The organism is Nitrospiria bacterium (assembly GCA_035517655.1).
Taxonomy (GTDB): Bacteria; Nitrospirota; Nitrospiria; order JACQBZ01; family JACQBZ01; genus JACQBZ01.
The window spans coordinates 1-57,671 of sequence record DATIYJ010000041.1; the positions used below are offsets into that span (position 1 = coordinate 1).

The window sequence follows — 57,671 nt, forward strand, 5'->3', positions numbered from 1 at the left end:
CGGTTGTAATAAATCTGGCCGATGTTGAAATGCCCGATGGCCAGATCCGGTTTGATGCTCACCGCTTTTTCGAAGGCCTCGAGAGAAAGGTCGTCCCGGCCTTCGTGCGCGTAGGCGACGCCGAGATTGAAATGGGCCATCGCAAACCGGGGCCGGAGGGCGATCGCCTTTTGGTATTCGCGAACGGCCTCCTCAAACCGGTTTTCCTGATCGAGAATGACGCCGATGGCGTCGTGGGCCTCGGGCAGACGGGGGTCGAGGTCGACGGCGCGCAACAGATCGTTGCCGCCCTCCTGAACAAGCCCCTGACCGGACAGTAGAATCCCGCGCGCGCAAAACGCCTCGGCGAACGACGGTTTGAGTTTGAGGGCGGCCGTGTATTCCTCGACGGCGACCTTCGGGTCGTTGCGGCTTTCGGCAAGCCACCCCTTGGCGAAGCGGCCGTACGCCGATTGCGGCTCCCGGGCGAGGATTTTTTGGAAGAGGTCCGTTTTCTCCGTCGGATTCTCCGAGGCGAAGGCCTGACGGAACCAGCCTCCGACCGGGTCGGCGGCGGCCGACGTCGGGATCGAGTGGATCGAGAGAAACAGAGTGAAGGCCGTTAGCGCGCGGTTGCAACGCATGGAGCTACACTACCAGAGGGGTCGGGGCATGTCAATTCAGGATTGAAGGCGTAGCCGGCTATCGAACCTTGGCTTCGAGGTCGGCCGCGATCTCCTTGGCCCGCTGATACCGTTGGTCGGCGTCCTTCGACAGGCATTTGAGGATGATCTGGTTCAAGGCCTCGGGGATCTTCGGGTTTAACGCGCGCGGAGGCGTCGGAGGCGTATGCAGGTGATGGTAGTAGACGTCGCCCTCGATGAAGGGGGGGCGGCCGGTGGCCATGCGGTAGAGGGTGCAGCCGAGGGAGTAAATGTCCGTCCGGTGGTCCACCCGTTTCCCCTGAATTTGTTCCGGAGACATGTACAGCGGCGTGCCCTTCACGCTGGTCCCCTCCATTTCCGACTCGGAAAGGATCTTGGCCAGGCCGAAGTCCATGATCTTCACCGTGTGTTCTTTGTTGATCATGACGTTGGCCGGTTTGATGTCCCGGTGGATCACGTTCTTGTTGTGCGCGTATTCCAATCCCTGGCAGATCTGTTTCGCGATGGCGACGAGGTCCTTGGTCGGAATCGAAGGGCTTTTTTCAAGCAATTCCTTGAGCGTGATCCCGTCCACGAACTCCATCACGATGTACGGCTCGACCCCTTCGGAGCCGGTGTCGTAAATGGTCACGATGTTCGGGTGGTTGATGGCGGCCGCCACGCGGGCTTCCTGGAGAAAGTTTTCGAGGACCTTCGGGTTGTCCCTCACGCTGGGGGGCAGCACTTTGTAGGCGACGATGCGGTTTAAGACCGTGTCTTCGGCCAGGTAGACGACGCCCATGCCGCCCTGTCCGAGTTTCTTGGACAGTTTGTACCTCCCCTTGGGTCCGCTGGCATCGGCGGCCTTCCGGCTCTCGGCGGCGGATTGCTCCCGCCGGAGCGCCTCCCTCGCCAGATCAACATGGTTCCGGACGTCCTTGTAGTTGTAATTCTCGGCCATCACTTTTTCAAACAGGAGCAGCGCGTTTTGGTATTCGCGGTTTTTTTCGTAGACCAGGGCGAGGTTGTAATAGGGATCTAGGTTGTCCGGCCCGATCTCCTTTTTGTTGATCAACTTTTTATACCGTTCGCGGGCCGCGTCCAGCATCCCGCGGTCCATGAAGATCTGGCCCAGAGCCAGCGACGCGGCGTAGTAGTGCTCCGACTGGGTGTCCACCTTTTGCAGGAAGGCGACGGTGTTTTCCATCCGTCCCAGCTTATGAAAGATCATTCCGGCTTCGTAATAGTCGCCGCTCTCATCCAAAAGGCGCGCGGCCACTTCATACGCGCCGGATTGAAGGTACAAGCGGGCCGCCTCTTTGTACCGTTTGGCTTTTTCGAGGGCCTGGGCGGCCAGAAGGGTGTCCCCGCTGGATTGAAAAATTTCATTGGCGCGGCCGAAATCGCCCCCCTTGATCAACATCTCGCCCGCCTTCTTCATCTCGCCGGCCTTTTCGTACAGGTCTCCGGCCTGAAGGAAGTCTTCGGCCTTTTCAAACATGCGCGCCGCCTCCAGGTAATTCCGTTCATCAAGATACATCTCGGCGCTGATGAGATGGGCTTTTTTCGCGTTTCCCATCTGTTTGTACAATTCGGCCGCCTTCAGATAATTCTTCCCTTGGTAGTAGAGGTCGGCCGCCTTCTGATAATCCTTGACCGAGAGATAGGCCTCGGCCGCGTCGGCCGAATAGCCCCCCAGGGAAAGAATTTGGGCCGCCTTGACCGGATCGCCGGCCTTGACGAACAAGCGTCCGCTGTGTTGGGCATAGGAATTGACGATCTGTCTTTGATCGGCGGTGGGCATGGTGGTCTTCATTCGGATATTCTCCTGAAGATAGAGCTTCTCGAGGAGGTCGGCGGCCTTGCCGTAGGCTTGGCTGCGTTCATAACAACTGGCCGCTTTCTGGAAATATCCGGTTTTTTCGTACAGGCGGGCCGCTTCTCCGAAGTTTCGGGCCTTTTCAAAAATCTCGGCCGCCATGAACTCTTTATTTCCGGCGAGCAGAACTTCGGCGGCCTTGTTGTAATTTCCGGCCCGTTGGTACATCGTTCCGGCCCGCTCGTAGTCGCGCGACATTTCATAGGCTCCCCCCGCGAGGGCCCAGTTTTTCTGTCGTTCGTACAGGCGGGCCAGCGGTCCGAAGGACTGTCCTTCCCGGTACATCTGGATCGCCTCGTCCACCTCGCCGGCCAATTCGTAAAGCTCGCCGGCCCGGACGGGGTTGTTTTCCCGCCTGGCGCGTTTGGCGTCCTTTAAGATCGCCCCGGTTTCGGATGAGCCGGAGTCGCCCGCCCTGGACGTCCCGCTGAAGAGCCTCTGCAGCATTCGGGCGACGACGATCATGACCACCAGCGCGGCGATCAGACCGAGGATGGTGGCGGTGTCGAAGTTGTGGATCGTTTCCTCGGCGACGGCGAGCATGTCTTTCAGACGGTCGAGATAAGGCTTGATCTGGTCCTGATCGATCGCCTGGAGAAGGGGTTGCGTCACGAGTCGACCTCGATGACTTTGAAGGCCGAATCGCCGATCCGGATGAGGTCCCCCGCGGCCAGGCGTTGGGTGCGGACCTCCCGGTCGTTGATGAGGCTGCCGTTGGTGCTTTTCAGGTCGATGAAATAGTACCCGTCCTCCCGCCGCTCGATCGCGGCGTGGTGGCGGGAGGTCTTGGGATCGTTGGTGTTGATATCGGCCTTGGTCCGGCCGATGACGGTTTTATCCTTGAGGGAATATCGGGTGCCGCTTGCTTTGCCTTCGCACATTTCCAGGCCCAGGACGGTCGGTTTTTCTTTCTTTTCGACCGGCGGAGAAAGCACCTCGGCGGCCTGTTGAAGCAGCGCCTCGTCCAGTTTCAGGGCGGTCGTATCCAGGCGGGCCAGCCGGGCCAGGTCCCCCTTCGGCGGCTCCTGCGATTTTTCGACGAACATGATCCGGCAATCGCCGATCCGGATCTCATCGCCGTCCGAGAGCGCGACGGCGGAGATTCGTTTTCCGTTGACGAGCGTTCCGTTCCGGCTCTTGAGGTCCTCCAGAAAGAATTTCCCCTGGCCTTCGCGGATGGTCGCGTGTTCCCGGGAGGCGACCGTGTCGTTGACCACCAGGTCGCAGTCCTGATTGCGGCCGAGGGTGAACCGGCTCTTGCCGATCGCTTTTTTTTCGACCGACTCTCCGCCGGCCAGAAATACCAGTTCCGGCCGTGGCCTCAGGAAGTATTCGACGATCCCGCCGGGCCATTCCGGCCATGGCAGTTCGGCGTCCTCGGCGGCCGTCACCCGGACGTCGTAGTAGGCCTGGATCGTCACGGGCTCGGGGGATTTACCGGCGTAGGCGTATTCCAGGAATTGATCTTCGTTGGAGCCGTCATCGGAAACCGAATCGGGGTCGGCGAAAAACGCCTCCTGAAGTTTTCCCTTTAAAAAATAGAAAAGGTTCAGGTCCTCCTTCCGCATCTGGCTGACGACGACTTCCCGGCCGGAGGACTTGATCTGGTGCAGCAAGGATTCCAGGTTGACGAGATCGGTCGTGCCGGAAGTCGTGGGGAGCTTCTGGGTCAGCGCCAGGAGACATTTGAAGAGCACCGGATTGGCGATTTGCAGCGTAAGGCCGGGCCGTTCCATCGAGGCCAGGCTGTGAAAATAATCCCGGAGCGTCAGGGACCGGAACCGGTCTCCTTCGAGTCGCGCGGCCGCGTAGGGACTGTTTTGCAGTATGAAAAGGAGCAGAAAGGTTGTCGCATCCTCGGCCAAGAGGATCCAGCCGGAAGGGCCGGTCTGTCCCTTGACCAATTCAAACAACGAATCAATAACGCCGGGGGAATAGGGACGACGGGTAAAAACCGTTTTCGTTTGTGGCAGCCGTGCTCGGGACATTTTCAGACAAACCACCGCATTATTTCTTCATTGTAATAAATGACCGAAAGATTGTCAACGGTCTGATTTTCCGTGATTTTTAGCGATGTCTTCGTTTTCAGGGATTTTCGTCAGGAAGGATCGGCGACGTCGTCGTTGAAGGGGCGGCCTGGAAGGTGAATATCCGCTCCCGATGCAATGTGTACATTCGGGTGCTTCCCCAAAAAGGCTGTCCGTAACGGATATCGAGCGTGAGATGGCGGACCTCCGTCTTGAACCCCTTGCTTTCCAAAAGTCGGGAGGTGGTCGGATCACGATCGGAAGCCTCGACCCGGAGCCGGATGTCTTCCGGGCGGAGTTCCAATCCGAACCGGTGCGCTTTATTCAAAAGCAAGGGCGTCAGGCCGGACTCGGTCAGGTCGCGCGCCGATTCCATGTAGGAATCAACCTCCCGGGCGAATTGCCCCCGGCTCCAGGCGGCCGTTGCGTAGGAGAAACCGAGCCCGCCCGCCGCGAGAAGCAGTCCGATCAGAACGATCTTTTTCATTTAAACCGGTCTTCCTCTTTCTCGATCTTCTCGAGCGTCTCCTGTTTTTGCTGGCATTCGACGCAGAAAGAGGTGAACGGCATGACCATCAACCTTTTTTCCAAAATTTCGCTGCCGCATCCTTCGCAGATTCCGTACGTCCCTTCCTTGAGGCGGAGCAGCGCCTCGTTGATCGCCCTCAGCGTCTTGTTCCGCATCTCGAGAAGGGACAGGTCCAGCTCCTCGGCCATGTCCAGCATGGCCTGGTCCCCGGTGTCCAGGACATGATCGATCCGCTTCTGGAGGTCGTCGCTGAACTGGTGGCCCATCTGCTCTTCCAGATTGCGGGTGACCTCTTCTTTTTTTTGCAACAGGATTTTCCGAAGGGCTTCCTGACGGTTGCCCGACGGTTTCGCGGCCTTTACCTTTTGGCGTTTGTTCGGCATGGCTTCCTCATGGGGAACGCGATGGTGGTTTGGGTCCTTCGGCCGGCCGGGCCGTCTCAGGCGGCGGCAGGACGATTTCGATTCGGCGGTTCTGGGCGCGGCCCTCCTTCGTCTCGTTGGGGGCGACGGGACGGTTGTCCGCGAAAGCGGCGGCCGACAATCGCCCGGACGGAACCCCGCCCGGTCCGGACAGATACCGGACGACGCTGACGGCCCGCGCGGCGGACAGCTCCCAGTTGGTCGGGAATTTGTTCGCGCGGCGGGATCCGATCGGGGTGTTATCGGTGTATCCCTCGATCCGGACCGGCTGGTCCGCGACCGATTTCAGAATCTCGCCCGCGCGGTCCAACAGCGCGCGACCGGCGGGCTTGATATCGGCGCTTCCGGAATTGAACAGGGCCTTTTCGGCGATCCGGATCGAAAGCCCGGCCTTCTCCTGGTCGACGCTCAGATCGCCCTTTTGGATTTCATCCCGGAAGGCATCGACCCATTTGTCGCGGATCGGTTTCAGGATCTCGGTATTCTCTTCGCCGGCCTTTTGCGCCGCCGCGAGGCGGGTCCGAACGTCGTCCAGTTCCTGCCCGCGGGCGTCGAGGGTTTGCGACAGATCCCGGACCTGACTGGACAGATTCGCGACCTCTGCGACCAGTTCCAGGTTGCGTTTGACGAGTCGGTCCGCGTCCTGGGATTCGAGCTGCCCCTTGTTCTCGCTCTCCTTGATCTGCTGGCGCAGGTCTTGGATGACGCCCTGCCGGGCGGCCACGTCCGATTTCAGGGCCGCGTTCTCGCCCTTGAGCCGGTCCAGATCGCTTCGCGCGGCCGCAAGATCCTTCAAGGCGGCCTGATGAACCGAGGACGAGACGCCGCAGCCCGATGCGAGGAGCATCGCGAGGCCCATTCCGATTTCGAACCAGGGTCGCCGCATCGGGATCCTAAAGGGTTCTGAGAAGGTCGCGGGCTTTTTGCACGATTTCTTTTTCGGTCGGGTAGACCGTCGCCGCCTCGGCCGCGTCCAGCGGAAACCAGGCGGCGTCCTCAACCTCCTGGTCGTGATCGGTCGTATCCCCCCCGCGGTAATTCATCAGGTAGAAATGAACCGTCTTGTCGATCTTGGCGCGGTCTTCCTTCGAATAAAATTGATATTCGGTTTCACCGATCTTCCGGAGAATTTCGCCCTCCAGGCCGGTTTCCTCGCGAACCTCCCGGACGGCCGCGCCTTCCAGGCTCTCGTCCGGCTCAACCCATCCCTTCGGGAGACACCAGACCTGTTTCCCGTTTTTCAGCGTTTTCCGGATCAGGGCGATCTCGATACCGGCGGCCGCCCGGCGGAAGATCACGCCGCCGGATGAAATTTGATGTATGGCGCCTCGGGGTTTCATCAGCCTTGGATTTAGGTAGGACACTATAGCATGAGACACGACGTTTGACAAGGCGCGGCGTCCGGTTTGGGGTCCCGCCCCGGGAATCGCAAAAATAATCCTTGACGGGAAACGGACGGATGCCTTATGGATATAGGTTAGGTCGGCATGGTTTCGATACAGGTTTTGGAGCGGTGGGACATGGAACGCCCCTGGGTGTTTTTGAAGATCGCGGTCATTTCCGTGATGGTCGGCGCGGCCTTGACCGGGTGCGCGGTCGGCCCGAATTTCCGACGGCCCGAGGCTCCGGGCGTCAACGGCTACACGGCCGCGGCGCTGCCGGAGGAAACGTCCGCCGCGCCCGGGAACGGCGGCGAGGCGCAGCGCTTTGTCTTAGGGCGGGATATCCCGGACCAGTGGTGGACCGTGTTCCATTCCAAGGCGCTCGACGAATTGATCCGGCGGGCGCTCGCGGACAGCCCGACGCTGGCCGCCGCGCAGGCCACGTTGCGCGAGGCGCAGGAGAACGTTCGCGCCGATATCGGCGGGGCCCTTTTTCCGACCGTGGACGGCAGCGCCTCGGCCGGACGCCAGAAGATCTCGGGGGCCGCGTTCGGCCAGCCCGATCTTCCGGGCAACCTCTTCAATCTCTACAACGCCTCGGTGAACGTCTCCTACTCGCTCGATTTCTTCGGCGGCGCGCGGCGCGAGCTGGAGGCCCTGGAATCCCAGGTCGACTACCGGCGCTTTCAACTGGAGGGGGCGTACCTCGCGCTGACGTCGAACCTCATCACCACCGCGGTGCAGGAGGCGTCGCTGCGCGGGCAGATCCGCGCGACGCAGGCGATCCTGACGGTCCAGGAAAAGCAGCTGGACGTGGTCGAGCGCCAGTTCCAGCTGGGCGGGGTGTCGCGCTCCGACGTTCTCGCCCAGCGGACGCAAATCGCTCAGACGCGGGCCGCGCTGCCGCCGCTGGAATCGGATCTTTCGCAGACCCGCCACCGGCTGGCGGTGCTGGCCGGCCGACTGCCCGTCGAAGCGGATCTGCCCGAGTTCGATCTCGACGCGTTGCAGATTCCGCAGGAGCTTCCGGTCAGCCTGCCGTCGTCGATGGTCCGGCAGCGGCCCGATGTGCTCGCGTCGGAGGCCCTGCTGCACCAGGCCAGCGCAAAGATCGGCGTGGCGACCGCGGCCCTGTTCCCGCAGATCACGCTGAGCGGCAGTTACGGGTCGGAAACCAGCCGGGTTCACGATCTCCTGAGCGGCGGCACGACCGTCTGGAGTCTGGGAGGCGGGTTGCTGCAGCCGATCTTCCACGGCGGGCAGCTGAGGGCCGAGCGGCGCGCCGCCGTCGCCGCGTACGATCAGGCCGCGGCGCAGTACCGCGGGACGGTGTTGCAGGCGTTCCAGAACGTGGCCGACGTCCTTCGCGCGCTGGAGGAGGACGCGAACGCGCTCAAGGCGCAGGCGGACGCCGAAGCGGCCGCGCGCGAGGCGCTGGACCTCGCGCAGAAGCAGTTTGAGCTGGGGGCCGTGAGTTATCTTTCGTTGCTCAACGCCGAACGCCAGCATGAGCAGACGCAGGCGGGTCTGATTCAGGCCCAGGCCGCGCGCTATGCCGATACCGCGGCGCTGTTCCAGGCCCTGGGGGGCGGGTGGTGGAACCGCGCACCGGAAAATTGAAGTAGAGGGTCTCCCCAGCGAGCAAAGCGAGCGAGAGGGGGAGGCTCCGTCTGGCTTTGCCAGCGGAGGGGGCGACGTGAGCCCCCTACAAATCAGAACGGAGATATTTCGATGACCAAGCGTATGGTGATCATGTTGTTGATCGTCGGCCTGTTGTTCGGCGCCATCTTCGGCTTTCAGGCCTTCAAGGCGAAGATGATCAAGCAGTTCATGGCGTCCATGAAAATGCCGCCGGCCACGGTCACGGCGATGAAGGCCGAACTCCGGCCCTGGCAGCCGCAACTGAACGCGGTGGGGAGTCTGCGCGCCGTGCACGGGGTCGACGTCACCAGCGAGATCGGGGGGCTGGTGCGGGAGGTGCGCTTCGCGTCGGGGGACGAGGCGAAGGCCGGCCAGGTGCTGGTGCAGCTCAACGCCGACGCGGACGTCGGGCTGCTGCGGTCCCTCGAGGCGGCGGCCGAACTGGCCCGGACCACCTACGAGCGCGACAAGGCGCAGTTCGCCATCCAGGCGGTCAGCCAGGCGGCGCTCGACGCCGACGCCGCCGATCTCAAAAGCAAGGAGGCCCAGGTGGCGCAGCAGGCGGCGGTGGTCGACAAGAAGACGATCCGGGCCTTGTTCGACGGGCGGCTCGGCATCAACGCCGTCAACCTCGGGCAGTACGTGAACCCGGGCGACAAGATCGTCACGCTCCAGTCGCTGGATCCGATCTACGTCGATTTCTCCCTGCCGCAGCAACAGCTGTCGCGCGTGAAGCTCGGACAGACCGTCACGGCGACCACCGATGCATATCCCGGCCGCGCGTTCGAAGGGAAGATCACGGCCGTCAACCCCAAGGTGGATCCGGACACCCGGAACGTGCAGATCGAGGCGACGGTCGCCAACCCCAAGCACGACCTCCTGCCGGGGATGTACGCGTCGGTGACGGTCGAGTCCGGCGCGGTCCAGTCGTACCTGACCCTGCCGCAGACCGCCGTGACCTTCAACCCCTACGGGGAAAGCGTCTACGTGATCGAGGAGGGCGCAAAAGGCGCGGACGGCAAGCCGGTCCTGACCGCCAAACAGACCTTCGTGACCGTCGGCGAGACCCGCGGCGACCAGGTGGCGATCGTGAAGGGGATCAAACCGGGCGACCTGGTGGCCACGAGCGGCCAGCTCAAGTTGAAAAACGGGAGCGCGGTGGTCGTCAACAACACGGTTCAGCCCAGCAACGACGTCTCGCCCGCGCCGACGGACCAATAACCCGGGAGCTTCCTCATGCGTTTCACGGATCTTTTTATTCAACGGCCGGTGCTGGCCACCGTCATCAGCCTGATGATTTTTGTGTTGGGCATGCGTTCGGTGGGCTTGCTGCCCGTGCGCGAGTTCCCGGAAACCCAGAACGCGGTGGTGACGGTGGCCACGACGTACACGGGGGCCGACCCGGCGCTGGTGGCCGGTTTTATCACCACCCCGCTGGAAAACTCGATCGCGCAGGCGAACGGCATCGACTACCTCACCTCCTCCAGCGCCCAGAGCGTGAGCACGATCCAGGCCAACCTGCGGCTGAACTACGATCCGAACAAGGCGCTGACCGAGATCAACACGCAGGTCAACGCGGTGCTCAACCAGCTGCCGAAGGAAACGCAGCAGCCGGTCCTGACGATCGCCATCGGCGAAACGATCGATTCGATGTACATCGGTTTCTACAGCACCGTGCTGTCGACCAACCAGATCACCGATTATCTCATCCGGGTGGTGCAGCCCAAGCTGCAGACGGTCGACGGCGTGCAGACCGCCGAAATCCTGGGCAAGCACCAGTTCGCGCTGCGCGCGTGGCTCGACCCGGACAAGATGGCGGCCTACCGCCTGACCGCGGCCGACGTGAGCAACGCGCTCGCCGCCAACGATTTCATTTCCGCGGTCGGACGGACCAAGGGGCAGATGGTCACGGTGGACCTGACCGCCGCGACCGGCCTGCACTCGGTCGATGAATTCCGCAACCTCGCGATCAAGGCGCAAAACGGCGCGATCGTGCGCCTGGGCGACGTCGCGAACGTCACGCTCGGGTCGGACGACTACGACACGGCCGTGGGCTTCGACGGCCAGACGGCCGTTTACATCGGCATCAAGGTCGCGCCGAGCGCCAATCTCCTCACGGTCATCGACAACGTCCGCAAGGCCTTCCCGCCGATCCGGGCGCAACTGCCCGAGGGGCTCGGCGGCAAGATCGTGTACGACGCGACGAAATACGTGAACAGCTCGATTCACGAGGTGGTCAGCACGCTGGTCAAATCCCTGCTGATCGTCACGCTGGTCATTTTCCTTTTCCTCGGCTCCCTGCGGTCGGTGGTCATTCCGACGATCGCGATGCCCTTGTCGTTGATCGGCGCGTTCTTCGTCATGCTGGTTCTCGGGTACTCGATCAACCTGCTGACGCTGCTCTCGCTGGTCCTGGCGATCGGCCTGGTCGTGGACGACGCGATCATCGTGGTCGAAAACGTCCACCGGCATATGGAAGGGGGAATGTTGCCCATGCAGGCGGCGCTGGCCGGCGCGTACGAGCTGGCGGGGCCGATCATCGCCATCACCGTGGTCCTGATCGCGGTCTACGTGCCGATCGGGTTCATGGGCGGCCTGACCGGGGCGCTGTTCACCGAGTTCGCCTTCACGCTGGTCGGCGCCGTGACGGTTTCGGCGATCATCGCGCTGACGCTCTCGCCGATGATGTGCTCGCGGTTTCTCAAGCCGCACGGCGGCGGGCAGGGCCGCTTCGTCCGATTCATCGACGGCCAGTTCGAGCGCCTGCGCGCCGGCTACGCGCGCCGGCTGCACGGGGCGCTCGACACCCTCCCGGTCGTCGGGGTGTTCGCGGCGATCATCCTCGGCAGCATTTACTTTCTCTACGCCAACGCCAAGAGCGAGCTGGCCCCGCAGGAGGACATGGGCGTCATCATCTCGCTGGTGACGGCCGCGCCAAACGCCACGCTCGATCAGACGCAGCTCTACACCCGGGAGGTTTACAAGACCTTCGCCGCGTATCCCGAGACCGACCACGTGTTCCAGCTCGACGGCATCAGCGGGGTCAACTCCGGGATCGCGGGGATGGTGATGAAGCCGTGGGACGAGCGGAAGCGCACCACGATGGCGTTGCAGCCGGTCGTCCAGCAGCAGCTCGGGGACATCGCGGGCGTGCGGGCGGTGGCGTTCCAGCGGCCTCCGCTGCCCGGCGGCGGGCGGGGCCTGCCGGTCCAGTTCGTGATCGGGACGACCGATTCGTACGAACGCCTGAACGACGTGTCGGTGGCGATGATGGACAAGGCGCGGGCCAGCGGCATGTTCATGTTCGTCGACAGCGACCTGAAGTTCGACAAGCCTCAGACCACGGTGCAGATCGACCGCGACAAGGCGGCCCAGCTGGGGCTGACGATGCAGACCGTCGGCGACGCGCTCGGGTCGATGCTGGGCGGCGGGTACGTCAACTACTTCAGCCTGGCCGGGCGCTCGTACAAGGTGATCCCCCAGGTGATGCAGCGCGAACGGCTGAACGCCGAGCAGCTCCGGGACTACTACATCACGACCGCGACCGGCGGGTCCGTTCCGGTCTCGACGATCGCGAGCCTCAAGACCGTTGTCGTGCCCGAGACGCTGAATCACTTCCAGCAGCTCAATTCGGCCATGATCTCGGCGGTGCCGTCCATCGGCATCACGCTGGGGCAGGCGCTGGACACGCTGGACGCCGAGGCCAGGGAGGTCCTTCCCCAGGGCTACAGCATCGACTACGGGGGGCCGTCGCGGCAGTACAAGCAGGAGTCGAGCGCGCTGATCGTCACCTTCTTCTTCGCCCTGATCATCATCTTCCTCGCGCTCGCCGCGCTCTTCGAAAGCTTCCGCGATCCCCTGATCGTGCTGGTGAGCGTGCCGATGTCGATCTGCGGGGCGATGATCTTCATCAGCCTCGGCGTCGGCGGCTCGACCCTCAACATCTACACCGAGGTCGGTCTGGTGACGCTGATCGCGCTGATCAGCAAGCACGGGATCCTGATCGTGCAGTTCGCCAACGACCTGCAGCGGGAGGGGCGGAGCAAGCGCGAGGCCGTGGAGACGGCCGCCGGCATCCGGCTGCGGCCGATCCTGATGACGACCGCGGCGATGGTGCTCGGGGTGTTGCCGCTGATCACGGCCTCCGGCGCCGGCGCGGTGGGCCGCTTCAACATGGGCCTCGTGATCGCGGCCGGCATCTCGATCGGCACCCTGTTCACGCTGTTCGTGGTGCCGGCGATGTATATGTTCCTCGCGACGGACCGGACCCGGGCGGGGGCGGCCGTCCCGAAACCGCCGGCCCTGGCCGCCGGAGCTTGACGGGGCGGGCCGGGCCCGCCACATTTTTCTTGACAATGCAGGGCCGGTTGGGTTTTGCTATCCCTTGAGAGATCATCCGGGCGTCCCGTACAAGGCGCTTTTAATAATAATCAAAAGAGGAGGCTTCCCATGCGCGCGTTCGCATATTACGGTTTGGCCGTAATCCTGACGGCGTCATTCATGTTTGTTTCGGTCCAGGGCATAAAGGCCGCCGAAAAGAAAACGGAGCCGGCCTTGGAAGTTCCGGCCGCTTCGGCCGGGGCGGGGCATAATGCGGAAGGCATCAAGCAGTACAACATGGGCATGTGGAAAGAGGCGGAAATGCATTTCGGCGAGGCGGTCAAGGCCGACGACAAATCCGCCGAGGCGCATTACAATCACGCGCTGTCTTTGGATAAATTGGGCAAGCACAAGGAGGCCACGGAAGAGTTCGACCAGGCCCTCAAGCTGGCCCCCGACAACAAAGCCATCGCCGATTCCCCGATCCTGAAGGCCCATCTGCAGAAAATGAAGAAGATGGAGAAGCCGATGGAGCAACCGAAAGAATCCTATTAGGATCGTAATCGTCGACGATTCGAAGGGCCCGGGGGAGATTTCCCGCCGGGCCCTTTTTTCGTTTCGGACCCGGCCGCGGCCTGTTTTCGGAGGCCGTGAACGGCGCGGATGATTGACAGCTTTCGGAGGGACCGTTATCATTAAAGGGAACGCCATCCACCCACAGAGTCTCCGACCATGGATTTTCATCAGGACGTCTTAAAGGAACTCAATAAAAATATCACGCTCTCGGAGAAGCTGGAATCGATCCATAAGGTATTGAAGAACCGCTTTCCCTTCATCGACCGGATCTCCGTGGCCGTCTACGATGCCAAGACGGACCTGTTGAAGACCTTCAGCCACAGCAGCGGCCGGCAGGCTCCGCTGGTCCGTTATGAGGCGAAGATGGGGGAGTCGCGCTCCCTCACGGAGATCCTTGATACCGGCGCGCCGCGCGTGATCAACGACCTGGCCGTGTTCGATCACCCGGAACGGGAGCACACGAAGCGGATCGCGGCGCGGGGCTACGCCTCCAGCTACACGATGCCGATGTACGTCAACGGGGCCTTCTTCGGTTTCGTCTTTTTCAATTCCCGCAGGAAGAACGCCCTCGAGCCCGAAGTGCTCCATTACCTGGACGTGTTCGGCCATCTCGTCTCCCTCACGATCGTCAACGACCTCATGACGATCCGGACGATGCTGGCGACCGTCAAGGCCGCGCGGGACATCAGCGCCCACCGGGACATGGAGACGGGGGCCCACCTCGACCGGATGTCCCATTACGCCCGGCTGATCGCGAGGGAACTGGCCGAAAAATACGGCTTCGACGACGAATTCATCGAGCATATCTTTTTATTCGCGCCGCTTCACGACATCGGCAAGATCGGCGTGCCGGACGCCATTCTCCGGAAGCCGGCCAAGCTGACCGAGGAAGAGTTCGAGCTGATGAAGTCGCACACGCTGAAGGGCCGCCAGATGATCGACGCGATGCTGAAGGACTTCGGGCTCGATTCCTTCCAGCACATCGACGTCATGCGAAACATCGCCGAGTACCACCACGAGATGATCGACGGCATGGGCTACCCCGATGGCATGAAAGGGGACGAGATTCCGATCGAGTCGCGGATCATCGCCGTGGCGGACATCTTCGACGCCCTCACCAGCCGACGGCCCTACAAGACGGCCTGGACGAATGAAGAGGCCTTCGCGATGCTGCGACAGCTTTCGGGGATGCAGCTGGACCCGGACTGCGTCGCGGCGCTCGTCAGGAACGCCGACCGCATCGATGAGATTCAGAAACGCTTCCGCGAAAATCCGTTCGCATGATTGGTAGGGGCTTGCGTCGCCCCCTCCGCCGGCCCAGCCGGACGGAGCCTTCCCCTCTCGCTCGCGTTGCTCGCTGGGTAGACCTCTAATTAGAAGTGACTTTCCTAATGTTACATTCGGCGGGTCCTGTCCTTCGGTTGGATCGCGAGCCGTTTGGGGCCGGACCCTTCGGCTCCGGCGGCTTCCGTTCGATTGGGCCCTGCCGGCGGGTGGCCGCAGGCGGGGCTGCCGAAGGACAGGACCCGTCGAATAGATCTCTTTTACGGTTTCCGGGAAAAGTCGAAGGCGTTCAAGATGTTGTTCGCTTTTGCGTCGCGCGGGCCGAGCGGCTTAAGGTCCCAGCGGGACTCGATGAATTTCAGGATCGACGTGGTGTCGTAGGGGGTGTGGTCGACGAAGCCCCGCTTGGCGTAGGGCGAGACGATGATCGCCGGGACGCGGGTGCCGGGCCCCCAGCGGTCCGCGACGGGCGGCGCGACGTGATCCCAGCGGCCGCCGTTCTCATCGTAGGCGATGACGACGGCGCTTTCCTTCCAGTAGGGGCTTTCCATCACGGAATCCACCAGGTGTTTCACGTAGGCCTGGCCCTTGAGAAGGTCGGCGTAGCCGGGGTGCTCGTTTTCGGAGCCGATCGGCTTGACGAAGGACACCGCGGGCAAGGTCCCGTCCTTGAGCGCGGCGAGGAAGTCCGAGACGTCGCGCAGATGCTCGGCCTTGGCCGGCGTGCCGTCGGCGTACGCGGCGAAATAGTTGAAGGGCTGATGATGATACTGGAATAGTTTATCCGGCTTCCCGGCCATCGCGTCGTTCCAGCCTCCGGAGTACCAGGCCCAGGAGATCCCCTTTTCGCTCAGCCGGTCGCCGATCGTCGGCATCGTCTGGCGCGGCAGCAATTTTTCCGGGTCGGCGAGGCCGGCGGGACGGGGCCGGTTGAGGGGAAAGACGGTGTTGACTGCGTAGCCGTCGGGCGTGACCGCGCCGTCTTTCTCAAGACGGCCGCGGGCGTCCAGTCGAACGACCTCGCCGCGCGGCGGGTGGGGCCACCGTGGCGTGCAGGCGCAGACCAGCCAGATGTGGTTGAGAAAGGATCCGCCGAACGCGGCGTGAAAGAAGCGGTCCGCGAGGGTGAACCGCTGGGCCAGCTGGCCTTCCGGGCCGTCGCTGACGTCGTAGTAGCCCATTGCGAGGCCGGCCGCGTCGCTCCACGCGACGAACTTGTCCATCTTTCCGCCGTCGATCTGGTACTGCTCCTGATAGAAGCGGTGGACCAGGTCGCCGGTTTTCATATTGGGCAAAACGTAGTCGCCCGCGTCGAAGGGCCCGACCGGAAGGTCCTTCGGGAAGCGCGGGTCGGGACCCGGCGGCTTCCGGGTCGTATCGATCGGCTGCGGCAGCGTTCGATACGGCCGTCCGTCCTTCATCACCTGTTTTGCCGCCCTCCCGGCACGGGCAAGGCCGTCCGCGCCGGGGAACTTCCCGTACAGGCCGTCGAAGCTCCAGTTCTCCTGATAGATCACGACGACGTGGTTGATCTTCTTCAGGCCGGAGGCCGTCGCGCCTCCGCCGGGCGCGGCCGCCCGAAGACCGGAAGCGGAGAGGATCGCGGCCGCGATCCCGGCGATGAGGAGAAGGCGCGGTCCGTGCCGCGCTGCGAAGTTCATGGATCCCTCGTCAGCCATTATAATTCGCGACGACGCCGTCATGCGCGTTAAAGGCCTCGAGCCGGCGCTTTGACCATTCGCGCGCCTGCTGTTCCGTCATGATACACATCTCCGGTCGATTTGGCTGTGAGGTTGGGCGACAGAGAATAGTTCTCTGCCCCGTTTTTAGTCAGGGGCGTCGCCGGCCTCCGGGTCCTCCTCGTCCTCCTCCTCGATCTTCGCGTGGACGGGCTTCATTGACGTTGATCGCTCGGCCTTTTAACTCTTTTCCGTTCATGCCCTCGATCGCCGCCTGGGCCTCCGAAGCGGCGGGCATCTCCACAAACCCGAACCCTCGGGACCCTCCCGTGAACTTATCCTTGACCACCTCGGCCGATTCGACTTTTCCAAAGGACTCGAAGGCCTGGCGCAACTCTTCATCCGCGACGTCGCGGGATAAATTGCCCACAAAAATTTTCATCGATTCTCCTCTCCTGTTAAGGTCCGGTTCATGACGCCCAAGCGGAGCGCCGCGCAATGGCTGCATTTGGGGCAGCCGAAAAAGATAAGCATTCGGGCGCTCATTTATTCAACTCGGCCAGGAAAGTCGCCCCGTACCGAGCGAGCTTCTTCGGCCCGACCCCGCTGATCCGAAGCAATTCGTCTTCCGTGGAGGGGCGTTGCGCCGCCATTTCGAGCAGGACCGCATCGCTAAAAACGATGTAGGCCGGGAGGCCCTTCTCATCCGCCAGGCGCTTTCGCAATACCTTCAAGCGGGCGAACAGGGCGCCGGCCGCGTCGGGAATTTCATCCGACGGAACGGCGATACGCTTTTTGCTTCGAGGAAGCGGGCGATGCGCCGCCGCGGATGGAAGCGTCTCCAGCAGGTCCCACTTCCCGCAGACATCGCACGAGGCGCCGCAAGGCGCGAGGGTCTCGCCGAAGTAGGAGACCAGACTTTGATGCCGGCAGGAGTTGCGTTCGGCCCAATGGAACATCTCCCGCGTCTGCGCCTTCACCTTGTTTCGGAGTCGATCATCCGCGAGGTCGTCCAGGAAGCGGTCGTAGCTTAAGACCTCCGACCAGGAGTAAAAGAGGATGCAATCGCTTCCCACCCCGTCCCGGCCGGCGCGACCGATCTCCTGATAGTAGCCCTCGAGGCTCTTCGGCATGTCGCGATGGATCACATAGCGGATGTTCGATTTGTCGATCCCCATGCCGAAGGCCACCGTCGCCACCATCACCTCGGCGTCGTCCCGTTGAAAAGCCTCTTGCGATCGGGACCGAAGGTCGTTCTCCATCCCGGCATGATAGGGCAGGGCGCGAACGCCGCGCGACGATAGAAACGCGGCGGTCTGCTCCACGCTCCTCCGGCTGAGACAATAGATGATCCCCGACTGTCCGGCGCGGGATTGAACCAGCCGCAGTATATCTTCCTTGGTCTCTCTTCCATTTCCCTTCTTGTAAACATGAAGGCGGAGATTCGGACGAAAGAACGATCCGCGGAAGCGGAGCGGCGCGACCATCCCCATCTGCCGGATGATGTCGACCGAGACCTCTTCGGTCGCGGTCGCCGTGAGCGCCAGGACCGGAACATCCCCGAAGCGGGACTTCAGCCCCGAGAGGTTTCGATACGAGGGCCGGAAGTCGTGGCCCCATTGGCTGATGCAATGGGCCTCGTCGACCGCGATGAGACGGATCCGGCAGGTCGACAAAAAATTAAGGAGAGGACCCTCCAGGCCCTCCGGGGCGGCGTAGACCAGATCATACTCCCCCGCCGATAATCGCGCCGTCCGCTCCCGACGCTCCGCGGGGGTCAGGCTTGAATTGATGAAGGTCGCCCGAATTCCGATTTCCGTCAAGCCGTCGACCTGATCCTTCATCAAGGCGATCAACGGTGAAATCACGAGGGTCGTCCCGGAAAGGATCCGGGCCGGGATCTGATAGGTCAGCGACTTGCCCGCCCCGGTCGGCATCACTCCGATACAATCCCGCCCCGAGAGAACCGCCCGGATGATCTCTTCCTGCCCCGGTCGAAACGAGGGATAGCCGAAGGTCGACTTTAAGACTTCCCGAGGCTCGGGCGCGGAGGATCTCGCCGGGGGAGGGGCGGAGGAGGACAGAATCTGCAGGGAGGCGATCAGGGACGGACTGAAGAGCCGCGGTTCCGACCGGAAAAGGTCCCGCAGCCGATCGAGCCGCTCATCGAAGGATCGGCCGATCTTGGGATCGTCGGCCTTCTCCAAGGCGACAAGACGCGCCAAGGCCTCCACCTCCTGCGCCACCTGATCTTGGGACCATGGGTTAGACATCAGCGATGAGCTTAAAGGAGACGCGGAAAAAACTCAAGGGGATAAAATTTTCCGGTCACGGATCGAAAAATATTTCAGTCCGTCCCACATCCCGGCGGCAACGGCCCCACCGGCTCCGGTGCGGGGGAGCAATGTCGTTTTGCAAGACCTGACCCCACGCCTTTCGGGTTATTGGCTTATTTCCTTGCTCCCAACAGATTGAATTGGTCGTTAAAAACAATATTGGCAAGAAACCAATCGGATTTTGGTTTATAAAAATAGAATTCCCAAATCGTTGGTCCCTTCTCCGACTTTAGAACATAAACATAGCGGACGATGGACGTGCCGAATCGTTCTTCATGGATTAACTCACGCCCTAGAACCTTCCCATAAAGTCCCAAGGCCGTCTGGGTTTGCTGCTTCAAAAGCGTGACTGCCTGCGGTTTGTCTGTTGGGATACTCGAACCCACAAAGAGTTGATCATAGGCGCTACCGATATGACCTTGGTGTACCTCATTAAGAAAAGTCTCTACCATGGCCTTTGGCAATCCGTCATCCGCGGCGTAAGCACTGATCGGACAGAAAAGTAAAATTGCGAGAAAAATTCCTTTCTTCATTTCGCCTCCTTTCAGCTTCGTGAAAACCTGAGGCTAAAGCCGATCTGCATCCGCCCCCCTTCCACGGCCTATATATATAATAGATACAGATCGAATATATTGCTCCTTTTAGGTGGGCCCTCGGGTCATTTCCAGGCGAGAATCTTCGGCTCCTTTCGGGAGGTGGGAGGCGTCTCGCCGCTCGGGTGGCCGACGATGATCGGGGCGAAGGCCGTGAAGCCGGCCGGGATCCCTATCTCCGTTTTTATCCCGGGATTGTTCAGGGCCGGAAGCGCCGAGCCGATGACGCAGCTTCCGAGTCCCATCGAGCAGGCGGCGAGCATGAGGTTCTCGGCGGCCAGCCAGCAATCGGCCGCGATGAACGGGCCGGTCGTCACGGCGCCGATGACGATGAGCGTGCCGGCGTTGTAGAAGAGGTTGAAGTCCGGCCGCCCGAAAATCTCAAGCGCGTGGCCGCCCCGGTCGAGATGGGCGCGGTGAACCTCCTCCGCGAAGAGCGGCTTGGCCCGATCCGAGATGCGCTTCAGCGCGCTTGCGTCCTGGAGGATCACAAAGGCCCAGGGCTCCTCATGCACCGCCGTGGGGGCGCGAACCGCGGCGGCGAGCAGCGCGCGGACGGTGTCCCGGTCGAGCTTACGGGGCGAGTAGTCGCGAACGGAGTGCCGGTTGTGGATCGCGTCCATGATGTTCATAACGGAATCGGATAGGGTCATGATGTTCTCCCTTCAACGATAAATCGTTTCAATCTGAGGTTTGTGATGGATCGGGCCGGCGGAGCGGGCCGGTGAATCATGGATAGAATGGAAGGGGAGCGCGCGAGCATAAGGGGAAGCCTCCGGAAGCCGGGTCGAGGGTCGGGGCCTTGTTGTAGACCGCGGCTCAGGCCGGCCTTGAATCATTCCAGAATATACCGGATACGGAAAAAAAGAGCAAGAACGACGGTGAAAAAGACCGAGCCGGTTCAGGGACGATTTTTACCGCAGCCTTGTCCGGGCACCGTGTCGTCGCAAAGGTAGAACCGCTGCAGGTACCGTGTCCAGTCCTCGATCGTGGCGTCGTCCAGACCGGGGGACCGTCGCGCCCGGATCACACGGTGCAGGCCGTACCGGCCTTGAAACACGCGGTAGACGTCGGCTTCTTCCATCGGGACGGCGGGGTTAACGCCGGGGTATCGGTCGCACGCGATGTAAAAGATGACGGAGGGGTAGGGCCCCGCGCGATCCTCATCAAGCTTTCGGAAGGTCAGGGTGTTCGCGCATCGGTTCCGGGCCGAAGCTTTTGTCGCGTCCATCACGGCCGCGGGATCGGGAACGACGGAGAAAGTCTCGCCGCCGTCGTAGGCGTACACCTTCGAGGTTCGCCAGTCCGTCCGCATCGTCAGCAGATCCGTCCAGCTCGTCACGGTTTCCGGGGGCAGCACGTATTCCGCGATGTCCACGTTCAAACGGGAGGTGGCGTGACCCAGGACCCACGGTTCCTTCACCCACCGGTCCATCATCACCGTCTCGGACGGCGGACTCTGGCGCAGCGAGGCGACCTCGTTCGTCAGTTCGACCGGGATGTACTCGACGGGGAATTCGAGCGGAGATTCGACGGCGCGCTCGGCGCAGCCTCCGAGAAGGATGACGATCAAGGGACCCAGGGCCGGCCGAAACGCGGTCTTCCGATTCATGGCTGAAACCGTTTCTAGCGATGACGATCACGGCCCGGGAATTATTTCTTGTGTTCGGGGATATCGTGAGCGCTGCTGTCCTTGCCGGCGATGAGGTCCATTTGATACTTGATGATTTCGGGATAAATGCCCTGCTTGAATTCCGGCAACGCGCCCAGTTCGGTGAATTTCGCCTTGGCCTCGTCAAAACGTCCGAGGCGGCGCGCAAGTTCACCCGCGAGCAACTGGGCGGTTTCCCATGTCCGGTCCCCTTCCTTCTTTCCGGCCGCCAGATACTTTTGGAAATGCTGCAGACTCAAATCGAGATATTGCTTTTCCTTTTCGGGCTGGTTTTCCACTTCCCATGAGGCTTCCAGATAGGTGTTGCTGATGTTCCATTCCGTGTTCCCCATGTATTCGAAGGTCTTTGCAAGCAGGAAGTAGGGCGTGTTGTCCTTCGCCAGATTCTGATAGTCCTGGGAAAGGACGAATTTCTGAAGGCGCTCCTTCTCGTCGGCTGTAAAGTCCTTTTTGTAAACGACAAAATGATTCGTCGGGCATACGGGAATTCGACGCGGGACCTTGAAGAACCCGATCGGTTTCAAGTCGAGCCTCATGCCGAGCCGGGCCCCGGACGGATCGACGGGGGTCTTAAATTTCGTCCCGTCCAGAGGGCAAGTGACTTCCACCTCGGTGTCCTCGGCGGCGGCCAGGCCGCCGATGAAAATCAACAGTACAACAAGCCAAACCCATCTGCGCGGTTTAACCATCGTCATTTCTCCTCTGCATTCGCCCGTCTCCGGGGCGGGTTCGCGATATCCCGCATGATCGGTGAAACGTCAATAAGACATGTCCGATGTCATTCTTATATAATCCGCTTTCAAAAATAAGTCAATATTCGGTGACGAAGCAGCTCTGTATTTCTTCGCCCTGCGCGCCCGCTCAAAATTCCCAGACCAGGATGAGCCCCCGAGGGAGGGGCCAGATGTGGATCGACACCGGAGGAGTCCACTTCTTGTCGGCCACCCAGTAGCCGATGGAGCTGCCGATGCCGGCGCCGAGAATCACATCGGACAGGTAATGCTTGTCGTCGTAGATGCGCGAGAAGCCGGTCCCGGCGGCCATGGCAAAGAGGAAGGGAGTCTGCCAGTAGCCAAGGGTCGAGCGGAAATCCGCGTCCAACACGGACGCCATGGTGAAGGCCTCGGTGGTGTGGTCCGACGGGAAGCTTTCGTGGCCTTTCTTGAAAATGAACGGATGAAAGGCCAGCGCCCGGTCATGGTACAAAGGCAGCGCGCGGCCGCTGACCTTCGTGATGAGGGGCGTGACGAGGCCCGCGGCCAGGAAGCTCGCCTCCATGCCGTCGGCGGCGGCCCTTTTAACGGGTCCGAAATTGGAAACCGTCCCCAGGCTCCAGAGGTAGGCCTCCAAGGGCACCTGATAGTGGTAGTCTCCGAAGGAGGTCGAAAGATTGCTCAAGGAATGGTAAAAATCGGTCCGGTGCCCCTGGACATCCGTTTGAAATTCGCCGTCGTGGGCGAGGGCGAACCAGGTGGCGGCCATCACCCCTCCGGTGAGCATCCATTGTGTGCCGGAGAAGCCGATCGGTTGGGCGGGAAGCTCCCGAAGGTCGATCCAAAGCCGCACGGGGTAATCCACGGAGGGGGCCTGGTTCTCCTCGGCGTAGAGAAGGGAGTCCCGGTATGACACCAGGGCCAGGAAACAGAAAAAAAGTAAGATGTCTCGCGTCATCTTTTGGGGTGATCAAAGGCGACGGCCGTCCCGGCCGGTCCGCACGAATCCATTTCGCAAGCCAACGGCGGGTCAATCAAAATATACCGGAGGCATGAAAAAACGTCAAGACGGGGCCCGGGCCGGCGGTTCGTCATCGGAACGACCGCCGCTTCGCGCGCGCGGTCGGTGTCGCGTTCCACGGATCGTCGGGCCACGGATGCCGGGGGTAGCGGCCTTTCAATTCCTTCTTCACCCCGGCGTAGGTCCGTTCCCAAAACCCCCGCAGATCCTGGGTGACTTGAATGGGCCGGCGGGCGGGCGAGAGGAGATGCAGCGTCACGGGAATTTTCCCGAAGCCCACGCGCGGCGTGTCGGCCGATCCGAACATCTCCTGCAGCTTCACGGCCAGCGCCGGCGGTTCTCCCGGCCGGTATCGAAGCTGCAGCCGCGACCCGGAGGGAACCGTCAGGTGCGTCGGCGCGCCCTCTTCCAGCCGCTGTCGAAGCTTTAAGTCCAAGCGGGCCTTCAGAATCGCGGCAAGGTCCAGCCGGTCGAGATGCTCGCGGCGGACGACCTGCCTGCCGGCAGGCACGGCGCCGCCCAGATAAGGCCCGATCCATTCCTCGATCGTTTCTTGCAGCGCCGCGTCGGAGATATCCGGCCAGCCTTCCTGCGGGAACCATTGCCTAAGCGAGAGGACCCGAGCCTGATAATCGCGCGCCTCGCGAGACCAGGGGAGGGCCGCCACTCCCATGCTTCGGACGCCTTCCAGCGCGGCGGCGCGCAGCTTCTCCGGGTCCGGATCGGGGATCGCGCCGCTTCCGATAAGCAGTTGGCCCAGCCGCTCTTGGCGTTGCGCGATGATTTTTTGCCGCTGCGGATCCCAACGAACGACCTCTTCCGTTATGAACGCGTCGGCCAGCCCCCGCCGCAACGCCTCGATCTCGACGGCGGCGGCCAGATGGATCGTCCCCTCCGTCTCCTGCCTGCCGGCAGGCACGGCGCCCGCGTCGAGACTGGCCGCGACGAGATACGGCGGCCGCATCCGGTGCTCCTCCTTCGGCAGCCGCGCGCCGCGTCCGGAGGCGAGCCGGTAGCGGACGTCGCCGGGGGAGCGTTGCTGCGCGATCCGGTCCGGATAGGCGAAGGCCAGAAGCAAACCGGTTTGATCGAGGTCCCCCGCCGTCCCGGTCGTTTGATTCCGAACCAGACGAAGAAGCTGTCGCGCGGCCTGGTCGACGCGCTGGCAGGCGGCCGGATCGGCCCCGAACGACTTCGCGCCGCCCCGTCCGCGCGCGCGGAAAGCCCTCAGCGCCTCGATGCGAATCAGAAAATCGGCAGAACGCCGGCCGTCGCCCGCGAGCACGTCTCTCTCCGAGAGAAGGGCCGCGACATCGCAAGCCAGCGGAGCCAGCCCCGTCGCGCCGGCCCGCTGGACCATATGGGCGAGACGGGGATGGAGCGGCCACGCGGCCATCGCCCGCCCGGCCGCCGTGATCGCGCCGGCCGGATCGAGCGCGCCGAGCTCGGTCAGAAGACCGCGCGCCCGGGCCAGCGCGCCCGCGGGCGGCGGGTCGAGCCACGACAGGGTCTCGGCGTCGTGCGCGCCCCATTGCGCCAGTTCCAGCGCCAGCGGCGTCAGATCGGCGGCGCGGATTTCCGGGACCGGCCGGTCCGTCAACCCGCGCTGGGTCGCCTCGCTCCAGAGACGGTAGCAGACGCCGGGGCCGAGCCGTCCGGCCCGTCCGGCGCGCTGCTCGGCCGAGGCGCGGGAGACGCGCATGGTCGTAAGCCGCGTCAGCCCGGTCCGCGGATCGAACTCGGGAACCCGGACGAAGCCGGAGTCGATCACGACCCCGATGCCTTCGATGGTCAGGCTGGTCTCGGCGATCGGCGTGGCCAGGACGATTTTGCGCCGGGCGCTTGGGTTCGGTCGGATCGCCCGGACCTGCGCCTCCCAGGGGAGATCGCCGTAGAGCGGGTGGACCCCGACCGGCGCGCCCCCGCCCGCCGGACCGGCAGGGGCCAGCGCCGCCTCCAGCAGTTCCTGCGTTCGACGGATCTCCCGGGCTCCCGGTAAAAAAACCAGCAGGTCGCCGTTGTCCTGTTTCAGCGCGTGCAGCACGGACTGTTTTACGATCTCCGGAATCCGGCCTTCAAGATCGCGGGGATCGTGCGCCGCGTAACGAACCTCGACCGGAAAGCTGCGCCCGCGGCTGCTCAGGACCGGCGCATCTCCGAGGAGCGACGAGACGGCCCGGCCGTCCAGCGTCGCGGACATCACGAGAAGCTTCAGGTCCTCGCGCAGCAGGCGGCGGCTGTCGATGCAGAGCGCCAGCGCCAGGTCGCCGTGCAGATGCCGCTCGTGAAACTCGTCGAAGATCACGAGTCCGACACCCTCCAATCCCGGATCGGACTGGAGCCGGCGCGTGAGGATCCCCTCCGTCAGCACCTCGACGCGCGTTTTCGCCGATACCTTCGAATCAAAGCGGATGCGGTAGCCGACCGTCTCGCCGACGGGTTCGCCCAGAAGCTCGGCCATCCGCGCGGCCGCGGCGCGCGCCGCCAGGCGTCGGGGCTCCAGCATCAGGATCGACCGGTCCGCAAGCCACGGCTCCTCCAGCAAGGATATCGGAACGACCGTCGTCTTTCCGGCGCCGGGCGGCGCCTGCAGGACGGCGGACGGGCGGGCCTTCAGCGTTTCCCGCAGCGAGGGGAGAATCTCATGAATCGGCAACGGAACGGTTGAGCGGCTCATCGTTTTGAATCAGGGAGGATCGACACTCGGACATTGTAGTGGGATTTTTCCGGGAATGCGAATAAAATATTGCGAACCGATCCGCAATTCATTATACTTAAAACCAACGACGGATTCGAGACGGCCGCTTGATCCGGCCTCCCCGCGCTTCCATCGTGTTCATCGCGCCGGTATTCGGCCCGTTTCTCCGAAGATTATCCTTCATCGTGGTCAACCTGAAGCCGAATTTTTAGGAGACACCGAGGTTCCGATGTCGTACGCCGTCCTAGAACGCTTGGCGCTGCCCCTGATCCTCTTCGTCTCGGTCTCGGCCGCCGGCCTGCTGCTGCGCGCGTGGACTCTGCACCTCCTCCAGCGGTGGTCCCGGAAAGTCCAAACTGCGCCGGCCGACATCGTTTTCCACGCCGTCCGGCTTCCTTCCTTTTTGTGGATCATCGCGATCGGACTGTACGTCACCGTCGGGACCTCCGAGCTGCCCAGGGACGACATCGGCTACGCCTTCAAGGTCCTGCACGTGCTGGTGATTGTGTCCGTCACGCTCGCGGTGGCCAATCTCGCCTCGCGCCTGGCGATCTACTCGGTTCGCGGGACCGAAATTTCGATCCAGGCGACCGGGCTCACGCGGGGCCTGGTCAAAGTCGTCGTGATCACGACGGGGATATTGGTTCTTCTGGACACGCTGGGAATCTCGATCACCCCGCTGCTGACCGCGCTGGGCGTCGGCGGTCTGGCCGTCGCGCTCGCCCTTCAGGACACGCTGGGCAACATGTTCGCCGGCGTCCATATCTTGATGGAAAAATCGATCCGCGTCGGCGACTTCATCCGGCTTGAAACCGGCCAGGAAGGCTGCGTGGCCGACATCGGATGGCGGACGACGCGGGTGAGGATGGCCCCGAACAACGTCGTGATCATTCCCAACTCGAAGCTCGCCCAGAGCGTCGTGACGAACTACGATCTGCCCGGCAAACCCATGGCGATCCAGCTTCCGGTCCGCGTGAGCTACGCGTCCGACCCGGACCAAGTCGAGCGGGTGCTGATCGACGAAGCGGCCCGGGCCGCAAAAGAGGTGCGGGGGATGCTGCCCGATCCGGCGCCGGCCGTGCAATTCATCCCGGGCTTCGGGGAGTCTTCCATGGACTTCACGCTGACCTGCCAGGTCGACCAATACGAGTCCCAGGGTCCCGTGCTGCATGAATTGCGGAAACGGATCTTCAAGCGCTTCAAGCGGGAAGGGATCGAAATCCCGTTTCCGATCCGGACCGTCTATATAAAGCGGGACGAACCCGGGGGTGACCCGTGACGAAGCCGGACGATCGGGCCCGGCGGCCGTTTCGATTTTTTGAATGCACCGGCCTGATCCGGCCGACGGGAAAGCACGCGCAGGATCTTTCCGAGCTGCTCTCCCTGATCCGCATTGTGGACCCGGGCGTCATCTATCACCACACGCATCAATATTTTCTCAAGGCGGCCGTCGAGGCGCCCGAATATTATAATGACTTCGCGGTATGGGCCGCCCGGAGCCTGGAGGAGCGGGCTCTCGCGGAAAAACTGGCGAATCTGGACCTGTACGCCTTCTCCGGGATCGAAAAGGTCCGCGCCGCACTGACCGAGATCGTCGTGTCGTACCTGGGGGAGAATCCCGCGCCCCGGCCGGCCCGCCCCGGCGACGCGTTCTACTTCAACGACGCGGTCACGATCGTCGCGGAGAGCGGCTTTGCGGCCGAGAGCCTCCCGGCGTTCCTCGAGGCGCTGGATCGCGTGGGAACCAGCAGCGTCTATTTTCATTTTTTTGAGGCGCGCTTCCGTTTGCGGCGTCCGGCGGACGACTTCTCGATCTGGATCGAAGGCGATCTGGGCCGCCCGGATCTCGCGCGGAAGATCCGCGGGCTGGATCCGTACCAGTACAGCCTTGAGGGACTGCGCGGCCGGATACGATCGCTGCTTCGCCCGGACCCTGCGGGGGGTGTTTGATGAAAGGACTGTCCGACTACAACGGCATCGCCGAACCGGAGGATCTCCGGTTGTTGACCCGGCTGGGGGAACGGCTCCGCGGCCGGTCGTTCCTGCATGTCAATTCCACATCGGTCGGCGGCGGCGTGGCCGAAATCCTCCACCGTTTGATCGCCCTGTTCGTCGATCTGGGCGTCGCGGCCCGATGGGAAGTCATCAAGGGCGATCAATCCTTCTTCGAGGTGACCAAACAGATCCATAACGGGCTTCAGGGCCAGGCCGTCGAAATGAGCCCGCGGATGTGGGAAATCCACCGGGAAGTGAACGAGGCCAACGCCGGACAGATGGATCTGGACGCCGACCTTGTTTTCATCCACGACCCGCAGCCCGCGCACCTGATCGGGCATCGCAGGCGCGGGGTCTGGGTCTGGCGCTGCCATGTGGACGTGTCCCATCCGCATCCGCCCGTGTGGGAGCGGCTGGCGGCCGACGTCGGCCGGCACGCCGCCGCGATTTTCTCGGGGGCCCAGTTCGCCCAGCAACTCGCCGTTCCCCAGTTTGTCGTGCCGCCGTCGATCGATCCGTTGAGCGAGAAAAATCGAGACCTGACCGATCCGGAAGTTCAGGCGGAGCTCGAGGCCCATCAGATCCCCCGGGACAAGCCCATCCTGCTCCAGGTCTCCCGGTTTGATCGTTTCAAAGATCCGGTCGGGGTCGTTCAGGCCTATCGCATGGTGAAGCGGTATTATGACTGCCGGCTGATCCTGGCGGGCGGGACCGCGACGGACGATCCGGAAGGGGAGGGGATTCTGGCCCGCGTGCGCGAAGAGGCTCAGAACGATCCCGACATACGGATTCTGTTGTTGCCTCCCTTCAGCGACCGGCTGATCAACGCGCTGCAGCGGGCCGCCGCGGTCGTGCTGCAAAAATCCACGCGGGAAGGTTTCGGATTGACCGTGGCGGAGGCGCTCTGGAAAGCGAAGCCGGTCGTCGGCGGGGCCGTCGGGGGGATCCCCTCCCAGATCCATCACGGCGTCACGGGTTTTCTGGTCCATTCGGTCGAGGGCGCGGCCTACCGGATCCGCCAGTTGCTGCATAATCCCGCGCTGGGAAAGAAAATGGGGGAGATGGGGCGCGAACATATCCGGCGAAATTTCCTGATCACCCGGCAGGCCAAGGACTACCTGGCCCTCTGGGTGGCCCTGGAGCGCCGGAACGAGCGCGTGATTTCGATATGAACCGCGAAGACGATCCAAACCGTTCACCCACCCGGCGCCTTTCCGAATCGTTCCGCTTGCGCGGCCGGCGCTTCGTAGTGGCGTCCAACCGCGAGCCCTACGTGCAACGCAGGGTGCGGGAGGAGATCCGCTGGGGCCGGCCCGCGGGCGGCGTCACGGCCGCGCTCGATCCGCTGCTCCAATCCATGGACGGAACCTGGGTCGCCTGGGGGAGCGGGGACGCCGACCGGCTCGCGGTGGACCCAAGGGATCGTGTCCGCGTGCCGCCCGACCGGCCGGCCTATACGTTGCGCCGGGTCTGGCTGACGCCCGACGAGGTCGAGCAGTACTACCACGGTTATTCGAACCGTTTTCTCTGGCCGCTTTGTCACGTGACGCTCGACCGCGTCGTCTTCCGCCAGAAATACTGGGAAGGCTACCGGACCGTGAATGAGCGGTTCGCGGAGGCGATCCTTGAAGAACTCGATGATAAGCCCGGGGTGGTTTGGGTCCAGGACTACCAGCTGGCCCTCTGTCCCGCGTTTATAAAAAAGCGGCGTCCGGATCTGACGGTGGCGCTGTTCTGGCACATTCCCTGGCCTGCGCATGACGTGTTCCGGATCTGTCCGCAACGGAAGGAATTGCTGGAAGGCCTGCTGGCCTGCGATCAGATCGGTTTTCATCTCGATCGGTATCGCGTCAATTTTCTGGAGTGCGTCAAACGGGAGGTGGGCGACGCGTCGGAGTCCCGGAAGGAGCGGATCCGCTTCCGCGATCACGAGACGACGCTCTCCGCGATTCCCGTGGGCATCGATTTTGGGTCGTTCGAACAGCGGGCGCGCTCGCCGGAAACGGTGAAGCGGATGACGAATATTAAAAAACGGCTGACGATCGGTTCGGACACGATCGTGGGACTGGGCGTCGACCGGCTAGATTATACCAAGGGGCTTCTCAAGCGCCTCTGGGCCCTTGAGGAGTTTCTCTCCCGTTATCCGGAATACCGCGGCCGGTTCCTGTTCATCCAGATCGCCGCGCCGACCCGGGCCGAGAGCGAGCCCTACCGGGGATACCGGGATATTCTCCGGTCGACGGTCCGCGAAATCAATCGGCGCTTCGCGCGGCCGGGCTGGCGGCCGGTCGAGTACATCGAGGGACAACTGAGCCACGCGTCGGTCGTCGCCTATTACCGCCTGGCCCGTTTCTGCCTCGTCAGCTCCGTTTACGACGGGATGAACCTGGTTTCGAAGGAGTTCGCGGCCTCGAAGGTCGAGGAGCCGGGCGTCCTTTTGCTGAGTGAAATGGCCGGATCCCTGGAGGATCTCGACGGGGCCATGCCGATCAACCCCTATGACCTGGAGGGCACGGCCGAGGCGATCCGGAGCGCGATCGAGATGCCCGTCGAAGAACAACGTATCCGGATCGGCCGAATGCGGGAATTGGTCCGGAAGCACGACGTCTACGAATGGATGGAGAACAACCTGAACGCCATGACGGCGGCCTCCGGGTAGGCGATGGGACTTTCGGTCCGACCGATCGGGATCCCCTCGCGGCGAAGAAAGGCCGGCCGGTTTCCGGCCGTTTTTCTGGATTTTGACGGCACGCTGGCGCCCATCGCCGCCCGGCCGGAGCAGGCTCGGTTGCCGTCCGAAATGCGCCGCCTCCTCACGCGGCTGTCCCGCCGCGCGCCGGTGGTGATCGTGAGCGGACGGTCCCTCCCGGACCTCCGGTCCCGCATCGGTCTGCCGGGCCTCGTGTATGTCGGCAACCACGGGCTGGAGATCGCCGGATGCGGATTGCGGTACCGCATGGAGGACGCGGACGATTGGCGCCGTCGGCTGAAAGCCCTGGGCGACCGGTTGCGGGAGACGATGGGATTCCTTTCCGGTATTTTTATCGAAGACAAAGGCTATACCCTGAGCGTTCATTACCGCCTGGCCGGCGGCGCCGTCCGGCGCCGGGCGGCCCGGCGCTTCGCCGAATGGCTGGGGCCGCTTCGGCGCCGGGGACGGGTCCGGGTCGTCCGGGGAAAGGCGGCCTGGGAAATCCGGCCGCCGGTCGATTGGGACAAGGGTCGCGCCGTCGCCTGGATCCTCGATCAGCCGCGATTCCGGGGGCGATGGCCGTTGTACATCGGCGACGATGAAACGGATCAGGACGCCTTTCGGGCGATCCGAAAGGTCGGCCTCGGCATCGCGGTGGGTCCGCCGGAGAATAAAGGGGCGGCCCGTCACGCCGTCCAGAGTCCGAGGGAAGTCGAGGTGTTTCTCAGACGGCTGCTTTCTTTGTTGTCCACGAACCCGCCGCGATCGGAGGCCGGCCCGGTGTGATCGGGGCCGACAGGCACCCTTTAAACGCTTCGTGATGTCCGCGGGTCTTGACCTGCCGGGCTTTCTCCATGGATAGTCCGGTTCGCTGGGCGATTATCTTCAAGCCCATCCTCCGAAAACTCTCAAGACCGCTCCGGTGTCGCGTTCGACGACCGGTTTTGACTAGCGAAATGAAGAATTTCCTCGGGCATCACCATACAATGCGCCTCGAAAAAGAGGACGAACGATGTCACACCAATGAAAATCTTTCTTGCAATGGCCGTCTCCAAATCTTAGACTTAAGAAGCGAAACCGTATTGAAGGGAAGTTATGAATCTTAGTCCCCTCGCGGGAAAGCCGGCTTTGCCCTCGATGCGGGTCGACGTGCCCAAACTCGTTACCGCCTATTATACCGAGGTGCCTGACCCTTCGGTGCCGGAGCAACGGGTTGCGTTCGGCACTTCGGGGCATCGCGGTTCCGCACTCGAGAAGACGTTCAACGAATGGCATATCCTCGCCATCAGTCGGGCCATTTGCCTGTATCGGGAGCGGCAGAAGATCGACGGCCCGTTGTATCTCGGTATGGACACGCATGCGCTCTCCGTGCCGGCTCTGGCCAGCGCACTTGAAGTGCTGTCGGCCAACGGGGTGGATGTCATGATTGCGGAGAGGGAGGAATATACCCCGACCCCGGCCGTTTCCCACGCGATTCTCGCCCACAACCGCGGGCGCAAGAGAGGGCTCGCGGACGGCATCGTGATCACCCCTTCGCATAATCCGCCCCATGACGGGGGCTTCAAGTACAATCCCCCGAGCGGCGGACCGGCGGAGACCGGTGTCACCGGTTGGATCGAGGCGAAGGCCAACGAGTTGCTTAAGAAGGGCCTCCAAGGCGTAAAGAGAATTTCCTTCGAAAAGGCTCTTCGCGCCCCTACAACGCACCGGCACAACTACCTCGAAGCCTACACGAGCGATCTCGGCCATGTGATCGATATGGACGCCATTCGCCGCGCGGACATTCGTCTGGGGGTCGATCCGCTCGGCGGCGCCGGGGTTCACTATTGGGGACGGATCGCGGAGCGCTACGGGTTGAACCTCACGGTCGTCAATGAGGCCGTCGATCCGACCTTCCTTTTCATGACGGTGGATTGGGACGGCCAGATCCGCACGGACCCCTCCTCGCCCCATGCGATGCAAAGATTGATTGCCCTGAAGGATCGCTTCGAGATCGCCTTTGCCTGCGACGCCGACCATGACCGGCACGGGATTGTCACGCGGAGCGCGGGGTTGCTGCCGCCCAACCACTACCTTGCGGCCGCCGTCTTCTACCTCTTTCAGCACCGGCCGATGTGGCGCAAAGAAGCGGCGGTCGGTAAGACGGTGGTGAGCAGCCGGATGATTGATCGCGTCACCGCGAAGCTGGGTCGGAAGCTTTATGAAGTTCCGGTCGGCTTCAAGTGGTTCGTGGACGGCCTGCTCGACGGCTCGCTCGCCTTCGGCGGTGAAGAGAGCGCGGGTGCCTCTTTCGTCCGTCTGGACGGCCGCGTTTGGACGACGGACAAAGACGGCATCGTCCCGGCCTTGCTCGCGGCGGAGATCGCCGCGCGGGAGGGCCGGGATCCCGGCGAGATCTACCGCGGGCTGACACGCGAGTTCGGCGAGCCCGCGTATGACCGCGTCGAGGCGCGGGCCACTCCGGAGCAGAAGGAGATGCTCGCCAACCTTTCGCCGCAACAGGTCCGGCTCAAAGTCCTCGCGGGAGAGCCGATCCGGACCATCCTCACCCGCGCGCCGGGCAACGGCGCTCCCATCGGCGGACTGAAGGTGATCACCGATAGCGGGTGGTTTGCGGCGCGTCCGTCGGGGACCGAGAATATCTACAAGATTTATGCGGAAAGCTTCCGGGGAGCGGATCATCTGCGCCGCATCCTGGAGGAGGCACAGGCGATCGTCAACGACGTTCTCGGAGCCTCTCCGCCTCAGCCGGGGGTCCGCCCGAGACAAAGTCGAAGGTGAAACGATGAGCAAACAAACGCCGGTCCTCAAGCCGCCCTCCAATTTGGTCCCCGCGGACGTCAAGGGCTTCGATTCCCTGGCCGAGCTGGCGCTGGATTTGCGCTGGTCCTGGAACCATTGCACCGATGAAGTGTGGCGGCGGCTTGATCCCGCTCTGTGGGAGCGAACGCATAACCCTTGGGTCGTGCTGCAGACCGTTTCGCGAGACCGGCTCCAGCGCGTGTTGGCGGATCCCGTCCGCTGCAAAGAAGTTGATGATCTCGTGCAAGCCGAGCGACGCGCGGCGCAAGCCCCCGCATGGTTTCAGGAAAACTATTCGCGCGCTCCCCTGACCTGTGTCGTGTATTTTAGTATGGAGTTCATGTTGAGCGAAGCGCTTCCCATCTATTCGGGCGGGCTTGGCAATGTGGCCGGGGCGAGGCATCTTCTTGATCCCATGGCGCTGACGCTGGGCTTTGCGCGCCGCTTCGCAACCTACAAACGACCGAATCTGTTGCTGCGGGATCCGGAGCGGTTGCTTCGCCTTCTGACGCATCCTCAAGCGCCCGGTGCAACTCATCATGGCTGGCAAGGCCCACCCGGCGGACGAGGCCGGTCAGGTCCTGATCCAGGCATGGACACATTTCATTACGCTGTCCATCCTGGTGTTCAACTTTTACCCGATGACCGCAGTGATGATTGTGCTTCTGGCGTTGCTCAACGACGGGGCGATCCTGTCCATTGCCTATGACAAGGTTCACTATCGGAACAACCCCGAAGCCTGGAACATGCGCACCGTGTTGGGCCTGGCGACCGTGCTGGGGATCGCCGGCGTGATTGCGTCGTTCGGGACGTTCACTTCAAGCGATCTTGGCTGAATTTATCGAGGACTTAGCCATCGGTCCCGTCGCGATCCCGACGGAGATTTAGGCCGACGGCTTCAACGCGCTTCGCTCGGTCCAGGTGACCCCGATGGCCGTCAGCAGGTTTGTAAGCAGGATGATCAGCAGCACGATGTCCACGAAGGCCTCCGTCCCTGGAATGCCGGCCGCGACGGGAAGGGGGGCCAGCACGGCCGCCGCCAGTCCGCGGGCCGTCATCAGCCAAAGAACCATCTTTTCCGGTTTCCGATCACGGTAGACCCAGACCAGCAGTTGCGCGGCTAGGTAGCGGGACAGAACGATGGCCCCGAAGATCAACAGGCACAGCAGAAGGTTGAGCGGGCCGAGGTGGTCCATGGTGAATATGAGCCCGATATAGACGAAAAAGAAGGTGCGGATGAAGAAGGCCAGTTCTCCGTGAAACCCCCGGATCGTGGCCTCGGAGGAGTTGGAGGCCAGCGCGGTTCCGAAGAGGGAGGGGAAGCGCTTGTAGTTGCCCAGGATCAGGCCGAAGACCAGAGCCGCCATGGCGCCGTTCCCCCGGATGAATTCGGCCAGGCTGAACAGGAGAAACAATATCGCGAGGGTCAGCATGTAGGAGAACTGCGGACGTTTGAGCCGTTCCAGGAATTTCGACCACCCGATGCCGCAGGCCGCGCCCAAAAGGATCCCGATGATGAATCGACCGAGCAGATCCTGGATCGGGGCGATCCATTCCGCCCGGCCGGTGGGGATCAGGTGCACCAGGCTCAATCCGATCACCACGCAGAGGATGTCGGTGAGCGACGATTCCAGGCTGAGGATCGTCTTGGCCTCCTCGCTGATCCGCATCTGGGCGACCAGGGGCATCACGATGGCGCCGCTGGTGCCGCCGACGATGGCCCCCAGCAGGAGGCCGAGGGGTAACGGGTAGCCGAAGAGCCATGCGATGAACGCGGTGAGGGCCGCCGTGGCCAGAAATCCGAGCACGGCCAGCAGGACGGCGCCGGTGAACTGGCGCAGGATGCTCCGGAGATCGAGCGCCATGCCCCCGTCGAAGAGAATCATGATCATTGCAAACGTCGCAAAGTAGGGCGTGAAATTGGCGAGCTGCGCCGGGTCCAGCAGATGGAGAAACGGGCCGAGCAGGATGCCGATGAAGAGCAGCACCGGCAGATCCGGAATCCGGGTCCGCTGGAAAACGACCGAGCCGAAGAAGCCGATGAAGATGATGATCCCGATGAGGGCGAAGGCCAGGTTGACTGTCATGTGATTTTTCCAAGGAACGCGGGCAAGCGCGTTTCAGTCAAAAAAGTTGAAAGGTCCGCCTAGATGCGTTATACTTGAAAACAATCAAACCCTCGAACCGTTCCCATTATACTGTAAAGTCCCTCTGGCTCCAATAAAAAAGGAAGAGCGATGGCCGATTTTCATCAGACCGGAGTCATATCGACGCTTCACCGTCTGGGCCGCGTGGATCTGGATTGGCTGGAGACGCAATTGGAGGCCTTCTCCCACCAGATGCCGATCGCCTTGGTCCTTCCCAGTCTCTACTCCGAGCTTCAAGGGCCGGCGCTGAAGGAGATCCTCAAGCAATTGCAGTCCGTAAAATATCTTCGCGAGATCGTGATCACACTGGGCCGGGCGAACCGGGAGGAGTTCGACCATGCGCGGCGGTTTTTTAAAGACCTCTATTGCGAGCACCGGATCGTGTGGGTCGACGGAGAGCGCATCCAGAAACTTCTGGCGCTCCTGACGCAGAACGACCTGGACATCGGAAGCGAAGGCAAGGGCCGCGCGGCCTGGCTCGCGTACGGGTACATCCTGGCGAAGCGGCGGAGCAAGGTGATCGCGCTTCACGATTGCGACATTCTGACCTACGACCGCGAATTCCTGGCGCGTCTTTGCTACCCCGTGGTCAATCCCAACATGGGTTATGAATTCTGCAAGGGCTACTACCCGCGGATCACGGACCGGCTGCACGGGAGGGTCACCCGGCTTTTCGTGACGCCGTTGATCCGGACCCTGATGAACATGATCGGCCATCATCCCTTCCTGGTTTATCTTGACAGCTTTCGTTACCCGCTGGCCGGCGAATTCTCGATGCTGGCCGACCTGGCCCGCGTCAACCGGATTCCGGGCGACTGGGGGCTCGAAATCGGGGTGCTGGCCGAGATCTACCGCAACGTTTCGGTCAAACGGGTCTGCCAGGCGGATCTGTCGGAAAACTACGAGCACAAGCATCAGGCGCTTTCGTCGGAGGATCCGAGCGCCGGACTGTTGAAGATGGCGATCGACATCGGGAAGTCCCTGCTGCGGAACCTGGCGACGGAAGGGCTGGTTTTCGACGCGGCCTTCTTCAACACGCTCCGCACGGCCTACCAGCGGGCGGCCCAGGACGCGATCAAGAAATACGAGGACGACGCCACCATCAACGGCCTCGTCTTCGACCGCCATGCCGAGCGGCTGGCGGTCGACGCCTTCATCCGGGGGATCCGGATCGCGGCCGAGGAATTCGTCCAGGACCCGCTGGGTATCCCGTTGATCACGAACTGGAACCGGGTCGTCTCGGCCGTTCCGAAGTTTTTCGAGATGCTCGAGAACGCCGTCGACGTGGACAACGCGGAATGACGGCGGCCATGGTGCGAGAGGATCTGAAGCCCCGCCTGGACGCCGTCGGACAGGCCGATATTCTGGTCGGCGTCCCCAGCTACAACAACGCGAGGACCATCGGCCGCGTCGTGCAGGCGGTCGGGGCCGGGCTGGCGAAGTATTTTCCCGAGGCCCGGGCGGTTCTCGTGAATTCCGACGGCGGATCGAACGACGGAACACCGGAGACGGTCGAAAAATCGACGGTGGACCTGCAAAGCATCCTCGTGGCCCACCGCGTCAATCCGCTTCACAAGATCGTCACGCCCTACCATGGGATACCCGGAAAGGGGAGCGCCTTCCGGCTGATTTTCGAGATCGCGGAGGCCTTGAAGGTCAGGGCCTGCGCGGTGGTGGACGCCGATCTGCGCAGCATCACGCCGGACTGGATGGAGCTGCTCCTGCGACCCGTCTACAAGGAAGGCTACGATTACGTCGCGCCGTATTACCGCCGGCACAAGTACGACGGCACGATCACCAACGGGATCGTCTATCCGCTGACCCGGGCCTTGTACGGGATGCGCATTCGACAGCCCATCGGCGGCGAGTTCGGCTTCACGGGCGAGCTGGCCGCATATTTTTTGGCCCAGGACGTCTGGGAAACGGACGTCGCGCGCTACGGGATCGATATCTGGATGACGACCACGGCGATCGCGCGGGGCAGCCGGATCTGCCAGGCGTACCTGGGCGCGAAGATCCATGATCCCAAGGATCCGGCCGCCGACCTTTCGGCCATGCTGACCCAGGTGGTGGGTTCGACGTTTTCCTTGATGGAGAAGTATGCGGAACAATGGAAGGCCGTCCGGTTCGCGCAGTCCGTGCCGATCTTCGGCTTCGAGTACGACGTGGGGCTGGAGCCGGTTCCGGTCAACGTCGACCGGATGGTCAAGGCGTTCGAACTGGGGCGGGAGGAATTGATGGCGTTGTGGACCGAGGTCCTGTCGTCGGACACGCTCGCCGGTCTGAAGGACGTGAAGCCGGGGGAATCGGGGCCCGGATTTTCCGACGGGCTCTGGACCCAAATCGTCTACGAGTTCGCCCTGGCCTTCCACCGCCGGGTGATGACGCGGGAACATCTCTTGAAATCCTTCACGCCCCTTTATCTCGGAAGGGTCGCCTCCTTCATCCTGGAGACCCGGTCGCTGAGCTACCTTGAAGTGGAAGGCCGCATCGAGCGGTTGTGTCAATGCTTTGAACGCGAAAAGAACTATTTGACGGATCGGTGGGATCAACCATCGGTTCGGGGAGGGGCGTCATGAAAGAAGTCTGGCAGACCGGATTTATCGATCCCATGGAGGCGTTTTTAAAACAGATGGGGGCCTTTCTGCCCCATCTGGTCGCGATGATCGTGGTTCTATTGTCGGGCGTCCTGGTCGCCTGGGTCGTGAAGAGCGCGGTGTTCCGGCTTCTGACCACGGCCAAGTTTGACCAGTACTCCGGCCGGATCGGGCTGTCGCTGGCTTTATCGAAAAACGGAATCCGCGAATCGCCGGCGCACTGGGTCGGCCGCATCGCGTACTGGATGATCGTCCTAATCTTCCTCATGCTGGGCTTGGAGGTCCTGAACCTCAACCCGGTGGATCAATTTGCGGCCCAGGTCTTTTCCTATCTGCCCCACATGCTGATCGCGGTCGTGATCCTCATCGTCGGGTTTCTTCTGGGCAACTTCTTCGCGCGCGCCGCGTTGATCGCGGCCGTGAACGCCCAGATCGTCGAGGCGCGGTTCCTGGCCCGGACCGTCCGGATCGCGATCCTGCTTCTCGCGCTCGCAATGGCCTTCGAGCAGCTCGGGATCGCAAAGGACGTCATCATCGCGGCCTTCTCGATCACGCTGGGGGGCGTCGTGCTGGCGCTGGCGATCGCCTTCGGTCTGGGGGCGCGGGATGCGGCCAAGCAATTCATCGAGCGGCGCTTAAGAAGGGAACAGGAGCAGAAGGAGGAGGATTTCTCCCATCTCTGAACGGCTCGTACGGCGGTGAGTCCTTATCGCGTGCGTCGCTCCTGCGAAACCAGCCGGAACACCGCGAGGGAGCGTTCCTGTAAATTATAGGTCCGGCCGCCGCGGGCCAGCCGCTTTCCTTTTTCGGGTTTTTCAGCGGCGGTGTCAAGCGTCAGCCCCCATCGGGTGTCTTTCTTGTGCGCGGGAAGGATGAACGGGACGGCCTCGTGGTGCGCGTTCAGAAGAATGAGCAGCGTATCGCCGGTGATCCGCTGCCCCAGCTCGTCCACGTCGTCGATCGCGTCCCCGGCCAGCCGCACGCCGAGGCAGCGCGCCGATTCCGCGTTCCATTCTTCGTCCGTCATCTCGTGGCCTTTGGGTGAAAACCAGGCGATGTCCTTGATCTCGGATCCCCGAAGATATCTCCCTTGAAAAAACTTGTGACGGCGCAGGACGGGATGGGTCTTCCGGAGGCGGAGGACGTCCCGGACAAACTGCAAGAACTCCCGCTGCTCCTTGTTCAGGTTCCAGTCGTACCACGAGATCTCGCCGTCCTGGCAATACGCGTTGTTGTTCCCGCGCTGCGTCCGTCCGATCTCGTCGCCGCCGCAGATCATCGGGACGCCCTGGCTGAACATCAGGGTCGCCATAAAGTTCCGTTTTTGCTTTTCCCTCAGGGCCCGGATCTCGGGATCGTCGGTCGGCCCCTCCGCGCCGCCGTTCCAGCTGATGTTGTCGTCCGTGCCGTCACGGTTGTTCTCGCCGTTGGCCTCGTTGTGTTTTTGGTTGTAGCTCACCAGATCGTGGAGGGTGAACCCGTCGTGCGACGTGATGAAGTCGACGCTGGCGTGCGGGCGGCGGCCGCCCTGCTCGTAGAGATCGCTGCTGCCGGCGAGGCGGGTGGCCATCTCGGCCACCTGGCGCCCTTCCCCCTTCCAGAAGCGGCGGATCGCGTCGCGGTATTTTCCGTTCCATTCCGCCCACAGCACCGGGAAATTCCCGATCTGGTATCCCCCCTCGCCCAGGTCCCACGGCTCGGCGATGAGCTTCACCTGCGAAATGACCGGGTCCTGCTGGATGATGTCGAAGAACGCGCCCAGACGGTCCACCTCGTGAAGCTCCCGGGCCAGGGCGCTGGCGAGATCGAAGCGGAAACCGTCCACGTGCATCTCGCCGACCCAGTACCGCAGGCTGTCCATGATCAGCTGGAGGACCTGGGGATGAAGCATGTTCAGGGTGTTCCCGCAGCCGGTGTAATCCACGTAGAATCTCGGGTTGTCCTTGTCCAGCCGGTAATAGGCCGCGTTGTCGATGCCGCGAAGGGACAGCGTGGGGCCGAGGTGGTTGCCCTCGGCCGTATGGTTGTAGACGACGTCCAGGATCACCTCGATGCCCCAGTCATGCAGGGAGCGGACCATCATCTTGAATTCGTCGGCCAGGTTCATGGTTCCGGATCCGTAGCGGTTGTCCGGGGCGAAGAACGAGAGGGTGTTGTATCCCCAGTAATTCGTCAGTCCGCGCCGGGTGAGGTCGTAATCGTCGACATGATGGTGGACCGGCAGCAGCTCGATCGCCGTCACGCCGAGACCGAGCAGGTGTTGGATGACCGGCTCGCAGGCCAGGCCGGCATAGGTTCCGCGTAGGGGCTGCGGAACCTCCGGATGCCGGACGGTCAGACCTTTCACGTGGGTTTCGTAAATCACGGTCCGGTGCCAGGGGATCCGCGGGGGACGGTCGTTTCCCCAGGTGAAGGCCGGATCGACCACCGCGCAGAGCGAGGCGAAGGCGGCGTTGTCGCGGTAGTCCCTCGCCAGGTCCTCGGCCGGATCGCCGATCCGGTAGGCGAACATGGCGTCGTCCCACTGGATGCGCCGGGTCACGGCCTTGGCGTAAGGGTCCACCAGGATCTTGGCGGGGTTGAACCGGTGCCCCGAACTCGGATCATAGGGCCCGTGGACCCGGTAGGCGTAGAGCCATCCGGGCCGCGCGTCGGGCAGGTAGATATGCCAGATCCGGTTCGTCTGCTCGGTCAGCGGGATCCGATGGCTTTCCTTCGGGGCGCCCGCCGACTCGAAAAGGCAAAGGTCGACCCGGGTCGCGTGCTCCGAGAAGATCGCGAAATTGACGCCTTTTCCGTCCCAGGTGGCCCCCAGGGGATACGGATGGCCCGGCATGGTTCTCATGATTCCTTCCTCAAATTTAGAGGGGCTCGCGTCGCCCCCAAACTATAGGGACTGGATACGGGATAAAGGATGCCGGTGATGAAAATATTTTTTACTCGCATCTTGCATCCCGCATCTTGTATCTGACCCGCCTCCCCCTCCCGTTCGCCTTGCTCGTTGAGTATCTACCCTTTAAAAAAAAGCGCGCCCAGGGGAGGCAGGGTCAGCGCGAGCGAGTGGGAACGCCCATGGGCGGGGACGGGCGCGGCCTCGGCGCCTCCGGCATTTCCGAGCCCGCTTCCGCCGTAGAAGGCGGAGTCGCTGTTGAGCAGTTCGCGCCAGTAGCCGCCGCCCGGAACTCCGACCCGGTATTGGTATTTCGGGACCGGGGTGAAATTGAAGACCGTCAGGATGATCTCGCCCGCGTTCGTTCCCTTCCTTAGAAAACTGACCACGCTCTGCTCCCAGTCGTTGCAATCGATCCATTCGAAGCCTTCGGCGTCGAAATCCCGCTCGTGCAGGGCCGGTTCCGCACGGTACAGGCGGTTGAGGTCCGCGATCCATCGCCGGATCCCGTTGTGGTTCGGGAATTGAAGCACGTGCCATTCGAGACTTTCCTCGTGCTTCCATTCGCGGACCTGGCCGAATTCGCCGCCCATGAAAAGCAATTTTTTTCCGGGATGGCCGTACAGGTAGCCGTACAGCAGCCGGAGGTTGGCGAAGCGCTGCCATTCGTCCCCGGGCATCTTGCCGATGAGCGATCCCTTGCCGTGCACCACCTCGTCGTGGGACAGGGGCAGGATGAAATTTTCCGAGAAGGCGTACCACAGGCTGAAGGTGAGCTGGTTGTGGTGGTATTTCCGGTACAGGGGGTCCTCCGAGAAATAGGCCAGGGTGTCGTGCATCCAGCCCATGTTCCATTTCATCCCGAAGCCCAGGCCCCCCACATGGGTCGGCCGGGAGACCATGGGCCAGGCGGTCGATTCCTCCGCAAAGATCTGAACGTCCGGAAATTTCCCGTAGGCGGATTCGTTCAGGCGCTTGAGGAAATGGATGGCATCGAGGTTCTCGCGGCCGCCGTAAACGTTGGGGATCCACTCGCCTTCTTTTCGGGCGTAGTCCAGGTAGAGCATCGAGGCCACCGCGTCCACGCGGAGGCCGTCGATGTGGTATTTGTCCAGCCAGAACAGCGCGCTGCTGATCAGGAAGGACCGGACTTCGTTGCGGCCGTAGTTGAAGATGAAGCTGTTCCATTCGGGATGAAATCCCTTACGGGGATCGGCGTGCTCGTAGAGGTGGGTCCCGTCGAAGTACGCCAGTCCGTGCTCGTCGGAGGGAAAGTGGGAGGGGACCCAGTCCAGGATCACGCCGATGCCCTCCTGATGGAGATGATCGACCAGGTACATGAAATCCTGGGGTGTGCCGTAGCGCCGCGTCGGGGCGAAATAGCCCGTCGTCTGGTATCCCCACGAACCGTAGAAGGGATGCTCCGTGATCGGCATCAACTCGACGTGCGTGAAGCCCGTTTCCTTGACGTGGGCCGCGAGAGGGCGGGCCAATTCCCGGTAGGTCAGCGGCCGGTTGCCTTCCTCGGGAACGCGCCGCCACGAACCGAGGTGCACTTCGTAGATCGCGAGGGGAGCGGCGAGGGCGTTCGCCCGTTTCCGCTTCGCCATCCAGTCCCGATCGCCCCAGTCATAGTTTAGGTCCCAGACCACGGATGACGTTTTGGGCGGGCATTCCCATCCGAAGGCGAAGGGGTCGCCTTTGTTCACGTTGAACGATTGATTTCCGGAGCTGACGTGATACTTGTAAAGGGCCCCCGGCCCGATTCCGGGAAGGAAGCCCTCCCAGATCCCGGATGCGTCCCCCCGGACCGAGAGCGGGTGGGCCTGGGGCTTCCAGCCGTTGAAATCCCCCACGACCGAAACGCGCTCGGCGTTCGGCGCCCATACCGCAAAGACCGTTCCGGCGGCGCCCTGCGCCGTGATCGGATGCGCGCCGAGTTTCTCGTACAGCAACGTGTGATTTCCCTCTTTGAGAAGGAAAATATCATAGTCGGTCAAGAGACCGACCGGGCCGGGATCCGGCGGGCGGGACGCTCGTGTGAAATCTCCGGGCATCGACTTGTTTTCCATGGCACTCCCTGCTCAAATGATAAAGCCATCTCCGTCGCTTGTCAAACCGACTTCGGAGAGTTGTTCAAGATTTTAAGAACGGCCTTATTCCAGCCGGCCGGGCCGATTCCGTCGGCGCGTACAAGTCCCGGAAGCGCGATCGCATCTTCGTAACTTCCGTCCGGCCTACGGACCAGGACGGGCCGGTCGACGCCCGCAAGCATCGGAAGATCGTTCAGACTGTCCCCGAGTCCGACCGTGAGGATCGCGCCGTACTGACGCCGGTAAATTTCGGACAGGATCGCGACCGCGCGTCCCTTGTCGTTGTTCCCCGTCAGATGGGGGAAGCGGCCGCCCTTCGTCCAGCGGAAGCCCTTGGACTCGATCCGGCTCAGGACGGCTTGTCGCTGTTCCGGCGTTCCTTCGATGATGAACGGCTCGTCGTACTCGCGGGCTCTGGCCCGTTCGGCTTCGTTCAGCGGCAAGCCGGTTTGCGATGCGACTTCCTCCGCGTTCATATCCCCGAAACCTTTCACGACGGTTCGGGTTTCACGGGCGATCTCTTGGAGGGCGATGCGTAAAAGGCGATAGGGGATTCCGATCTCGACGGTCCGGCCACCCTCGGCGTGTGGATCGGCCGAGAACGGGACGGTGAAGCAACCCTCCGGAATCAGGATCGCGCCGCCGTTTTCGACGATGAAGGGGTGACGGTGGCCCATGGCCCGCCGGAGAGGCTCCATTTCGGCCCTCGTCTTGCTGCTGCAAAGAACCCAGGGAACGTTTCGTTCCTCAAGACGATTGAGCGCGGGCTTTGCCGCCTGCCAGGAGTAGGTTTCGGCGTCCAGAAGCGTCCCGTCCAGATCGGTGAAGAGGACCGGTTGCGGATCGGGGCGCGGCATGCGGGCCTCCTACATTAAGCGGGCGTTGATCAAAAAATGCGCCCAGACACTGAGCGCGTACCCCAGCGCGATCGCCCAGGTCCAGCGCAGATGGGAAATGAAGGTGTAGACGCCCGGCGCCTGTCCCATGAGCGCGACGCCGGCCGCCGAGCCGACCGACAGCAGCGAGCCGCCCACGCCGGCCGTCAGGGTGACCAGCAGCCACTGACCGTGGGACATCTCGGGATGCATCGTCAGGACCGCGAACATGATCGGGATGTTGTCCACGATCGCCGACATCAGCCCCACCAGCACGTTGGCCGCGGTCGGCCCCAGGTCGACATACAGAACATGGGATGCCGAGGCCAGATACCCGATCGTGCTCAGCCCGCCGACGCAGAGGATCACCCCGTAGAAGAACAGCAACGTGTCCCACTCCACCCGTTTCATGATGGCGAAGATGTCGAAGGACGGGGCCCCCTCGCCGGCGGCGCTCCCTCCAAGCGCCTTGCGCCGGAGAAAGTGGCCGTTGATTTTCAGCAAGCCCAGGCCGGTCATCATGCCGAGGACCGGGGGCAGGTGAAGAAAATTTTGGAAAGAGACCGCCATGGCGATCGTGAGGAGGAACAGCCCGACCACCCCGAGCGCGCCCGGTTTGAGCGCGACCGTATCCCGGGCCGGGTTCGGCCGTCCTTTCGGGACGGCGAGCGACAAGATCAGCGCCGGGACGAGCCAGTTGATCAGGGCCGGTACGAACAGGTCGAAGAATTCCAAGAACCGGACGGCGCCTTTCTGCCAGACCAGCAGTGTCGTGATATCGCCGAAGGGGCTGAAGGCCCCGCCGGCGTTCGCGGCCACCACGACGTTGATCGCGGCCAGGGCGACGAAGCGCGGATGGCCCTCGCCGGCCGCGATGACCACGGCCGCGATGACCAGCGCGGTCGTGAGGTTGTCGGCAAACGGGGAGATGAAAAAGGCCAGGAGCCCGGTGATCCAGAAGATCGACCGAAGGGAAAGTCCCGCCGAGACCAGCCGGGCCCGCAGCGCGTGGAAGACGTTTCGCTCCTCCATCGTGTTGACGTAGGTCATCGCGGCGATCAGGAAGAGGAGCAGCTCCGCGTACTCGAGAAGGTTGTGCCGGATCGCGGCGGCGGCCGCGGCCGCATCCCCCTCCATGGCGTAGGCGATGCCGATCAAGGTCCAGATCACGCCGGAGGCCACGACGACCGGTTTGGATTTCCGGAGATGGAACAATCCCTCGGCAAAGACCAGCGCGTAGGCCAGGGCGAAGACGACGATCGAAGCGATCCCGAATCCGCTTCCGGTGAGGTCGAGAAGCCGGCCGTCGCCGTTTTCGGACGAGGCGAGGACGGTCGAAGGGGAAAGGAGCACCGGAAATGTTGCGAGAAACGGCCAGGCCGCTCCGGCGGTTCTTGCAAGGGGGATGATTCGTTCCATTGAGGTTAGAATACCCGCAACGGTATGAGGATGCAAGACGAATCGGCTTGGGTTCAGTTTCGTTTTCTTTTGTAGCGGCTTTTGACCAGTCCGTTGGAATAGACCTTGGTCCGTACGTGTTGGAAGCTCAGATCATGGTCCAGATCGCCGAAGAGGGGAAGGCCGCTTCCGATCAGCAAGGGGGCTTTTGTAATGATCAGCTCATCGATGCAGTCTTCTTTCAGAAAGCCCTGAATCACTTTTCCGCCGTCGACATAGATATTCGAGCAGCCTTCCTTGGAAAGATAATTCAGCAACGCTTTGGGCTTCATTGAAAGAACCGTCGCTTTCCCTTTTAACTTATCCGGTATTTTTTTGAGACGGGTGCTCAGCACGAAGACTTTCTGATCATAAGGCCAGGAGGGAAACGTGAGGACGCTTTCAAACGTGCCCCTTCCGATCACGACCGCGTCGATCGTGCTCATGAATTTACGATAGTCGTCTCTCACGGGCTTCTCGAAGCGGACCAGCCAGTCGAGCCCCCCCGTCTTTTCTCGCAATAAAGCCGTCAAGGCTCGTTCCGATGTAGACGATCGTCTTTGTTCGTCGGTTTTTGGGCGGGGGGGCTTTAATCTTCATGGCCGATTTCAGTTCTTCTCCCGCGCGTCAGCCAGTAGATGAAACCGCCGGCTCCGCCGAGCAAGAAGCCCAAGGGACCGGTTATGAAAATACCGAGAAGCGGGCCCTGGTTGGCCCCCGGATCAAAAATCATCGGTCCGAAGAAGCCCGCCGAAAAACCGATGCCTCCCAGCACGATGGCCCCGTAGAAGACCGAGGAAATCAAATCGCCGGGCGCCGATCCGGTTTTTCTCCAGACATACCAGCCCGCGCCCGCCGCGCATACTAGCGACACGATGCTGGCGATCCAACGCTGGTCGCCCAGGGGGATCAATGAAAACGGCAGCCAATAGATGAAGAAGTTGGTCGCGGGCACCACGAACAAAACGGCCAGTACTCGAAAACCCCACTTCATCAGGAGAAGGCCTCCACTCGGAATGATTGCACTATTTCATTATAGCTCCTTGCGTACGGCTCCGGAGCGCGACGCATTAAACCCTGTCTCAGTCGTTATAATGGGCGACGACCCTCGACACCTTTCCCGTACGGCCGATTTCCATGAACTCTCCCGTTTTCGCGCCTTTTTGATTCACATAGTACAGCACGACGCTGTTCAGCCCCCACATCAGGTCGAGCAATCGAAACGCCAGGTCGGGATAGGCTTCAAGCCCCTTTTTGAAGTAGGCGCGCAGCGCGGCCTCGCCGCGGACGGTGCCGGACGGATCGTTCAGGAGTTTCGCGGCGACCGGCGAGCTCAATACCACGTCGTCTTCATAATGCGACATGATTTTGTCCAAATCATGCGCGTTCCAGGCCGCCATCCAGTGATTCGCCAATTCATTGGCTTGCTCTTTCGTCATCATACGCGTCTCCAATTCATCCAACTCTCCGTTCCGGCGCGGGATAAGGATTACTTGTTCTGGCGCTCCAGACTGTTCGCGATTCGCCCAAGCTGGTTCTCGATTCCTTCCAAGTGGTGGACGATCTTATCCCAGGGTTGGTTGAATCGAAAGCGACGCATGAGAAAGAACCACACAAGCATAAATAAGAGGAACGGTCCCCATGTTACAAGGAATGTGATCAGGAAACTCATCACATCGGGATTGTTATCAGACGCAAAGGCCACCGCCGGCAAAAAAAGGCCGGCGAAAAAGCTGACGGCTTTCATCATATGTTTATACATCGGACCTCCGTTTTTTAAGTCCCTTCTTTATTATTTCTTTACTTTTAACGGTCCGTATTCGGCCGCCTGCCATACCCTCGGCTCCGGCGCGGGGAAACAGTGTCATATTTCATGAACGTACCCAGGGCCTTTTCTAATAGGTCGAATCACTTCTTCGTCTCTTCAGCAACATCCTGAATTAGCTTCCGGAACCACCGTTTTTCATTGGATGTTTTTAGGAGCAACCGTTTCCATTGGGATACGCGATAGGTCGATGTCGTCTGTCCTGCGAAGACCAGACGTTCTTTCGTTTTTCGGTAATACCCGATTCTGATCCAATGTCCGCGGTAACCCGAAAATTTTATCAAATCAACGATGAGCCAGTAGAAAGCACCCGCGGGATTGCGACCCACTGAGAGAACAGTGCGATCCTCAAGCACCCCGCGTCTCTCGCCTTCATCTCCAGGGTAATGATACACAACGGGCTTTCTTATGCGGCTCAATATCTTTTCAACGGAAGTAAGATTCTTACCCATGTTTTTTTCTCTTCCCCGCCAGTTTACCCACGCCCTCCGGCCTATATATATATAATAGATGCAGATCGAATATATTGCTCCTTTTCGATTGGGCACCGTAGTAGCAGCGGCGCAACATGCTACGCCCCTACAAGCGAAAACCCACGATTATGGATGATTGCATAGTCCGGAAGGACCGATGGACGGTGTGTGCGGGAAGCGAGAGGGGAGTGCGTGAGCATAACAGGAGCCTCCGAAGCCGTGTCGAGGTCCGGGCCTCGTTGGAAATCCATTTCCGAGACCGTGCTCAGACCGGCGCTAAATCAACCGAGAATATACCGGAACCGGGACAAAACGTCAACATCGCGCATCCCATTCGCGAACTCCGCGTTTGACAAGATCGTAAAGTTCTTCTACGATGCGCCGCATGGCGGAATTTCTTTTGGGACTCGATCAGGGGAGCACGAACTCGAAAGCTGTTCTTGTAGACCGCAAAGGGCGTATCGTTCGTCTTGCGGCCGCGCCGCTCAAGACGATCCGGCCCCGTCCGGGCTGGGTCGAGCACGATCCGAAGGCGATACTGAATTCCCAGTTGAACGCGGCCAAGCAATCGATCCGTTCTGTCGGCAAGAAAAATGTGATCACGGCCCTCGGCATCGCCAACCAGCGCTCGACGATCATTCTCTGGGACAAAAAAACCGGCCGCCCCTTGACGCCCGCGATCAGCTGGCAGGATTTGAGAGCGGCCGAGCTGGCGCAACAGTGGGGCGAACAACGGGATTTGATCCGCTCGAAAACCGGACTGATGCTCACGCCGTATTACGCCGCCCCGAAACTGCGCTGGCTTCTGGACCGCTCGAAGGGACTGCGCGCAAAAGCCGAAAAGGGAGACATCCTTTGCGGCACGGTCAACACCTATCTCATCTGGCAGCTCACGAAGGGCGAGGTCCACGCGACCGATCAAACCAACGCGGCGCGTACGCTCCTAATGAATCTGTACAGCCTCTCGTGGGATGAGGAGCTGTTGTCGCTTTTTGACATTCCCGCCCCGATGCTTCCACGCATCCTTCCGACCTCGGCCGAGTTCGGCGCGGCCCGTCTCGGCGGCGTTGTGATCCCGATACGGGCCTCCATCGGGGATCAGCAGGCCGGGCTCCTGGGGCTGGGCGCGGTCGACGCGGGAGAGGCGGTCGTGAATTACGGCACCGGCGGGTTTCTGTTGGTGAACACGGGCGACCGATCGGTCCTGGTCCCGGGCTTGCTGTCCAGCCTCGCCTGGTCGACGCCGGATGAGACGGCCTACGTCACCGAGGGAACGGTCAATGCCGTGGGGACGGCGTTCGATTGGCTGCAAAAGACGGGATGGCTCAAGTCGCCGAACGAGATCGACCGGGTCGTCCGATCGTCCAACGAACGGGTCTATCTCGTCCCGGCCCTCGCGGGGCTGGGCGCCCCGCACTGGCTGAGCGGGGCCCGGACGGGGATCTTCGGTCTCGGCCCGACGACCACGAAGGCGGACCTCATCCGCGCCGCGGTCGAGGGTATCGCTTTCCTGATCAAGGACATCGCCGAGGCGATACAACGGAACGGCCCGATCCGGATCAAGACGCTGACGGCCGGCGGCGGAGCGTCTTGCATCGACTCGTTGATTCAGACGCAGGCCGATTGGCTCGGCCTTTCGATCCGACGGTCCGATGCGGCCGAGGCCGCGGCCCTCGGCGCGGCGCTTCTGGCCGGCGTGGGAAACGGTTGGTGGAAATCCCCGTCGTTGGTTCCGAAGATCAGGACCGGAAAAATTTTCCGGCCCCGGATGGCCGAGGGCGAGCGCGAAAGAATCTACGGGCGGTGGAAGAGGGCGATCGAGGCGGTAAGGGTGTTCAGCGAGGGGTGACCGTAGGGGTGCGGCAGGCTGCGCCCCTACTTTTTCGTGTCGGGTTTGTTCTCTTTCTTCGGTTCTTCCTTCTTGATCAATTCCGATTTTCGCGGAATCTCGTCCAGAAAATCCTTGTTCACCAGCGCGATGCCGAGCGGGGTGTTGCCCTGCGCGTAGAGCATCCCTTTGAGCTCGCGTCCCAGATGAAGCTCGGCCAGCGGTTTTTGCTTCGCGTCCAGAAGCCGGATCGCGTCGACGGGCGGCTTGAGCCCGACGGCGGCCGGTTTTTTCACCGGGGTCTCGACCGCCTGAAACGCCTTGAGCTTGTCGATCTGGTCCAGAAGGCGCTTGACCAGGTCCTGTTTGACCGGCCGCGCCGGGTTCTGCATCGCCCAGCCCGCGTCCTTCGATACCAGCGTGTATTGATCGGCCGGCGTCCGGACTTCGATCGTCTTTACCGCGTCCGTTTTGACGTCGACCAGACGTTTGTCCTCGTAGTGGAACAACTCCGGCTTGAGCTCGTCCATGTTGGCCTTGGCCACCCGGTAGATCGGCTTGTCCGGATCGGTGACCACGTAGACGCTGTCCTTCTCCGTGGCCGCGTAGAACCGCGCGGTCTGCGTTTTGGGCGCGCCGTCGCCCGGCTCGCGTGTCGTGACGGTGACGAGCGGTTTTTTCAGGCCCTTCAGCGTCTTGTCATGGTCCGGTCCGGGATCGATGAAGGCCGTGGCGCGGAGGTTCTGCAGCATCAGGGTCAGGGTGTCCAGCGCATCCCCGTCCGCGGGCGCCTGGACCGGCTTTTTCAAAAGCCAGCGCTTGTCCTGCTTGTCCAGCTGAAAAGTTCGTTTGGGAAATTCGAGCGAGACCTGGTCCACCTTGTCGTGGTCGATGGTCAGGATGATCTTCGTCCGGAAATCGAAGGCCGTACGGGTCAGCGATCCTTTGATCCATTGCTGCGCCAGGACCACGCGCGGGTCGCCGTCCTTTTGAATGTAGATTGTGTTGGGAATCGGGCCGTCGTCGCCGATCAACAAGCGCACCGCGCGGTCGGGCAGGGTGAGCGTGATGTCCGCGTTGGGATGCGCCAGGCCGAACTCGGCCATGTTCTGGACCTTCTCTTCGACCACCCGGGTGAAGCGGACGTCCCCCACGGTCGCAACCAGGCTCTGGACCTCGCGCTGGTCGGCGTCGGTCTGCAGGGGCCGGGTCAGCCGCCATTTCCCGTCCGCGGATTTCTTGAGCTCGATCCCGCCGGACGGGTAATGTAGTTCGACGGCATTGACGTCCTCGCTCTTGAAGTCGAAGAGCCGGTCGGCGTTCTGCGCGGCCTCGTCGGCTTTTTTCCGGTGCGGGATCTCGACGACGACCAGGTAGATCCCGAGCAGGAGCAGGACGGCGGCCATGACGAGCGTCGTTGTGAATTTGTGGCGCACTATAGAAGCCTCCGGCGCCTCCAGATGCCGATCCCGGTGAGGAAGACCCCCGCGGGAAGGAGCAGGAGCGAGACGTACATCAGGAGGGTCCCCTGGGAGCTCGACAGGAAGAGCGGGGTGAAACGGGTCTCCTTCGGCCGGATGGAGATCAGCCCCTTTTCCTGGGCCAACCAGGTGACGGTGTTGAGGAACAGGTCGCCGTTTCCGGAAAAATTAAAAGTGCCGTTCGCGGCAAAGTCGGAGTCTCCGAACACGACCAGCGTCGGCCGCGCCTCGTCGGCCGCGGCGTGGGCGTCGGGGCCGTGGCTGTGTTCGGAGGATCCGGAGGAGGATTTCTTGGTGATCACGGCGGCCAGGGTCAAGGGCCCCCGGACGTCTTCCGCCGGGTTGAAATTCAACCGGCCCTCGGCCAGGCGGGTCTTGGACCAGCTGTTGTCGCTGGTCTGCGCGAGCGGTTTGTAATCGAACTCCGACGCCCGGCCTGGATCGAAATTGACGGACTCGGCGACCGGGAAAAAGGTCGCGAGGTTGAAGCCTTTGGTGATGTCATGGGGAGGATAGTTCGTCACGACCGGGATGGTGAAGTCTCCGCCCAGCAGCCGGGAAACGGGGTCGACGATCAGCCCCTTCCCCATTTTGATTCCCCACTGAGACAGAATGTCGTCCAGGTTCGTCCGGCTGTCGGGGTCGAGAAGAAGCAGGACCTTTCCGTCGGCGGTCAGATAGCTGGACAGGGCGGTCTTCTCCTGAGGGAGGAAGCCTTTCTGCGGGCCGGCGACGACCAGCACGGCCGTTTTGTCCGGGACTTTTCCTTCCTCCAGAAGGGAGAGCGGGCCGACGTCGAACCCCTGCGCCTGGAGAGCGTCCCTCACGCGGGAGTAGCCCGTTTTCTCCTGATCCGAAAGACCGTGCTCCCCGTGATTCTCCAGGAAAAGAATTTTGCGGCGCTCGTCCTGGCCGATGCGGATGATCGCGTTGGTCAACTCCTGTTCGTTGACCGATTTGACCTGGGTTTCCTGCTTGCCGCTCTCGATCACGAGGGTGTCGTACTGGGTGATTCCGTACTGTTTGGCCAGGGACGGATTTTTATCGGGATCGACGAGCGTGTACGTGACGCGCGGATTGCGGTAATTGTAACTGCCCAGCAGGTCCTTGGCCTCCGAACGGCTCCGTCCCTGTTCCGAGACAAAGGCCGTGACCTTCACGTCCCGGTTCAGGTTCTTTAAAACCTCCAGCGTCTGCGGGGCGAGGGAGAAGGCCGAGGTTTCCGAAAAATCGAAGCGGAGGTGATGGCGGGACAGGATGAAGTTCAGAATGCCCAGGATGCCGATGAAGATGAGAACCATGAGGATGCTGTTCAGGCCGAATTTGGTGGACCGACGCGCCGAAAAGGATTTGAGGGCCTCGAAATGGACGATGAAGAACAGAACCAGAAGACCGAGCGCGACCAGTTCCGCCAGGCTCACGTAGGGCTTCCATTGGGGATTGACCTGATAGACGATGGCGGCGGCGACGGCCGTCAGGACGCCCAGCCATCCGGCGGCTCGGCTCAATGTGTTCAGCATTCCCATGGATCCTTCTTATTGGGGCTTATATCATAGGGGCTCACGTCGCCCCCTCCATCGGAAAACCCCGATGGAGCCTCCCCCTCCCGCTCGCCGCGCTCGCCGGGCGGATTCTCCACGAGCTTATTCGGATGTCTCACTTCCATCGCTGCGACTCCAGAACGCGGTGGGTGATGAACAGTCCCACGATGATCAGGGTGAGCTGGTAGACCAGGTCCTCGGTATCGATCATCCCCTTGATGAAATTCTCGGTATGCTCGCCGATGGAAAGATAGGTGAGCAGCGAGCCCAGCGACGAGTCCGTCACGGTCTGGGAGATCCAGCCGATGAGCCACAAAATCAGGACCGCGCCGAAGCCGATGAAGCTGGCGATGATCTGGTTCTCGGTGAGCGACGACGCAAGCAGGCCGACCGCGATGAAGACGCCCCCCAGGAGCCAGATGCCGAGATAGCCGGTCAGGATCGGCATCCACTGGACGGACCCGTAGTACCACATCAGGAACGGCATGTACGCCGTCAGGGCCAGCATCAGCGTGAAGACCGCCATCGCGGCGAGGTATTTGCCCAGCACGATGGACGTCAGCGGCACCGGCGAGGTCATCAGCAGTTCCATCGTCTTGGTCTTTTTTTCCTCGGCCAGAAGCCGCATCGTGATCAGCGGCAGGGTGAGCATCAGGATCACGGCCATGTTATGGAAGGTGGGGCGGAAGATCAGATCGTTCAGATTGATCTGCGGCAGGGCGCCCTGCACGCGCATGATCTGCATGCTCTGGCTGCTGGCGAATAGGACGATGCTGTAAAACAGGTAGCCCGAAATCAGGATGAAGATCGCCGTCACCACGTAGGCGATCGGGGAGTTGAACAGGACGCGAAGTTCTTTTCCCGCGATGGCGAGCGTGCTTTTCATGACGTCTCTCCTTTCACGGCCGCCGGCTTTGATTCTTCCTGTCCGGTTTCTTCCTGTTTCGAGTCCTCTTGTCTCGATTCTTCCCGGGTCAACTGGAGGAAGACGTCTTCGAGCGACAGCTTGACCGCGGACAATTCCAAGAGACCCCAGCCGCGGCGGACCGCCTGCGCGGCCAGCTCGGTCCGGATGTCGCGGCCCAGCTCGCATTCCACGATGAACACCTGCCCGTCGTTCGACGGTTCATGGAAGATCGAGACGACGCCCGGGACGGATTTCAGCGCGTCCGGAGTTTCGGGCGCGGGCGTCCGGAGGGTCAGACGGATTTTTTCCGACCGGCGAAGCTGGGCCGACAGCGTGTCGGGCGTGTCGACGGCCACGATCCGGCCCCGGTGGATGATCACCACCCGCTGGCAGACGGCGGTCGCTTCGGGGAGGATGTGCGTGCTGAGGATGACGGTGTGCTGTCCGGCCAGGTCCTTGATGACCTGGCGCATCTCGATGATCTGTTTCGGATCGAGTCCGGTGGTCGGTTCGTCCAGAATCAGGACCTCGGGGTTGTGGATCAGGGCCTGGGCGAGACCGACGCGTTGTCGGTATCCCCGCGAAAGGTTGCCGATGAGGCGGCCGCGCACCTCGGTCAGCGCGCAGCGCTCCAGGGCCCGCGTCAGGGCCGCCGCGCGGTCCTTCCGTTCGACGCCCTTGATCCTCGAGATGAACCGGAGATACTCCGTCACGGTCATCTCGGTGTAGAGGGGCGGGACCTCGGGGAGATAGCCGATGTGGCGCTTGACCTCTTGAGGCTGTTCGAAGATATCGTAGCCGGCGACGGTGGCCGTCCCGCCGGTGGCCGGCATGAAACAGGTGAGGATGCGCATGGTCGTGGTTTTCCCGGCGCCGTTCGGCCCGAGGAAGGCCAGGATCTCGCCCTTCTGAACGTTGAACGTGACATTCTCGATGGCGGTGAGATCCCCGTAGCGTTTTGTGAGATTTTGAACGTCAATCATCGTCGGTCCGTTTTCGTGTCGGCGCGGGGGTTCCCGTCTCGGTGAATGGATGATGGTTCCGGTTGGTCACGGCGAGTTTTCTTGAACGGACATCGGGAAAACCGGTTTCAACGGCATGAACTGGAAGAAAATTGTGTTTCGCATGGCTCGAAAAACAATATATCGCAACAAAAATTCGTTTGTCAAGTTTTCGCGATCGGATGGTTCGGTTTAGGAAGGATTGCGGGCCGGTCGCGGTCGTCTTAGCGGATCGTGAATCTCAGGGTCTTCAGGACGGTCCCGTCTTCGGACGTCACGTCCACTTTCCATGGCCCGCCGGCGGAGGGCAGAATCGTTTTCGTGCTGTAGGTGCGCCAACTCGCCGATTTGACCTGGAGGGTCACCTCCATCACCATCTTGTCTCCCTGGAACCAGAGATGCTTGATGACGGTCGGCAGTTGACCGCTCTTGATTTTCGTGAAGCAGTAGAGTTTCCCGACGCCCGAATCGAACGAGACGCCCGGCCGGACCGGCGTCAGGTTTTCCACGCCGGACGCGATCACCGCTTCTTCGATGGCGAGCGACGGCGCGGGTTTTTCCTGCGAAGAGACCATGCGGTTTCCCATCGCCGCCGTCAGGATTCCCAACGCCAGCAAACCGTGCATTGCGGCCTGTAGACGAGACCGGGTCATTTCGATCCCCTTGGTTTCAGCCCGGCGCCGATCCGGGAGACGGCGGTTCGCGCTCGTTCTTTTTCAAGCTTTCCAAACCCGCCAGGATGCGATGCTCCAGTTCCGGTCCCCAATTCGGCAGTGTTCGGAGGAGGCGCGACCGGGCGAGTTGTTCGAGGTCCTGGAGGTTTTCGATGCGAAATCGTTTATAGAGCACCGCGGCCGCGTCGGGGTCGAGACCGGGCAGGTCAAACGGGGCGTTTTCGGCCCCCGGGAGGGCGGGTTCGAATTCGCGGATCGTTCCGGTTTTCAGTCCTTCGAGAATTTTCCGTTCCAGGTCCCGGCCGATTCCCGGAATGGATTTTAACCGGCCCCGTTGGGCGAGGTCGGCCACCGAATCCTTCAAGCGTTCAAGGTTGTCTGCGGCTTTGCGATAGGCCCGTATCCGATAGGGATTGGCCCCCTCCAACTGCAGGCGATCCGCGATGATCCGGAAAGCGTCCGCGACCTGTTGATTCGTCATGGAATAATTATACCACAAGCGTAACCCGATCGGAGGGGACCGGGAACCGCAGGCGCGTGAAGATCGAAACGGCCGAAGAATCCCGGCGTTTCGGTGGGGCGCTTTGGAATGACTGAAAAATACCGGAGGTCGACGCGCCCCGGATGTTTTAACCTAGGTGCCCATCTCCCAGGAAGCGAGATAGTTGGCCTGTTCTTTGGTGAGCCGGTCGATTTGGATTCCCATTCCCTTGAGCTTCAACCGGGCGATCTCCTGGTCGATTGGGGCCGGGACCGGGTAAACCTTTCGTTCCAGTTTCTTGGAATTCTTCACGAGGTGTTCGGCCGAAAGGGCCTGGTTGGCGAAGCTCATGTCCATGACGCTGGCGGGGTGGCCCTCCGCGGCGGCCAGGTTGATGAGACGGCCTTCTCCCAACAGATTGACGCGATGTCCGTTGGAAAGGGTGTACTCGTCGACGAATTCACGGATCAGGCGCTTCCGTTTGCTCAGCTTTTCGAGCGCCGGGATGTCGATCTCGACGTTGAAATGGCCCGAATTGCAGATGACGGCCCCGTCTTTCATGACGGCGAAATGCTCTTTGCGGATCACCTTGATATCGCCCGTCACGGTGACGAAGAAATCGCCGATCGGGGCGGCCTCGGCCATGGGCATGACGCGAAAACCGTCCATGACGGCCTCGATCGCCTTCAGCGGGTCGATTTCCGTGACGACGACGTCGGCCCCCATCCCCTTGGCCCGCATCGCGATGCCGCGCCCGCACCAGCCGTAGCCGCTGACCACAAAGACGGTTCCGGCCACCAGCCGGTTGGTCGCGCGCAGGATCCCGTCCAGGGTGCTCTGCCCGGTGCCGTAGCGGTTGTCGAAAAGATGCTTCGTGTTCGCGTCGTTGACCGAGATGATCGGAAATTTCAACACGCCCCGGTGGGCCATGCTTCTCAACCGGATCACCCCGGTCGTGGTCTCTTCGGTTCCGCCGATGATTTCCTTGAGGAGGTCCTTTCGTTTGGAATGAAGCGTCGAGACCAGGTCCGCGCCGTCGTCCATCGTGATCATGGGACGGTGGTTCAACGCCGCCTGGATGTGGCGGTAGTAGGTGTCGTTGTCCTCGCCTTTGATCGCGAAGACCGGAATCCGGAAATGCTCGACCAGCGCGGCCGCGACGTCGTCCTGCGTGCTGAGGGGGTTGGAGGCGCAGAGCACCACGTCGGCGCCGCCGGCCTTCAGGGCGGTCATCAGGTTGGCCGTCTCGGTGGTGACGTGGAGGCAGGCCGATAGGCGGGTCCCGCGGAGCGGCAGCTCTTTTTTGAAACGCCGGTTGACCAGTTCCAGAACGGGCATTTCCTGCTGCGCCCACTCCATCCGGAGCAGGCCTTTTTGAGCTAAACGAATATCCTTAATATCGTAATCCATCGATGCTCCTTTATTTAGTAGGGGCTCGCGTCGCCCCCTCCGCCTAATCTTTCGAGGGTTTTCCTATTTACGATTTGCCATTCTCGAAACACCAAATTCCCCGCCGAAACACGTAAATCGTAAATTGTAAACAGGGGAAAATTCCCCTGGCGGGGAATTTTCGGCCGCCCCCTCTCGCTCGTTTTGCTCGCTGGAATCAATTGTGGGGTTTGGGGATTTACAGCCCGGCTTCCTTGCGAAGGGCGGCGGCCAGGTCGGTATTTTCCCACGTGAATTCCGGCTCGGTTCGGCCGAAGTGACCGTAGGCCGCGGTTTTTTTGTAGATCGGCCGTCGGAGTTTCAGGTGTTCGATCATTCCCTTGGGCGTCATCGGAAAATGTTTTTGCACGAGCTTCAGGATCTTTTGGTTCGGGACCTTGCCGGTGTTTTTGGTGTTGACCAGGATGGAGACCGGTTCCGGGACGCCGATGGCGTACGCCATCTGGATCTCGCAGCGATCGGCGAGGCCGGCGGCGACGATGTTCTTGGCGATGTACCGGGCCATGTAGGACGCCGAGCGATCGACCTTGGAGGGGTCTTTCCCGGAGAAGGCGCCGCCCCCGTGGCTCCCGACGCCTCCGTAGGTGTCGACGATGATTTTCCGCCCGGTCACGCCGGTGTCGCCCTGCGGACCGCCCACCACGAAGCGCCCGGTCGGGTTGATGTGGTACACGATCTTTTCCTCGTCCATCAATTCCGCGGGAATGATCGGCTTGATCACTTTTTCAATGACGTCCTCGCGAATCTCCTTCAAGGTCACCTCCGGGCTGTGCTGCGTGGAGATGACGACCGTCGTGACCCGGACCGGTTTCCCGTCCCGATAGTCGACGGTGACCTGGGACTTTCCATCGGGCCGAAGGTAGGGCAGGATGTCCTTTTTCCGGACCTCCGCCAGCCGGCGGGTCAGCTTGTGGGCCAGGATGATGGGCGTGGGCATGAACTCCGGCGTTTCGTTGCTGGCGTATCCGAACATGATGCCCTGGTCTCCCGCGCCGCCCGTGTCCACCCCCTGGGCGATGTCGGGGGACTGGGCGTGGATCGAGGTGATGACGGAGCAGGTTTCGTAATCGAAGCCGTACTTGGCCCGC

The 57,671-nt window shown here is 61.9% G+C and carries 49 protein-coding genes and 2 pseudogenes (1 of these 51 running past the window's edge); 17 read left to right on the top strand and 34 right to left on the bottom strand.

Features of this window, described 5'->3' with window-relative positions:
* From VLY20_07800 to VLY20_07830, 7 genes are all read right to left on the bottom strand, one after another.
* The coding region (locus VLY20_07800; protein HUK56547.1) for a tetratricopeptide repeat protein at window positions 1-623 on the bottom strand (623 nt) is incomplete at its 3' end.
* A 58-nt stretch (window positions 624-681) separates the two neighbouring features.
* Window positions 682-3,114, bottom strand: a complete 2,433-nt coding sequence (locus VLY20_07805) for a protein kinase (GenBank protein ID HUK56548.1) — start codon at window positions 3,112-3,114, stop codon at window positions 682-684.
* Window positions 3,111-4,490, bottom strand: coding sequence for an FHA domain-containing protein (locus tag VLY20_07810; GenBank protein HUK56549.1), 1,380 nt, complete (start codon window positions 4,488-4,490; stop codon window positions 3,111-3,113). The genes VLY20_07805 and VLY20_07810 overlap by 4 nt, the downstream gene beginning before the upstream one ends.
* A gap of 97 nt (window positions 4,491-4,587) precedes the next feature.
* A complete protein-coding gene (locus VLY20_07815; protein HUK56550.1) occupies window positions 4,588-5,016 on the bottom strand; it encodes a hypothetical protein in 429 nt (142 codons plus the stop codon).
* Window positions 5,013-5,441, bottom strand: coding sequence for a TraR/DksA C4-type zinc finger protein (locus VLY20_07820; protein HUK56551.1), 429 nt, complete (start codon window positions 5,439-5,441; stop codon window positions 5,013-5,015). The genes VLY20_07815 and VLY20_07820 overlap by 4 nt, the downstream gene beginning before the upstream one ends.
* Before the next feature lie 7 nt (window positions 5,442-5,448).
* Window positions 5,449-6,366 (bottom strand): OmpA family protein, encoded by a 918-nt coding sequence (locus tag VLY20_07825; protein HUK56552.1) that lies wholly within the window; start codon window positions 6,364-6,366, stop codon window positions 5,449-5,451.
* Window positions 6,367-6,373: 7 nt separating this feature from the next.
* Window positions 6,374-6,820: an NUDIX hydrolase gene (locus tag VLY20_07830; protein HUK56553.1), complete on the bottom strand. Its 447-nt coding sequence runs from the start codon at window positions 6,818-6,820 to the stop codon at window positions 6,374-6,376.
* Window positions 6,821-7,000: 180 nt separating this feature from the next.
* Here VLY20_07830 and VLY20_07835 point away from each other — a divergent pair, with 180 nt between their 5' ends.
* From VLY20_07835 to VLY20_07855, 5 genes are all read left to right on the top strand, one after another.
* The gene (locus VLY20_07835; GenBank protein HUK56554.1) at window positions 7,001-8,482 is read left to right on the top strand and encodes an efflux transporter outer membrane subunit; all 1,482 of its coding nucleotides are present in this window, start codon (window positions 7,001-7,003) and stop codon (window positions 8,480-8,482) included.
* Between the two features lie 111 nt (window positions 8,483-8,593).
* Window positions 8,594-9,724 carry an efflux RND transporter periplasmic adaptor subunit gene (locus VLY20_07840; GenBank protein ID HUK56555.1) on the top strand — a complete coding sequence of 377 codons (1,131 nt, stop codon included), beginning with the start codon at window positions 8,594-8,596 and terminating at the stop codon, window positions 9,722-9,724.
* Window positions 9,725-9,739: 15 nt separating this feature from the next.
* A complete protein-coding gene (locus VLY20_07845; GenBank protein HUK56556.1) occupies window positions 9,740-12,823 on the top strand; it encodes an efflux RND transporter permease subunit in 3,084 nt (1,027 codons plus the stop codon).
* A 129-nt stretch (window positions 12,824-12,952) separates the two neighbouring features.
* Complete coding sequence (locus VLY20_07850; protein HUK56557.1) at window positions 12,953-13,378, top strand: tetratricopeptide repeat protein; 426 nt, start codon at window positions 12,953-12,955, stop codon at window positions 13,376-13,378.
* A 177-nt stretch (window positions 13,379-13,555) separates the two neighbouring features.
* Window positions 13,556-14,683: an HD domain-containing phosphohydrolase gene (locus VLY20_07855; protein HUK56558.1), complete on the top strand. Its 1,128-nt coding sequence runs from the start codon at window positions 13,556-13,558 to the stop codon at window positions 14,681-14,683.
* Window positions 14,684-14,943: 260 nt separating this feature from the next.
* On the opposite strand, the gene VLY20_07860 is transcribed toward VLY20_07855, so the two are convergent.
* From VLY20_07860 to hrpB, 9 genes are all read right to left on the bottom strand, one after another.
* On the bottom strand, window positions 14,944-16,344 hold the full coding sequence (locus VLY20_07860) for an alkaline phosphatase family protein (GenBank protein ID HUK56559.1): 1,401 nt from the start codon (window positions 16,342-16,344) through the stop codon (window positions 14,944-14,946).
* A gap of 169 nt (window positions 16,345-16,513) precedes the next feature.
* Window positions 16,514-16,804, bottom strand: coding sequence for an RNA-binding protein (locus tag VLY20_07865; GenBank protein ID HUK56560.1), 291 nt, complete (start codon window positions 16,802-16,804; stop codon window positions 16,514-16,516).
* Window positions 16,805-16,904: 100 nt separating this feature from the next.
* Window positions 16,905-18,587 (bottom strand): RecQ family ATP-dependent DNA helicase, encoded by a 1,683-nt coding sequence (locus VLY20_07870; protein HUK56561.1) that lies wholly within the window; start codon window positions 18,585-18,587, stop codon window positions 16,905-16,907.
* Between the two features lie 224 nt (window positions 18,588-18,811).
* Window positions 18,812-19,231, bottom strand: a complete 420-nt coding sequence (locus tag VLY20_07875) for a hypothetical protein (protein ID HUK56562.1) — start codon at window positions 19,229-19,231, stop codon at window positions 18,812-18,814.
* 125 nt (window positions 19,232-19,356) lie between these two features.
* Window positions 19,357-19,944: a nitroreductase family protein gene (locus VLY20_07880; protein ID HUK56563.1), complete on the bottom strand. Its 588-nt coding sequence runs from the start codon at window positions 19,942-19,944 to the stop codon at window positions 19,357-19,359.
* 248 nt (window positions 19,945-20,192) lie between these two features.
* Window positions 20,193-20,903, bottom strand: a complete 711-nt coding sequence (locus VLY20_07885; GenBank protein ID HUK56564.1) for a hypothetical protein — start codon at window positions 20,901-20,903, stop codon at window positions 20,193-20,195.
* A 41-nt stretch (window positions 20,904-20,944) separates the two neighbouring features.
* Complete coding sequence (locus VLY20_07890; GenBank protein ID HUK56565.1) at window positions 20,945-21,652, bottom strand: DUF2225 domain-containing protein; 708 nt, start codon at window positions 21,650-21,652, stop codon at window positions 20,945-20,947.
* Between the two features lie 172 nt (window positions 21,653-21,824).
* Entirely contained in the window at window positions 21,825-22,634 is an 810-nt protein-coding gene (locus tag VLY20_07895) for a phosphatase PAP2 family protein (GenBank protein HUK56566.1), read from the bottom strand.
* A gap of 133 nt (window positions 22,635-22,767) precedes the next feature.
* Complete coding sequence (gene hrpB, locus VLY20_07900; protein ID HUK56567.1) at window positions 22,768-25,374, bottom strand: ATP-dependent helicase HrpB; 2,607 nt, start codon at window positions 25,372-25,374, stop codon at window positions 22,768-22,770.
* A gap of 250 nt (window positions 25,375-25,624) precedes the next feature.
* On the opposite strand from hrpB, the gene VLY20_07905 reads away from it, so the two are divergent.
* From VLY20_07905 to VLY20_07940, 8 genes and pseudogenes are all read left to right on the top strand, one after another.
* Window positions 25,625-26,674, top strand: coding sequence for a mechanosensitive ion channel family protein (locus VLY20_07905; protein ID HUK56568.1), 1,050 nt, complete (start codon window positions 25,625-25,627; stop codon window positions 26,672-26,674).
* A complete protein-coding gene (locus VLY20_07910; protein ID HUK56569.1) occupies window positions 26,671-27,345 on the top strand; it encodes a DUF5752 family protein in 675 nt (224 codons plus the stop codon). The genes VLY20_07905 and VLY20_07910 overlap by 4 nt, the downstream gene beginning before the upstream one ends.
* Window positions 27,345-28,562, top strand: coding sequence for a glycosyltransferase (locus VLY20_07915; GenBank protein HUK56570.1), 1,218 nt, complete (start codon window positions 27,345-27,347; stop codon window positions 28,560-28,562). Before VLY20_07910 ends, VLY20_07915 begins: the two co-directional genes overlap by 1 nt.
* Complete coding sequence (locus VLY20_07920; protein ID HUK56571.1) at window positions 28,559-30,049, top strand: trehalose-6-phosphate synthase; 1,491 nt, start codon at window positions 28,559-28,561, stop codon at window positions 30,047-30,049. Before VLY20_07915 ends, VLY20_07920 begins: the two co-directional genes overlap by 4 nt.
* Window positions 30,050-30,052: 3 nt before the next feature.
* Window positions 30,053-30,868 (top strand): trehalose-phosphatase, encoded by an 816-nt coding sequence (gene otsB / locus VLY20_07925; protein HUK56572.1) that lies wholly within the window; start codon window positions 30,053-30,055, stop codon window positions 30,866-30,868.
* Window positions 30,869-31,177: 309 nt separating this feature from the next.
* Entirely contained in the window at window positions 31,178-32,863 is a 1,686-nt protein-coding gene (gene pgm / locus VLY20_07930; protein ID HUK56573.1) for a phosphoglucomutase (alpha-D-glucose-1,6-bisphosphate-dependent), read from the top strand.
* 4 nt (window positions 32,864-32,867) lie between these two features.
* A pseudogene (locus VLY20_07935) lies at window positions 32,868-33,278 on the top strand (DUF3417 domain-containing protein).
* 208 nt (window positions 33,279-33,486) lie between these two features.
* Window positions 33,487-33,699, top strand: a pseudogene (locus VLY20_07940) (hypothetical protein).
* A gap of 69 nt (window positions 33,700-33,768) precedes the next feature.
* Here VLY20_07940 and VLY20_07945 read toward each other — a convergent pair.
* The gene (locus tag VLY20_07945; GenBank protein ID HUK56574.1) at window positions 33,769-34,971 is read right to left on the bottom strand and encodes a cation:proton antiporter; all 1,203 of its coding nucleotides are present in this window, start codon (window positions 34,969-34,971) and stop codon (window positions 33,769-33,771) included.
* A 150-nt stretch (window positions 34,972-35,121) separates the two neighbouring features.
* Here VLY20_07945 and VLY20_07950 point away from each other — a divergent pair, with 150 nt between their 5' ends.
* From VLY20_07950 to VLY20_07960, 3 genes are read left to right on the top strand one after another with little or no spacing between them, the layout of a single operon-like run.
* Window positions 35,122-36,333, top strand: coding sequence for a glycosyl transferase (locus VLY20_07950; GenBank protein ID HUK56575.1), 1,212 nt, complete (start codon window positions 35,122-35,124; stop codon window positions 36,331-36,333).
* Complete coding sequence (locus tag VLY20_07955; GenBank protein ID HUK56576.1) at window positions 36,330-37,610, top strand: glycosyl transferase family 2; 1,281 nt, start codon at window positions 36,330-36,332, stop codon at window positions 37,608-37,610. The genes VLY20_07950 and VLY20_07955 overlap by 4 nt, the downstream gene beginning before the upstream one ends.
* The gene (locus VLY20_07960; GenBank protein HUK56577.1) at window positions 37,607-38,311 is read left to right on the top strand and encodes a hypothetical protein; all 705 of its coding nucleotides are present in this window, start codon (window positions 37,607-37,609) and stop codon (window positions 38,309-38,311) included. The genes VLY20_07955 and VLY20_07960 overlap by 4 nt, the downstream gene beginning before the upstream one ends.
* Window positions 38,312-38,334: 23 nt before the next feature.
* Here VLY20_07960 and glgX read toward each other — a convergent pair whose 3' ends face one another.
* The 9 genes from glgX to VLY20_08005 all read right to left on the bottom strand — a co-directional run bounded on the left by glgX (window position 38,335) and on the right by VLY20_08005 (window position 47,200).
* Window positions 38,335-40,473 carry a glycogen debranching protein GlgX gene (gene glgX / locus VLY20_07965; GenBank protein HUK56578.1) on the bottom strand — a complete coding sequence of 713 codons (2,139 nt, stop codon included), beginning with the start codon at window positions 40,471-40,473 and terminating at the stop codon, window positions 38,335-38,337.
* A gap of 164 nt (window positions 40,474-40,637) precedes the next feature.
* A complete protein-coding gene (glgB, locus tag VLY20_07970) occupies window positions 40,638-42,575 on the bottom strand; it encodes a 1,4-alpha-glucan branching protein GlgB (protein HUK56579.1) in 1,938 nt (645 codons plus the stop codon).
* Window positions 42,576-42,631: 56 nt separating this feature from the next.
* The gene (locus VLY20_07975) at window positions 42,632-43,468 is read right to left on the bottom strand and encodes an HAD-IIB family hydrolase (GenBank protein ID HUK56580.1); all 837 of its coding nucleotides are present in this window, start codon (window positions 43,466-43,468) and stop codon (window positions 42,632-42,634) included.
* 9 nt (window positions 43,469-43,477) lie between these two features.
* Window positions 43,478-44,905, bottom strand: a complete 1,428-nt coding sequence (nhaD, locus tag VLY20_07980; GenBank protein HUK56581.1) for a sodium:proton antiporter NhaD — start codon at window positions 44,903-44,905, stop codon at window positions 43,478-43,480.
* Between the two features lie 53 nt (window positions 44,906-44,958).
* Entirely contained in the window at window positions 44,959-45,456 is a 498-nt protein-coding gene (locus VLY20_07985) for a dihydrofolate reductase family protein (protein HUK56582.1), read from the bottom strand.
* 56 nt (window positions 45,457-45,512) lie between these two features.
* Window positions 45,513-45,917, bottom strand: a complete 405-nt coding sequence (locus VLY20_07990; GenBank protein HUK56583.1) for a hypothetical protein — start codon at window positions 45,915-45,917, stop codon at window positions 45,513-45,515.
* Between the two features lie 88 nt (window positions 45,918-46,005).
* Complete coding sequence (locus tag VLY20_07995; protein ID HUK56584.1) at window positions 46,006-46,365, bottom strand: nuclear transport factor 2 family protein; 360 nt, start codon at window positions 46,363-46,365, stop codon at window positions 46,006-46,008.
* A gap of 47 nt (window positions 46,366-46,412) precedes the next feature.
* Complete coding sequence (locus VLY20_08000; GenBank protein HUK56585.1) at window positions 46,413-46,685, bottom strand: hypothetical protein; 273 nt, start codon at window positions 46,683-46,685, stop codon at window positions 46,413-46,415.
* 146 nt (window positions 46,686-46,831) lie between these two features.
* A complete protein-coding gene (locus VLY20_08005) occupies window positions 46,832-47,200 on the bottom strand; it encodes a hypothetical protein (protein HUK56586.1) in 369 nt (122 codons plus the stop codon).
* A 406-nt stretch (window positions 47,201-47,606) separates the two neighbouring features.
* Between VLY20_08005 and VLY20_08010 the strand changes: the two genes are divergently transcribed.
* Window positions 47,607-49,070 (top strand): FGGY family carbohydrate kinase, encoded by a 1,464-nt coding sequence (locus VLY20_08010; GenBank protein HUK56587.1) that lies wholly within the window; start codon window positions 47,607-47,609, stop codon window positions 49,068-49,070.
* 26 nt (window positions 49,071-49,096) lie between these two features.
* On the opposite strand, the gene VLY20_08015 is transcribed toward VLY20_08010, so the two are convergent.
* From VLY20_08015 to metK, 8 genes are all read right to left on the bottom strand, one after another.
* Window positions 49,097-50,485: a DUF4340 domain-containing protein gene (locus VLY20_08015; GenBank protein ID HUK56588.1), complete on the bottom strand. Its 1,389-nt coding sequence runs from the start codon at window positions 50,483-50,485 to the stop codon at window positions 49,097-49,099.
* The gene (locus VLY20_08020) at window positions 50,485-52,050 is read right to left on the bottom strand and encodes a Gldg family protein (protein HUK56589.1); all 1,566 of its coding nucleotides are present in this window, start codon (window positions 52,048-52,050) and stop codon (window positions 50,485-50,487) included. Before VLY20_08020 ends, VLY20_08015 begins: the two co-directional genes overlap by 1 nt.
* A 136-nt stretch (window positions 52,051-52,186) precedes the next feature.
* Window positions 52,187-52,957: an ABC transporter permease subunit gene (locus VLY20_08025; protein HUK56590.1), complete on the bottom strand. Its 771-nt coding sequence runs from the start codon at window positions 52,955-52,957 to the stop codon at window positions 52,187-52,189.
* A complete protein-coding gene (locus tag VLY20_08030; GenBank protein HUK56591.1) occupies window positions 52,954-53,961 on the bottom strand; it encodes an ABC transporter ATP-binding protein in 1,008 nt (335 codons plus the stop codon). The genes VLY20_08025 and VLY20_08030 overlap by 4 nt, the downstream gene beginning before the upstream one ends.
* Before the next feature lie 242 nt (window positions 53,962-54,203).
* Complete coding sequence (locus VLY20_08035; GenBank protein ID HUK56592.1) at window positions 54,204-54,632, bottom strand: DUF2914 domain-containing protein; 429 nt, start codon at window positions 54,630-54,632, stop codon at window positions 54,204-54,206.
* A 16-nt stretch (window positions 54,633-54,648) separates the two neighbouring features.
* A complete protein-coding gene (locus tag VLY20_08040; protein HUK56593.1) occupies window positions 54,649-55,134 on the bottom strand; it encodes a helix-hairpin-helix domain-containing protein in 486 nt (161 codons plus the stop codon).
* Window positions 55,135-55,287: 153 nt separating this feature from the next.
* Window positions 55,288-56,544, bottom strand: coding sequence for an adenosylhomocysteinase (gene ahcY, locus VLY20_08045; protein HUK56594.1), 1,257 nt, complete (start codon window positions 56,542-56,544; stop codon window positions 55,288-55,290).
* Window positions 56,545-56,761: 217 nt separating this feature from the next.
* Window positions 56,762-57,671, bottom strand: partial view of a methionine adenosyltransferase gene (gene metK, locus VLY20_08050; GenBank protein ID HUK56595.1) — the 3' portion only. Its footprint extends 242 nt past the window's final position; 910 of the gene's 1,152 nt are visible here — the last part of the coding sequence; its start codon lies beyond the right edge, outside the window; its stop codon occupies window positions 56,762-56,764.

Excerpts from the sequence above, each read along its gene's own strand:
- VLY20_07955 (HUK56576.1), top strand. The coding sequence starts at position 36,330 with ATGACGGCGGCCATGGTGCGAGAGGATCTGAAGCCCCGCCTGGACGCC.
- VLY20_07850 (HUK56557.1), top strand. The coding sequence starts at position 12,953 with ATGCGCGCGTTCGCATATTACGGTTTGGCCGTAATCCTGACGGCGTCA.
- VLY20_07950 (HUK56575.1), top strand. The coding sequence starts at position 35,122 with ATGGCCGATTTTCATCAGACCGGAGTCATATCGACGCTTCACCGTCTG.
- nhaD (HUK56581.1), bottom strand. The coding sequence starts at position 44,905 with ATGGAACGAATCATCCCCCTTGCAAGAACCGCCGGAGCGGCCTGGCCG.
- glgB (HUK56579.1), bottom strand. The coding sequence starts at position 42,575 with ATGCCCGGAGATTTCACACGAGCGTCCCGCCCGCCGGATCCCGGCCCG.
- VLY20_08035 (HUK56592.1), bottom strand. The coding sequence starts at position 54,632 with ATGACCCGGTCTCGTCTACAGGCCGCAATGCACGGTTTGCTGGCGTTG.
- VLY20_07915 (HUK56570.1), top strand. The coding sequence starts at position 27,345 with ATGAAAGGACTGTCCGACTACAACGGCATCGCCGAACCGGAGGATCTC.
- VLY20_07960 (HUK56577.1), top strand. The coding sequence starts at position 37,607 with ATGAAAGAAGTCTGGCAGACCGGATTTATCGATCCCATGGAGGCGTTT.
- VLY20_08010 (HUK56587.1), top strand. The coding sequence starts at position 47,607 with ATGGCGGAATTTCTTTTGGGACTCGATCAGGGGAGCACGAACTCGAAA.
- glgX (HUK56578.1), bottom strand. The coding sequence starts at position 40,473 with ATGAGAACCATGCCGGGCCATCCGTATCCCCTGGGGGCCACCTGGGAC.
- VLY20_07885 (HUK56564.1), bottom strand. The coding sequence starts at position 20,903 with ATGAATCGGAAGACCGCGTTTCGGCCGGCCCTGGGTCCCTTGATCGTC.
- ahcY (HUK56594.1), bottom strand. The coding sequence starts at position 56,544 with ATGGATTACGATATTAAGGATATTCGTTTAGCTCAAAAAGGCCTGCTC.
- VLY20_08030 (HUK56591.1), bottom strand. The coding sequence starts at position 53,961 with ATGATTGACGTTCAAAATCTCACAAAACGCTACGGGGATCTCACCGCC.
- VLY20_07835 (HUK56554.1), top strand. The coding sequence starts at position 7,001 with ATGGAACGCCCCTGGGTGTTTTTGAAGATCGCGGTCATTTCCGTGATG.
- VLY20_08005 (HUK56586.1), bottom strand. The coding sequence starts at position 47,200 with ATGGGTAAGAATCTTACTTCCGTTGAAAAGATATTGAGCCGCATAAGA.
- VLY20_07890 (HUK56565.1), bottom strand. The coding sequence starts at position 21,652 with ATGGTTAAACCGCGCAGATGGGTTTGGCTTGTTGTACTGTTGATTTTC.
- VLY20_08020 (HUK56589.1), bottom strand. The coding sequence starts at position 52,050 with ATGCTGAACACATTGAGCCGAGCCGCCGGATGGCTGGGCGTCCTGACG.
- VLY20_07975 (HUK56580.1), bottom strand. The coding sequence starts at position 43,468 with ATGCCGCGCCCCGATCCGCAACCGGTCCTCTTCACCGATCTGGACGGG.
- VLY20_07860 (HUK56559.1), bottom strand. The coding sequence starts at position 16,344 with ATGAACTTCGCAGCGCGGCACGGACCGCGCCTTCTCCTCATCGCCGGG.
- VLY20_08025 (HUK56590.1), bottom strand. The coding sequence starts at position 52,957 with ATGAAAAGCACGCTCGCCATCGCGGGAAAAGAACTTCGCGTCCTGTTC.
- hrpB (HUK56567.1), bottom strand. The coding sequence starts at position 25,374 with ATGAGCCGCTCAACCGTTCCGTTGCCGATTCATGAGATTCTCCCCTCG.
- otsB (HUK56572.1), top strand. The coding sequence starts at position 30,053 with ATGGGACTTTCGGTCCGACCGATCGGGATCCCCTCGCGGCGAAGAAAG.
- VLY20_07855 (HUK56558.1), top strand. The coding sequence starts at position 13,556 with ATGGATTTTCATCAGGACGTCTTAAAGGAACTCAATAAAAATATCACG.
- VLY20_08000 (HUK56585.1), bottom strand. The coding sequence starts at position 46,685 with ATGTATAAACATATGATGAAAGCCGTCAGCTTTTTCGCCGGCCTTTTT.
- VLY20_07865 (HUK56560.1), bottom strand. The coding sequence starts at position 16,804 with ATGAAAATTTTTGTGGGCAATTTATCCCGCGACGTCGCGGATGAAGAG.
- VLY20_07895 (HUK56566.1), bottom strand. The coding sequence starts at position 22,634 with ATGACGCGAGACATCTTACTTTTTTTCTGTTTCCTGGCCCTGGTGTCA.
- VLY20_08040 (HUK56593.1), bottom strand. The coding sequence starts at position 55,134 with ATGACGAATCAACAGGTCGCGGACGCTTTCCGGATCATCGCGGATCGC.
- pgm (HUK56573.1), top strand. The coding sequence starts at position 31,178 with ATGAATCTTAGTCCCCTCGCGGGAAAGCCGGCTTTGCCCTCGATGCGG.
- VLY20_07840 (HUK56555.1), top strand. The coding sequence starts at position 8,594 with ATGACCAAGCGTATGGTGATCATGTTGTTGATCGTCGGCCTGTTGTTC.
- VLY20_07845 (HUK56556.1), top strand. The coding sequence starts at position 9,740 with ATGCGTTTCACGGATCTTTTTATTCAACGGCCGGTGCTGGCCACCGTC.
- VLY20_07990 (HUK56583.1), bottom strand. The coding sequence starts at position 45,917 with ATGAAGTGGGGTTTTCGAGTACTGGCCGTTTTGTTCGTGGTGCCCGCG.
- VLY20_07875 (HUK56562.1), bottom strand. The coding sequence starts at position 19,231 with ATGAAGAAAGGAATTTTTCTCGCAATTTTACTTTTCTGTCCGATCAGT.
- VLY20_07995 (HUK56584.1), bottom strand. The coding sequence starts at position 46,365 with ATGATGACGAAAGAGCAAGCCAATGAATTGGCGAATCACTGGATGGCG.
- VLY20_07920 (HUK56571.1), top strand. The coding sequence starts at position 28,559 with ATGAACCGCGAAGACGATCCAAACCGTTCACCCACCCGGCGCCTTTCC.
- VLY20_07905 (HUK56568.1), top strand. The coding sequence starts at position 25,625 with ATGTCGTACGCCGTCCTAGAACGCTTGGCGCTGCCCCTGATCCTCTTC.
- VLY20_07825 (HUK56552.1), bottom strand. The coding sequence starts at position 6,366 with ATGCGGCGACCCTGGTTCGAAATCGGAATGGGCCTCGCGATGCTCCTC.
- VLY20_07830 (HUK56553.1), bottom strand. The coding sequence starts at position 6,820 with ATGAAACCCCGAGGCGCCATACATCAAATTTCATCCGGCGGCGTGATC.
- VLY20_07880 (HUK56563.1), bottom strand. The coding sequence starts at position 19,944 with ATGACCCTATCCGATTCCGTTATGAACATCATGGACGCGATCCACAAC.
- VLY20_07820 (HUK56551.1), bottom strand. The coding sequence starts at position 5,441 with ATGCCGAACAAACGCCAAAAGGTAAAGGCCGCGAAACCGTCGGGCAAC.
- VLY20_07810 (HUK56549.1), bottom strand. The coding sequence starts at position 4,490 with ATGTCCCGAGCACGGCTGCCACAAACGAAAACGGTTTTTACCCGTCGT.
- VLY20_07945 (HUK56574.1), bottom strand. The coding sequence starts at position 34,971 with ATGACAGTCAACCTGGCCTTCGCCCTCATCGGGATCATCATCTTCATC.
- VLY20_07815 (HUK56550.1), bottom strand. The coding sequence starts at position 5,016 with ATGAAAAAGATCGTTCTGATCGGACTGCTTCTCGCGGCGGGCGGGCTC.